This is a genomic window from Paenibacillus methanolicus, from assembly GCF_008124765.1.
Lineage (GTDB): Bacteria > Bacillota > Bacilli > Paenibacillales > Paenibacillaceae > Paenibacillus_Z > Paenibacillus_Z methanolicus.
Genome location: NZ_VNHS01000002.1, coordinates 115343 through 173013, shown reverse-complemented (window position 1 = coordinate 173013; position 57671 = coordinate 115343). Strand labels below are relative to the sequence as shown.

Below are 57671 nucleotides of genomic sequence, written 5' to 3'. Positions count from 1 at the left end.
TTACGACGGCGGAGCTGCGCGAACGTCTGGAAGCGGGCGAGAAGCTGAATTTGATCGACGTGCGCGAAGTGGACGAGTGGCAGGATGGCCATATCGCCGAAGCGAAGCTCATTCCGCTCTCCGAGTTTACCGAACGGCTGGATGAGATCGAGAAGAACGATCAACCGATCTACGTCATTTGCCGAAGCGGCGGACGCAGCGGCAAAGTGTGCAGCTATTTGGCGCCGCAAGGCTATAACGTCGTCAACGTTCAAGGCGGCATGCTCGCTTGGAGCGGCGATATCGTAACCGGCGAATAATCGAATATTATTTAAGTCAGGGACGCAGGTACGGATCGCCGTACATGCGTCCTTTTTGGTATGCGCGCTCAATATACGCTTGTCTTCTAGCATTCGGTCATGTCCGCACGCGCCGCGCCATATAGTTAATAACTAGGACGCATTTCGGAACGAGATTCATAATCGGGAAGCCGCGCCGCCGAATGAGAGGGAGACACCTTCGAAAGGCGATCCGGTCGGAAGGAGGCAGGATAGATGAAGGAGCAACACCGGCACGCGGTGCTCGATATTGCCATTCACGGGATGAGCTGCACGGCCTGCGCCGCCAGAATAGAGAAGGGTCTCGGCAAGCTCGCCGGCGTGGACGCCGTGTCCGTTCACTATGCGGGCAAATCCGGAAGCATCCGCTACGCTAGCGGCGTGATCGAACCGCAGCGGATTATCGAGCGCGTCAGCGAGCTGGGCTTCCGGGCAGCGCCTTACGGCACGGACGACGACGGAGCGGAACGGGATAAGCTGCTGCTGCGCCTCCTGCTCTCCGTCGTTCTTTCCTTGCCGCTCTTGATCGCGATGCTCCATCATTACGACTGGCTCTCCTCGGTGCCGATCCCCTCCTTCGTGCAGGAGCCGCTGCTGCAGTTCGTGCTCGCCGCGATCGTGCAGTTCGGCATCGGTATGCCCTTCTATTTCAACGCTTATTATGCGCTGCGCGAGCGGACGGCCAATATGGACGTGCTCGTTGCGGTCGGGACGACGGCCGCGTTCGGCTACAGCTATTATGCGATGCTCGCGGGTTGGCCGCTTTATTTTGAGACGTCGGCCGTCGTCATCACCGCGGTGCTGCTCGGTAAGTGGCTAGAAGCGGCGATCTCCGACCGTGCGCTGCAGGCCGCGACGCATCTGGGGCGGCTGCAGCTAACCGAGACCTGGGTGCTGCGCGGCGGCGCCAGAGTGAAGATCCCGGTACAGGAGCTGCGCATCTCCGAGACGATGCTGCCCGAACCCGGCCAGCCGCTCGCGGCCGACGGCATCGTCTTGCGCGGTCAAGCTTCGGTCGACGAATCGTTCCTGACCGGGGAGAGCATGCCCGCGGCTAAAGGCGAAGGGGATGCCGTCTTTGCCGGCACGATCGTCGCCGGCGGCGAGATCGTCGTCCGAACGCAGGCGGTCGGCGACGGCACGATGCTCAGCCGGATCGCCGCGCTGACGAGGCAGGCGCAATCGTCCAAGTCCTCCATCGGCCGCCGGGTCGACGCGCTCGCCGCAATCTTCGTGCCCGCGATGCTGCTGCTTGCGGCCGCGACGCTGCTCATCTGGTTCTTCTTCCTGGAGCCGGGCCATCTCGGCGTTGCTTCGCTCCATGCGCTAGCGGTGCTGCTTGCGGCTTGTCCGTGCGCGCTCGGATTGGCCGCGCCGATCTCGCTCGTCATCGCTTCGGGGCGATTGGCGCGAAGAGGCATCATAATGAAGGAAGCCGGCGTGCTGGAACGGTTGGCCGCGCTCGATACGGTCGTGCTGGATAAGACCGGCACGCTGACGGAAGGAAAGCCGCTGCTGGTGGATCTGCAGCTGGCGCCGGGCATGACGAAGCACGCGCTGCTGCGGGATGCCGCGGCGGCGGAGCAGCGCGCGAAGCATCCGTTCGCCCAAGCGCTGCTCGAGCAAGCGGCTGCGGACGGCATCGAGCTTCCGGAAGACGGGCAGTTCCGGGAGATCGCCGGGAAGGGAGCCGAGGCCGTGGTGGACGGTCGTCTGGTGGAGGTGGGCAGCGCCCGGTTCATCGAGGAGCGCGGGCTTGCGCCGACCGCCGCGATCGAAGCGTTCGCACGGCGCTCGGAGCAGGCGGGCCGCAGCGTGCTCTATGTCTACGTGGGTGGCAAAGCGGCCGGCGCGATGGCGTTCGAGGACCCGGTCAAGCGCACGTCGCGGGAGGCGGTAGAGCGGCTGCGGCGGGCGGGCATCGAGACGATTCTCGCGACCGGCGACCATCCGGCGCCAGCCTGGGCGGCCGCCCGCGAAGCAGGTATCGAGCGGGTCTATGCGTCGCTAATGCCGGCCGACAAGCAAATGCTGATCGAGCGGCTGCGACGGGAGAACCGGCGTGCCGCGATGGCGGGCGACGGCTGGAACGACGCGCCGGCGCTGGCGGCGGCGGACGTCGGCATCGCCATGGGCAACGGCACGGACGCGGCGCTGGCGGCCGGCCATATGGCGCTCGCCCGCGCGAGGCTCACCGGCATCGCGGACGCGGTCGCGATCAGCCGGCTAACCCTTCGCAATATCCGGCAGAATCTGGGCTTTGCATTCGTGTACAACGCCTGCGTCATTCCGTTCGCGGCGTTCGGCGGGCTCGAGCCGTGGATGGCCGGCACCGCGATGGCGTTCAGCTCCGTCTCCGTCGTCGGCAACGCCCTCCGGCTAAACCGGCAGCTGCGGAAGATCTCGGATTGAGCGAAGAAAGGATTCTGCCACGGAACGCCCGCTTTTGACTTCAATCGCACTATATCGACATGGGCGAATGGGCCTTTCGGTAGCCGGTACAAGCAAAATAAGCCAAAAGGGCCGAAGGTTTTCGGCGGCAGGGCAACGAATGGTTATACACAAGGTTGCCCAAAACAGCGGAGGATGGACGATGAGAAGTCGTGTCACTTTTTTTAACGGACAGCAAGCCGCCCAATTAAAAAAACGAGGGCTAATCAATCCTCATGCGATTTTGACAAGCAATATCAATGGATTGGTTGACAACTACTTGACGGGCGTTTTCTTGGCAAGCGATGATCGGCTGCTATACGCGAATGGCCGGCTCGCGGAGATGTTTGGCTATACCCAGCAAGAAATGCTGCGCATCACGGCTCCGCAGCTCGTACACCCGGAGGATATGGAGATTTTCCGCCAGGAAACCCGCAGACGGTTAAGCGGCGAACGGAATTCGATGCGGTGGATCCGCGGACTTCGCAAGGACGGCAGCGTGTTCTACTTCGAAACGCAGGCGGATATGATTACCTATCGCGGCAAGCCCGCGCTGATGGGAACGCTCATGGACACGACGAGCATGAAGCAAGCGGACGATTTCTCCACCGAGAACGACGTGCGGTATCAGCGGCTGATCAAATATTTGCCGGAGCCGATCATCGTGCAGGACGGCGATACCATTATCTATATAAACAACGCGGCGATGAAGCTACTGGGAGCGGAGACGCAGGAACAGCTGCTGTATCAATGCGTAGGTTCGCTCGTTCACCCGGATGAGCGGCTAGCCGCGGCAGAGCGCGTCTCCGCGGTGATGCAGTCCGACGATCCGCTCGAGTTCGTCGAGAGCAAGCTGATCGGGTTGGACGGGGAGACGATCGACGTCGAAGCGTCCAGCACCCGCATCCACAATTTCCTTGGGCGGCGGATCGTCGTCCAGACGGTCTATCGGGATATCCGGGAGCGCAAGCGGGCCGAAGAGGCGCTCGTCAACTCCGAGAAGCTGTCGGTCGCCGGGCAGATGGCTGCCGGCATCGCGCACGAAATCCGCAATCCGCTCGCATCGCTCAAGGGCTTCTCCCAGCTGCTGAAGAAGAAGTTCGACAAACATCACGACTATTTCGATATCATGCTGGCCGAGCTCGACCGGATCAACGAGATCGTGCAAGAATTCATGGCCCTTGCCAAACCGCAGGCGAATCAACTGTTCGGCCATTACGACTTGATCCGGATTCTGCACGCGGTCATGACGCTGCTCGAGACGCAGGCGATCATGAACAACGTCGAGCTGTGCATAAAATTGAACGAAACGGCGGACACGTCGATCTATTGCGACGAGAATCAGATCAAACAAGTGTTTATCAACCTGCTCAAGAACGCGATCGAGGCGATGCCGAGCGGCGGCCGCATCGAGATCGAGCTGCGCGCGCACAGGGAGGGCGAGGTGACGATTCTGATCAAAGATCAGGGCATCGGCATTCCGACCGAGCTGATCGACAAGCTTGGCGGACCGTTCTATACGACCAAGAGCAGCGGCACCGGGCTCGGCCTCATGATTTGCAACCGAATCGTGCAGGCGCATCAGGGCGAGATGTCGTTTGCCAGCGAGAGCGGGCTGGGAACGACGGTGACCGTCGTGCTGCCGCTGGCGGGAAGCAGGGCGACCGAGAAGGCGAAGGTAACGGCAGGCGCGGCGCAAGCTTGACGCAGGCGGTTATAGGCGAGACCCCCGGAGGACGGCTTGTTCCCGGGGGTCTTTGCGTTCGGCTCGCTTGCCTGCCTGCCGACGGCGAAAGGGGTAGACAAGCCTTTTCCCATAGTGATATAGTTACAGTCGAACAATTGCATATACTTGGAACAGGTGCCGAAGCGAGGAACGCAAGCAATTGCGCCCGACGCGGAGGTTAAAAGGGAAGACCGGTGCAATGCCGGCACGGACCCGCCACTGTAAGAAAGCGTCCGACGGACGGCGAACGCCGCTCTTCGGACAACGCGACGCCCCTCGAAGTCACTGGCCGCTTAAGCGGTCCGGGAAGACGGCAGCGCGCAAGCTTTCGAGTCAGGAGACCTGCCTGTTCGGTAGCACGCTGCCCACGTGGACTTGGGGAAGTGTTGGAGCTTGGATTGGACAATCGATTACGTCACGCGCCGGCCTTAAGGGTTGGAAGGCGTCTCATAAACGCGCGAATGTCTGCGGCAAGCACTTCCGGCACGGTCCCGGGAGTGCTTTTTTTATTTGCAATTGCAATATCGGCAAGAACAAGGAGTGGGGACAGCATGAAAAGAACGATCGGTTTCAGATTGGCGATGCTGCTGGCGGCGGCGATGCTGCTGGCGGTGCTGGCGGCTTGCGGAGGCAAGGCGGAGAATAACGGCGCGGCGACGAACAATAACGCGGCCGGGGAGAATAACGCCGCTTCGGGCGCGGGCAACGCGGGAGGCGAGCAGGCCGCGGCTCCGGTATACCCGCTTACGGTGACCGACGCGACGGGCGCGCAAGTTACGTTCGAGAAGGCGCCGGAGAAAGTCGTGACGCTCGTGCCGAGCGAAACCGAGATTATGTTCGCGATCGGTGCGGGCGATGCGGTTGTCGGCGTGGACGACAATTCGAATTATCCGGAAGAAGCGGCGGCGAAGGCGAAAGTAGGCGGCATGGAGGCGAATATCGAAGCGATCGTCGCGCTCAAGCCGGATCTCGTGCTGGCGTCCTCGTCGATGAACGCGCCGGCGGTCGAGAAGCTGCGCAGCCTTAATCTGACGGTGCTGGCGACCGATCCAAAGACGTACGACGAGGTCATGAACAAGATCGGCCAGATCGGCGCGATCATGAACAAGACGAACGAAGCGCTGGAAGTGGCCAATCATATGAAAGACGTGCGCCAGCAGGTGATGGATGCCGTGAAGGACGCGCCTAAGCCGAAGGTGTACCTCGAGTTCTCACCCGGCTGGACGGTGGGCAAAGGCGAATTCCTGGACGAGATCATCACGCTCGCGGGCGGCGCGAACATCGCGGAACAGCCGAGCTGGTACGAGATTGATCCGGAGAAGGTCATCGAGCAAAATCCGGACGTTATCGTCTATGCTTCTTTGAACATCAAAGAAGGCGAGAAAAACCCGATTCTTGACGCGATCGAGAAGCGTCCGGGCTGGGAGGCCATCGCGGCCATTCAAAACAAAAAGCTGTATGAAGTCGAACAGGATCCGCTTGTTCGCGTAGGCCCTCGCTTGGCGGAAGGCTTGCTCGAAGTCGCGAAGAAGCTGCATCCGGATCTCGTGAAGTAATGCGGCGCAAATTGTACGTGTATGGAGGAGCAGCGATGCTCCTCCTTGCCGCATCTATCGTCGTGAGTTTGTCGATCGGATCGGCGAGCGTGCCGCTATCCGATGTATGGCGCATCCTGCTGAATTATGTGACGGGCGCTGCCGGAGACGGCGGCGCGGATCCAACCGCGATCGCGATCGTCACTCAGGTCCGTCTGCCGCGCATTGTACTGGCGCTGCTCGTCGGCGCGTGTTTGTCGCTTGCCGGCGCGGGTTTTCAAGGCGTGCTGCGCAATCCTCTTGCCGATCCATTCACGCTAGGCGTCGCCACGGGCTGTTCCGTAGGCGCGGCATTCATTCTTTTATTCGGCTATCATATGACGGTCGGCATGTGGCTCATTCCGGGCGTCGCGTTCGTAACGGGCATCGCCACGCTCGGGGTCGTCGTGACGCTAGCCCGCGCGCGGGGGGCGATGAATATTCAAACCCTGATTCTGTCGGGCGTGATCGTGCAGGCGTTTCTCGGCGCGGTCGTGTCCTTGATGTCGTCGATGTCGCAAGGCGTTGTCAACGAAATTAACGCCTGGTTGATGGGCAGCATCAGCGCGCGCGGGTGGGAGCATGCCCAGCTCGTGCTGCCGTTCCTCGCCGTAGGCGCGGTCGTTCTGATCCGCTATGCGATGGCTTTGAATTTGTTCGTGTTCGGCGAACGGCATGCTTCGCATCTGGGCATCGAGGTCGAACGGACGAAGCTGTCCGTCCTGATCGTCTCGACGCTGCTAACGGCGGCGGCCGTCTCCGTCGCGGGCGTCGTCGGCTTCGTCGGGCTCGTCATCCCGCATCTGATTCGGCTCATCGTCGGCCCGGATTACCGGCTGATCGTGCCGCTCTCGGCGCTCGGCGGCGGCATTTATCTGCTGTGGGCGGATACGCTCGCGCGTACCGTGGCCAGCCCCAAGGAAATTCCGCTTGGCGTCGTGACGGCGTTCATCGGCGCGCCATTCTTCGCGTATTTGCTCTACCGCCGCAAAATGCAGCAGGGAGGCACGCTATGATCGAAGGAAAGGCATTAAGTTTAAGCTTGGATGGCAAGCGCGTCCTAAGCGACGTGTCGTTTCGCTTCCACGCGGGCGGCATGTACGGTATCATTGGGCCAAACGGCGCCGGCAAGTCGACGCTGCTCAGCCTGATCGCGGGTACGGCGCGGGCGGACGCGGGGCAGCTTGCGCTCGATGGCAAACCCGCGGGCGAGTGGACGCGCAAGGCGCTGGCTAGACATGTAGCCGTCCTGCAGCAAGGCGGACTGTCTCCGGTCGGTTTTACGGTTAAGGAAGTGGTCGGGATGGGGCGGTTTCCGTACCAGAATTGGATGGGCGAGGAGAACGCCGATCCGGCGCCGCTGATTGCGCGCATATTGGAGCTGACCGGCTTGAGCGGCTTGGCGGATCGGCAGATCGACCGACTGAGCGGCGGCGAGCGGCAGCGGGTCGCGCTGGCCAAGGTTATGGTCCAGGAGCCTCGGCTGCTGCTGCTCGATGAACCGACGACTTATTTGGATATCGGCTATCAGCTGCAGCTGCTCGATACGGTCAAGCAGTGGCAGCGCGAGCAAGGAATCACGGTCGTGGCGGTGCTGCACGATTTGAATTTGGCCGCTCAATATTGCGACCAGCTGTTTGTACTATGCAACGGGCGGATCGAAGCATCCGGCACCCCGGAGGCGGTCGTGAACGCGGAGCTCGTCGAGCGGGTATACGGCGCATCTTCGGTCGTCGTGCGGCACCCGGTCAGCGGCGTGCCGCAGCTCCTGCTGCATTCGCGGGCCGGAGAATAAGGTTCAACAAGGAAGAGGAGAGGTTGGTAGATCATGAGCGTAACGAAACAGTTGCTGGATAGGACGGTTGCGGCGATCGGACCGCTGGACGCCGAAGCTGTACATGCGGCGCAGGCGCGGCTGGATTCGCTGACCAAACCGCCGGGCAGCCTGGGCAAATTAGAGGACATCGCCAAGCAAACGGCGGGCATAACGGGCGAGATCGGCGCGGATCTCTCGAAGCGCGCCGTCGTGGTCATGGCCGGCGATCATGGCGTCTGTTCCGAAGGCGTTAGCGCGTTTCCGTCCGAGGTGACGCCTCAGATGGTACTTAATTTCCTCGCGGGCGGAGCCGCGGTCAACGTCCTTGCCCGCCAAGCCGGAGCGGATGTCGTCTGCGTCGATGTCGGTGTTGCCACCGTCATCGAGCACCCGTCGCTCGTGCAGCGAAAGGTGCGGCCGGGAACGGGCAATATGGCGCAAGGCCCCGCGATGTCGCGCGAAGAGGCGCTTGCGGCCATCGCGGCCGGCATCGAGACGGCTAGCGAACTGGCGGGGCAAGGATACGCTATGCTCGCGACCGGTGAGATGGGCATCGGCAATACGACGCCGAGCGCGGCGTTATGCGCGGCGCTCGCGCACATGACGGCCGAAGAAGCCGTCGGTCTGGGCACCGGCATCGATGCCTCCCGTCGCCGGCATAAAGTCGACGTCGTCGAGCGCGCGCTGGCCGTCAACGCGCCCAATGCGGACGACCCGCTGGATGCGCTCGCCAAGGTAGGCGGCCTGGAGATCGCGGCGCTGACCGGCGTCATGCTCGGCGCCGCGGCTAACCGTCTGCCGGTCATCATCGATGGGTTCATCTCGTCCGCGGCCGCGCTGGTCGCTTCGCGAATCGCGCCGGCGTCCGTACCTTATATGATCGGATCCCATCTGTCGCAAGAGCAGGGGCACGGGCAGCTGATGGCGGCGATCGGACTTTCGCCGATGATTCATTTGGACATGCGCCTCGGCGAAGGGACGGGCGCGGTGCTCGGTTTTCACATCGTCGATGCGGCGCAGCGGATCGTGCGGGAGATGGCGACGTTCGAGAGCGCGGGCGTATCGAAAGGTTAGCGGAGGCTGAGGGGGAGATAGGAATTGGCCATTTTCATTACCGGCGGGGCGCGCAGCGGGAAGAGCGATTTCGCGGAACGGTACGCGATGCGGCTCGCCGCGGGCGCCGTCTACATCGCAACTTCCCAAATTTGGGACGAAGAGATGCGGCAGCGGATCGGCTTGCACCGGTCTTCTCGCGCGGCTTCCGGATATTCGTGGCGGACGATCGAAGAACCGTTCGGGTTGGCGGAGACGCTGCAGACGTTGGAAGAACAATTCTCGCGCGCGGAGCAACGGCCGGCCGTCGTCGTCGATTGCCTGACGCTGTGGCTCAGCAATCAGCTGCTGCGGCTGGAGCCGGCGGACGGCAAGGGGGATCCGGCAAGCGCTGAGGCTAACGAGGCAGTGCAAACCGAGGTTACCGCGACGACGAAGGAGATTGGCGAGAACCCAGACACGGATCCGGCCGAGGACCCGTTGGACGGGCTTGTCGATCAGTTGGCGGCGGCGGTTGCCGCTTACCGGGGTCCGCTGCTGCTCGTCACGAACGAGGTCGGCAGCGGCATCGTACCGGCATATGCGCTCGGAAGACGTTTCCGCGACGCGGCGGGAAGAATGAACCGCAAGTTAGCCAGCGTCTGCGAGGAAGCGTATCTGGTCGTGGCCGGGTTCCCGCTCGATCTGAAGAAGCTGGCGTTCCGGCTGGAGGATGCGTGATGTTCTATTCGCTGCAAGAAACGCTGCTCATTACGGCCGCCGCGATCGCGATCGATTGGCTCGTCGGCGATCCAAGGTGGCCGACGCATCCGGTCATCCTGATCGGCAGATTGATTAGCAGGCTGGAGAGATGGCTGCGCCCGGATAGCGCCGCGCCGACGCCCGGAAAGCTTAAGCTTCGGGGCGTCGCGTTGGCGCTTATTACCGTCATGGCGGCATATGCCGCGCTGGCCCTGCTCGTCCGGGCGGCGGATTGGGTGCATCCTTATGTCGGATATGCACTATCCGCTTGGTTCGTCTCCACGACGATCGCGGTCAAAGGGCTCAAGGACGCGGCGATGCTCGTTTATCGGCCGCTTGCCGCGGGCGATCTCGGTCAGGCTCGCCATTATGCGGGCTATATCGTCAGCCGAGATACGTCCGCTATGGACGAGCGCGACACGGCCAGGTCGGCTATCGAGACGGTATCGGAGAACACGGTCGACGCATTTCTCTCTCCGGTCGTGTTCGCGCTGCTTGGCGGGGCGCCGCTGGCGATGTTATACCGCGCGGCGAACACGCTGGATTCGATGGTCGGCTACAAGAACGACAAATACATTCATTTCGGCTGGGCATCGGCGCGGTTGGACGATGCGCTGAACTATATTCCGGCTCGACTCGCCGGTCTCGTCATGACCTTGGCGGCCGCGCTGCTGCCCGGTTTGTCGCCGGCGCGCGCCTTTCGCGCGGTGCATACATTCGCGACACTGCACCCGAGTCCGAACAGCGGGATTCCGGAATCGGCGGCGGCAGGGGCCATCGGCATCGAGCTGGGAGGCCGCAACGTCTACTTCGGCCGCGTCAGCGAACGTGCGCGGATGGGATGGCCGCTGCGGCCGCTGGCGGCTAAGGATATCCTAAGTGCGGTAAGGCTGCTGTACGCGACGAGCATTTTGATTTTCGTGGGGGTAATCGGGACATGGCTGATCGTTCGTTCATAACGGGGCTGCAGGCGATCGGCGCCGCCTTTCAACTGCTGACCCGCATCCCGGTTCCGGCGCAAATTCCGTTCACCCCAAGCATACTCGCCCGGAGTGTCACCGCATATCCCCTCGTGGGGTTGGCGGTCGGACTGCTGACGGCAGGGGCAGGCTGGCTGCTGCAAGGCTCGCTGCCGTCCATGCCTGCCGCCGTCCTCATGCTTGTCGTATGGATCGCGATATCCGGCGCCCTTCATCTCGACGGGCTCATGGATACCGCCGACGGCGTGCTTAGCCACCGGAGCCGGGAGCGGATGCTGGAGATTATGAAAGACAGTCGCGTGGGCGCGATGGGCGTCATCGCGGCGATCGCCGTGCTGCTGTTCAAATTCAGCCTGCTCGCCGAGCTGCTTGAAGGAGACGCGCTGGCATCCGCTGCTCCTCATATCGCCGCCGCCTGCATGTGGAGCCGGTTATGGATGGCCTTTGCGATGGTCCTATGGCCGAACGCGCGCGGCAACGAAGGGCTTGGCGGCATGTTCGCCGGCGTGGCGAGACGGCATATCGCGGCGGCCTTGCTCGCGCATGTTATCTTATTGTTCGGCGTCTACGCGTTATTCGGGTACAATCTGGCAGAAGCAGGCGGTTATGTCGTCGAGGGCGGCGCGTTAACGCTCGTCGTCGGCGGGCCTTGCGGCTGGTGGCTAAGCCGGAAACTTGGCGGGCTGACCGGCGATACGTACGGCGCGATGAACGAGCTGCTGGAAGCCGCGCTGCTGTTGGCGGCATGCGCGATATTGCTATAGAAGATCAAGAGAGGAGCTGACGGCTCATGTTGGAGAAATTCGGCCATGGCGGCGATCTGCTGACGGCCCAGGAGCTGTACGGCATCCCGGCGGAGCGCTTCGTCGACTTTAGCGCGAACATGAATCCGTTCGGGCCGCCCGCCGTCGTCGGCGAGCTGCTGCGCGCCTATGCGGAGGCGATCGGCCGTTATCCGGACCCCGCCGTGCGCGGGTTGCGACGGAAGTTGGCCGGCTATCATGGCGTAAGCGAGGACGAACTGCTCGTCGGCAACGGGGCGGCCGAGCTGATCGATCTTGCCGTGCGCGTGCTGAAGCCGGCAGAAGTCGTGCTCGTCCAGCCTTGCTTCGCGGAGTACGGAGATGCCGCGCGCAAGAACGGGATTCCGATTCGGACGATTCGGCTTGCCCCGGATCCGCGATTCATGTTAGGTAGCGAGGACGTCGAACGGACGGTTCGCGAACTTCGCGAAGCGGGCAGAACCGCCGGGGAGGCGATTTGGTTTCTCGGGCATCCGAACAATCCGACCGGTCAGTTGATCGAGCCGGAGACGATTCGGCTGCTGCTCGAGCAGGGCGAGCGCGTCGTGCTGGACGAGGCGTTCATGGATTTCGTCGGCGGCTCGGCTCGGTACAGCTTCCTTGGCGAAGCGGCGCGGACGGAAGGTGGACAGTTGATCGTCATCCGGTCGATGACGAAATTTTACGCCATTCCCGGCATCCGGCTCGGGTATATGGTCGCAGACGCGGCGACGATCGCTTCGCTAAGAGAGCAGCAGGTGCCCTGGAGCGTCAATTCGCTGGCCCAGCTGATCGGCGAAGCGGTTCTGGATGAGGACGAATACGCGCGGCGGACGCTTGCGTGGTTGCGGGAGGAGCGCGCATGGTTGACCGGGCAGTTGGAAACGCTCGGCTTGATCGTGTCGGAAGGCCACGTGAATTACGTGCTGTTTCGCATTCCGCCCCGCTTCGGATTGACCGCCGGCGAGCTTCAGCGCAAGCTGGGGGAGCGCGGCGTGCTGATTCGGGATGCGTCGCATTTTGAAGGCCTGGACGAGACGTACTGCCGGGTCGCGGTTCGGTTCCGGAATGAGCACGTTCTAATGCTTGTAGCGTTACGGGCGGCGCTGCGCGAGGAGAGCGACGGCACGGATAACGTCTCCCGCGATGCGTCGCGCAAGGGAGGCGAGGGCCGATGAAGAAGCCGGCGCGTACGGTCATGATTCAAGGGACCGCGTCCGATGCGGGCAAGAGCGTCATTAACACGGCCATCTGTCGGATATTGAGCGAGGACGGTTACAAGGTCGCGCCGTTCAAGTCGCAGAATATGTCGCTTAACTCTTACGTGACGTGGGATGGCAAAGAGATCGGCCGCGCGCAGGGCGTACAAGCGGATGCGTGCGGCATTCTGGCGACAACGGACATGAACCCGATTTTGCTAAAGCCGAAGAAAGACATGGTGTCGCAGGTGGTCGTCCATGGCAAGCCGATGGGCGATTATGCGGCGAGGACATACCGGGAGCAAATATTGCGGGAAGCCGAGCCGATCGTGCGCGGCGCGCTGGACCGGCTGCGTTCCGAATACGATGTCGTCGTGCTGGAAGGCGCGGGCAGTCCGGCCGAGATTAATCTGAAGGACCGGGATATCGTCAATATGCGCGCGGCCGGTTGGGCCGATGCCCCCGTCGTGCTTGTCGCGGATATCGACCGGGGCGGCATGTTCGCGGCGATCGTCGGCACGATGGAGCTGCTGGAGCCGCATGAGCGGGAGCGGGTGTGCGGGTTCATCGTCAACAAATTCCGCGGCGACGTCTCGCTGCTGGAGCCCGGGTTGGACTGGCTGGAGGCGCGCACGGGCAAACCCGTGCTCGGCGTCGTGCCGTATCTGCCGGATCTTGGCATCGAGGACGAGGATTCGTTGTCGCTCGACGGGAAGATGGCCGCCGCCAAGGCTTCCGAGAAGCGAGAGCGCGCGAATGGAGGCGAATTGGCGGTTGCAGGCGTTGGCGATCGCGCGGACGGCGCTGGCGGGAGACTAGCCGGCGTGCCCGGAGACCTGCTCGATGTCGCCGTTATCCGCCTGCCGCATATCTCGAATTTTACCGATATCGATCCGCTGCTGCAGGAGCCCGACGTTCGCGTGCGCTTCGTGCGCGATGCCCGCGAATGGGGAGAGCCGGATATCGTCATCATCCCAGGCAGCAAGAACGCTGTCGACGATTTGGCGTACTTGCGAGAAAGCGGACTTGCGACGCTTCTCGAGCGGCATCGCGAGGCAGGAAGGGATGTCGTCGGCATATGCGGCGGCTACGAAATGCTCGGACTTCGCCTGCTCGATCCGCTGCATGCGGAATCGGACCGGGACGAGACGGACGGGCTGGGCTGGTTTCCGTTCGAAGTGACGTTCGCGGCGGAGAAGCGGACCGTACGGGTCGAGGGGATGGCGATCTTGCCCGGGCTGACGGAAACGTACCCCGTGGAAGGCTACGAGATTCATATGGGCGCCGTGAATTGGCCGGAAGCAGCGGCGGCCGACGCATCGATCGCGATCTCGCACCAGCGGGAGGGGTTGGCGAATGCCGAAGCCATCGACGGTGAGTCCGATGGCGGCGTTATAGGCTTAGGTGCGGATGAGAACGGCTCGCAGGTTCGTCCGTTCCGGCTGAGGGAACGCTTGGATTCTGCGCCCTTCGCCGAAGGCTGTGCATCGGCGGATGGGCGGGTATGGGGCACCTTCCTGCATGGCGTGCTCCATAACGACGCGTTCCGCAGGGCCTGGTTGAACCGGGTGCGGGAATCGCGGGGATTGAAGCCGGTTGCCGATATCGTGCCGACGCGTCAGCGCCGCGAGGAAGCGTTCGGCCGTCTGGCCGAGCATGTTCGCCGGCATGTCCGAGTCGATCTGCTCAAGCAGATGATGGGCCTCGGAGACGAGACGCGATGAGTCAGCCTTTTCGCGGGGAAGGGGCGCATTATCGTGCGGAGCTTTGGCCGGGGCTCGACCTTCGTCTCGTCGACGGCGACCATATCCTCGCCCGGTCGGATCGCTTGCTGGAAACGGTTAGCAGCGCGGTATACGGCGGCGGGCGCGGGCGAGCGGATCATTTCGTGAATCGCAAAGTGCCGCTCAGCTACAATGAACGGGATCCGGTCTTGGACTTGGGCGCGATGATTCGCGGCCGCGGCTATCCGTCGACGTCCACGGTCGGGCTTCTGACGGCGGCCAAGCTGACGCATGCGTCCGTGGTCGAGGCGGCTGGAGACCGCTTCAACGCGCTGTGCATCAGCACGGCCGGGATCGGCAACGCGGCGCGGGCCGGCGCGGAGCGGCCGGTATTTGCGGCCTATGCCGCCGGAACGATCAATACGTTCATCTTCATCGACGGGCATTTGACCGAGGCGGCCATGGTGGGGGCGCTTATTACGGCGACGGAGGCGAAAGCCGCCGCTTTGCAGGATTTGGACGTGCTCGATCCGCTGGACGGGCGCACGGCGACCGGCACGACGACGGATTCGGTCGTCGTCGCCGTCAGTCAATCCGGACGATTCGAGGCTACTCATGCCTATTGCGGGGCGGCTACCTCGATCGGCAACCTGCTCGGCCGCATGGTGTATGACACCGTGCATGAGTCCGTGCGAACGAGCGGCGAGAAGTAGTGGGCTAGCCAATCCTTATCGGACAACGACGAAAAACCTCCGATTGATCCGTTTGCGCGGAATTCGGAGGTTTTTTGTCTTGCTTCGAAAAGAAGGTCATTGATCGATCACGGTGAACATGCCCGTCATGCCGGGCGCATGGTTGCGGAACCCGAACTGCTCGTAGAACGGCTCTTTCCCTTGGGAAGCGAACAGTCCGACGAAAGGGGCACCGTTCTTGAGCCGGCATTGTCCGATGTGCGCCATCAGCCGTTCGACGATCATTTTGCCCAATCCGTGCTTCTGATGGTCAGGCAGTACCGCTACGTCCTGAATATAGAAATACATGACGCCGTCGCCGACGATGCGTCCCATGCCGACGACTCGGTCTTCGTGGAGAACAACGACGCCGAATAGGGAGCGGGCAAGCGAGTTTGCCGCGGTGTCGGGATCTACGCTGCCCCAGCCGACCCCTTCCCATAAGAAAAGATGTTCGCTCGGCGTGGGGAGGCGTTCGATTAAGGTATAGGGGGATGTTGTCATGGCGTGGAAATCTCCTTTGCTGCTTAATGTAGCGTTAATGCCGCCAGCTGTTCGTCCGTAACCACAACCGGTTCCTTCGGAATGCGGTCAAGGCGGAAAGCCGAGATGAGCTCCTTCGCGCTCACGGACTCCGCGCGATCGAGCAGGCCGCTCATGGCCGCGAGCCAGCCGACGATCCGCTCGGGCGACACGCCGGATTGGCGCAGGCCGGCCAGCGAGATCGCGCCGTGGCGCTTGGCGAGCCGTTTGCCGTCGGTGCCGTTCAAGAGCGGCACGTGGGCGAAGCGGGGGGCGGGCAAGCCAAGCGCTTCGTACAGCATCAGCTGGCGCGGCGTCGAGTCAAGCAAATCATAGCCGCGCAGCACGTCCGTGATGCCCATGGCCGCATCGTCCGCGACGACGGCCAACTGATAGCTGACGATGCCGTCGGCCCGTTTCACGACGAAGTCGCCGCCGCAGCCGGCGGGGAAGCGCTGTTCGCCCGCGGCCAGATCATCAAAGCGGAAGGGCTCGTCCGGCACGCGAAACCGCAGCGAAGGCGTCTTCGTCTCGCCCCGCCTTGCCCGTTCTTCGGCGGTCAGGTTCCGGCAGGTGCCGGGATAAGCGGGGCCTTCGCTTCCGAGACCGTGCGGCGCGCTGGCGATGGCCAGCAGCTCCGCGCGGCTGCAGTAGCACGGATAGAGACGCCCGTCCCGTTCCAACCGCCGCAAGGCTTCCTCGTAATCGCGGAGCCGCTCGCTCTGGACATAAGGGGCGTAAGAGCCGCCGACGTCCGGCCCCTCGTCCCAGTCCAGCCCGATCCAGCGCAGATCGGCTAGCGCCTGCTCGGCCAGCTCGGGCTTGCAGCGCGGCATGTCGATATCCTCCATCCGCAGCACGAATTGGCCGCCTGCTTGGCGGACATGCAGCCAGGCAAGCAGCGCCGTACGCGCATTGCCGATATGCATGAGGCCCGAAGGCGTGGGGGCGAATCTACCTCGCATTGGGGTCATGAAAATCCTCCGTTCTAGAAGCTGCCAACTTTCCGGTTCTACTACTGCCCGGATCGAAGGCGGCGCGGCGCATGTTGCGCCTGTTCGCATCCCATTAATTAAGCCTTATGATAGCATGAGGACCCGAGGGCCGCAATGAACGGAGCGCGGGGCTATACAAGCTTGACGCAATGCTGCTCAAAGGGAACAGCTAGAAAAATTGAGGGACTGGAGGATCTTTAAAAGGATTTTCGACCGTTATGGTCAATAGGATTTGCAAGACTGCGCTAATAAGCAATAACAGCGCTACTTTGCGAATTAGCTTACTCTTACCGGTTTCAATTCCGAACTGGTGAACGTATCGATTGAAAAAAAACAAGCCTCTATACGGTATGATAATGGCATTACCTACAATGGTTATCCCGCATATGAAAAGCTGGCCGATCCCTGTCAAAAATCCTTTCTCGTAAAATCCCGGGAAACTCAAGAAAAAAATCATCTGTATGGCGGACGGAATGCCGATCGAAAGGAGCAGCACGCTAATAATAATCAGAGTCTTTGAATTCCCCTCGCTCAAATAAATCCCTCTCTCGTTACGATGTCATGTGACCACAACGCTATTCTCGCGTGTAATCCGACCATAACTTGCTTAGAAACGTTTCGATAGTACCAAGTTTTTATGGTACCGGCCGAAGTGCGAAGGTGATGCGGCTAAGCTGCCAACCTCGCGTCATTGCAGCTCCGGCTTCTCTATCTTTTAGAAGGGAAGCCCCCTATAATAGAGGGGGTTGCCTGAACGATCAGGCCGTCGTTGAATTTATCGTTGCAAGGAGCCGTACGCATGAAAGAATTACCGATCGATAGCGTCCTGCCTGAATTGGCGGACGTTCTAAATAAAGGATGTAACGCGGTGTTAGTCGCGGCGCCGGGCGCGGGCAAGACGACCCGCGTGCCGCTGGCGCTGCTGGAAGCGCCGTGGCTTGGCGGTAAGCGCATCTTGATGCTGGAGCCGCGTCGGATCGCCGCACGTTCGGCGGCCCGATTCATGGCCGCTTCGCTTGGCGAGAAACCGGGCGAGACGGTCGGCTACAGGGTTCGGATGGACACGAAGGTCGGTCTGAAGACGCGGATCGAGGTCGTGACCGAAGGGGTGCTGACCCGAATGCTGCAGCAGGACCAGGCGCTGGAAGGCGTCGGCGTCGTCATTTTCGACGAGTTCCACGAACGGCATCTTCAAGGGGATCTCGGATTGGCGCTTAGTTTGCAATCGCAGGGACTATTGCGCGACGACCTGCGTCTGCTCGTCATGTCGGCGACGATCGAAGCAGAGCCGGTGGCCTCGCTGCTCGGCGGCGCGCCGGTCATCGTCAGCGAAGGCCGGGCTTACCCGGTGGACACCCGTTACGTCGGCGTCCGTGCGCAAGAGCGGATCGAAGCGGCGTGCGCCCGTGCGGTAACGGAAGCGATCCGCCAAGACGAAGGCGACGTGCTCGTCTTCCTCCCCGGCGCCGGAGAAATCCGGCGCGTGCATACGCTGCTGTCGGCAGCCGGACTCCCCGCTCACGTGCGAATCATGCCGTTGTACGGCAGTTTGCCGGCCGAAGCGCAGGACCGCGCGGTAGGGGCAGCCGAGCCCGGCGAGCGCAAAATCGTGCTGTCTACGTCGATCGCCGAATCGAGCGTGACGGTGAAGGGCGTCCGGATCGTCGTCGACTGCGGACTTAGCCGGGTGCCTCGCTTCTCCGCGCGCACGGGCATGAGCCGGCTCGAGACCGTCCCGGTCTCCGTCGCGTCGGCGGATCAGCGCCGAGGCCGCGCCGGCCGGGAGGGCAGCGGCGTATGCTACCGGCTGTGGACGGAGGAACAGCACCGGATGCTGAAGGCGCAGAGCACGCCGGAGATTCGAGAAGCGGACATGGCGCCGCTTGCGCTGGAGCTGGCTGCTTGGGGCGTGGCCGATCCCGCCGAGCTTCTGTGGCTGGACGTGCCGCCTGCCGCAGCTTACGGGCAGGCGGTGTCGCTGCTGGTCGAGCTTGGCGCGCTTGATCCCGCGCAGCCGGACAAGCCGACCGCGCATGGCCGCAGCATGGCGGAGCTCGGCATGCATCCGCGTCTCGCCCACATGGTCTTGAAGGCCGAGCCGCTCGGACTGGGCGCGGCCGCCTGCGAGCTGGCCGCCCTGCTCGGCGATCGCGACCCGCTGCGAAGCCGGAACATCGACGTTCGGCTGCGGCTTGAGGCGATCCGCGGCAAGCGAACCGCCGCAGAAGCCGACGAGGCGGCGCTCCGACGCCTGCAGACGGAGGCGGCCGCCTGGCGGCGAGAGCTCGGCATCCGAGATGGCGGATCCGACCGGGATATCGAGCTGTGCGGCGTGCTTCTGGCGCTGGCGTACCCGGATCGGATCGGCAAGCGGCGCGGCGACGGCCGCTTCCTTCTCAGCGGCGGGCGCGGCGGCGCCATCTCGGAGATGCAACCGCTGTCCACAGCATCGTATGTAGTGGCGGCGGAGATGACGGACGCCGGGACGGACGGCGAAATTCGGCTCGCCGCGCCGATCACGGCCGAGCAGCTGGACGAATACTGCTCGTCCCTCATCCGGGAAGAGACGGAAGTGGCGTGGGACAAGTCGGCTCAGGCCGTTCGGGCTAGACGGCGCGTACGACTAGGCGCGCTTACGCTGCAGGAAGGGCCGGCGCAGAATCCGGACGCCGCGCTCGTCATGGAGGCGTTGTTCGAAGGCTTGCGCCAGCAGGGACTTGGCCTGCTGCCGTGGACGAAGCCGGCGCGTCAGCTGCAGGCGCGCGTCGAGCTGATGCGCCGGCACAATCCGGAGTCGCCTGACGTATCCGATGAAGGCTTGACCGCGACGCTAGCGGAGTGGCTTGCTCCTTACGCGGCGGGCATGCGCGGCAAGAACGATCTCGGACGGCTCAACATGACGACGATGGTCGAAGGCTTGCTGAGCTGGTCCGAGCGGCAGCAGCTCGACCGCGAGGTGCCGACGCATTTGACCGTGCCGAGCGGCTCGCGCATTCCGGTCGACTACAGCGACCCGGAGGCGCCGTCGCTCTCCGTCCGGCTGCAAGAGCTGTTCGGCCTGGCGGAGACGCCGCGCATCGCGGGCGGCAAGCTGCCGATCACGCTGCATCTGCTGTCTCCGGCACAGCGGCCGGTGCAAGTCACGCGCGATTTGGCGAGCTTTTGGCGGGATGCGTATTTCGAGGTGAAGAAAGATCTAAAGGGCCGATATCCGAAGCATTACTGGCCGGATAATCCGCTGGAAGCGATGCCGACGAACCGGGCGAAACCGCGGACGTAAGGCGCGCGCTTCGAGCTTGGCCATGGAGAGGAGAGACCGCGTTCGATGATCGCGATCGTCATATATTTGGTGTTAATGAACATCGCCGCCTTTATGTTGATGGGCAACGACAAAGCGCTGGCTAGGCAGGGGAAGCGCCGGGTATCCGAACGCCGGCTGATGACATACGCGGCGATCGGCGGCTCGGTCGGGGCGTATCTCGGCATGCGGGCGTACCGACATAAAACGAAGCACGCGAAGTTTTATGTCGGTTTGCCGGTGCTGGTGATCGTGCACGTCGTGGTGCTGGTGGCCTTGTTTCGATGGTTGTTGTTTGGTTGAGGGGAAAGTAGACGCGTTAGAGTGTTATAGGATAACGCGGGTTTACCCGCTGCGCGTGAGTGCTGCGGGTTTCTTGGCATTGAAGTGATGTTCCTTTCCATTCTACGATGGCGATGATTTATGCCGTTATACATCCGCAATCTCATCCGGACTGGCTCGCGCCGCACTCGTTTGCCTGGTATGCCCAATTAGCGCGCCTGATAGGCAATATCGGCTGCGGCCACGGCGAATGCGCGATGCGGTGGAGCGGGCAGGCAGCGCATTTTCGACCGGCACGTTGGCCCCAAGGGCTGGCGTAACGCCCAATTGACTCCCCTTCCGCCATTATGCTATATTTACCTTTCGCCGGGCGCGCCACGCGCCTTGCATTCATATGACAAATCACAGGCCGCATGAACTCCATGCGGCTTCTGGTTTCAATACACCATCAGCTTCCGGGATCGGAAGACTGATTATGGGGGGTAACTGACATGAACGCTCAAAGTGCCTTTCAACACGAATCGAAGCGGCTGGAGGATGTGCTCGGGCATATCGGCCATCAACTGGGCGCCATCGGTCCGCGGTACACGGGGAGCGATTTCACCGAGCAAATGATCGACCTGCAGAACGAGCAGCGCAGAGAACGGCTGGAGGTATCCAAGCGGGAGCCGTACTTCGGGCGACTGGATTTTCAGGAAAGCTTGCAAGGGGACGCGAAGCCGCTCTATATCGGGAAGGCCGGCGTCGCGCACGAGAAGACGAACGAGCTGCTCGTCGTCGACTGGCGCGCCCCGGTCGCGAGCTTGTTCTACGCCTTTAGCGGCGGGGAAGCCCCGGTAGCGTATGAATCGCCGGATGGCACGATCGAAGGCGTCGTTCATCTGAAGCGCAACCTGATGGTGCGCGAGAGCGCGCTGGAACGGCTGGTCGACAGCTACGTGCGCGGCCAGGAGGACGAGGCGGTGACCGACGAGTTCCTGCTCTACCGGCTCGGCGAGAGCAAGGACAACAAGCTGCGCGATATCGTCTCGACGATCCAGCACGAGCAGGACCGCATCATCCGGACCGAGAAGAACAAGGCCGTCTTCATTCAAGGGGTGGCCGGTTCGGGGAAAACGACCGTCGCGCTGCATCGGCTTGCCTTCCTGCTGTATCAATACGCCGGTCGGATCCGAGCCGAACGTATGGTCATTTTCGCGCCGAACCGGATGTTCCTCGACTATATTTCCGGCGTACTGCCGGAGCTCGGCGTAGGCGACATTTTACAGACGACTTATACCGAGTGGGCCTTGGAGACGCTGCAAAACGCGGTACGGATGGACGACAGCGCCGACGCGCTCGCCTATTGGTTCGAGCATCCCCGCACCCGCGAGCAGATGGAGCGGTCGTCGGGCCGGCTGAAGGGCAGCCTTCGCTTCAAGGAAGCGATCGACGCCGCATTGGCGGACATCGAGACGCGGCTGCTGCCCGAGGAACCATTCGAGCCGATGGACCGGCTCGTGCTGAGCGTGGCCAAAATGCGCGAATGGCTCGAAACCGACGAGTCCGGCGAACCGCTCATGCGCCGACGCGAACGGCTCGTCAGCCGGCTCAAGCGATGGTTCGAATCCGAGTGGAAGGCGCGCCGGTTCACCGACAAGAAGATCAAGACGAAAGCGACGTCCAAGCTGAACGCGTACGCGAAGAAAATTCCGTCGTACACGGCGGAAGCGTTCTACGCCTCGTTGATGGACGACGAGACGGTGGGCGGCCTGCTGCCGGCGTCCGTGCGGACGGAGACGAAGAAGCGGGTGAAGAAAGGACTGGCCGCAGCCGAGGATTTGGCTCCGCTCGTCTATATTCACTTGCGCTTATTCGGCACGGAACGCCCGAACTACGACCATATCGTCATCGACGAAGCGCAGGACTATTCGCCTTTTCAGCTCGAATCGCTGCGATTGTGCCAGCGCCAGCCGTCGATGACCGTGCTCGGCGACCTGCAGCAGGGCATTCACGGGTACGCCGGCATACACAGCTGGCGGGAGCTGTCCGACCTGTTCGAAGCCGACGAACGCGGCTACTTCGAGCTGGACCGGAGCTACCGCTCGACGATGGAGATCATCGAGTTCGCCAATCACGTCCTGCGCGGCATGGGCGACGAAGTGAAGCCGGCCGTGCCGGTGTTCCGCAGCGGCGAACCCGTCGATCTGATCGAGGCCCGCGAAGACGAGCGGCTTGAGAGGCTGACGGATACGGTTAAGCAATGGCAGGGCGGCGGCGCGTATAAGACGATCGCGGTGCTCGGCCGGACGGCTGCAGCCTGCGAAGCGATCGGCGAGCGGTTGGCACAGGCTGGACTTGCGGCATCCGTCGTGCGCAGCAAGCAGGAGGCATACGGCGGCGGGTTGACCGTCGTGCCGGTCTATTTGGCCAAAGGGCTGGAGTTCGACGCGGTCATTATCGCCGATGCGGACGCCGCCAGCTATGGATCGGATGACGCGAAGCTGCTGTACGTCGGCTGTACCCGCGCGCTGCATAAACTGACGCTTTTCCATAGCGGTCCGGCGACGGGCCTGATTGACGCGCAAGCCGACTAAGGATTTACGCCGGAGGTCCAATGGATCTTCGGTTTTTTTCGTACTCGGATAACGTAACGGGATCGTGCCGACGCTATGGAAAAGCAAACCGCGAGCGCCGTCATTCCATGTAAAGCCTCGCGCCGGCTATTCTAGCAGAAAGAGTCGAAGCTGTCCGCGATCCGAACGGGAGCGCATACCCGAACCCGGCAGCGTCGTGCTTCAGCCATTATTTTGTCGATTCGTCCCCGTCGGAAGTCGGGTTTTCAAGGCGAAGAAGCATTTGCGTGCATCCTCTTATTCATCCGGCGCGTACGAGTGTACTAACGAATAGGGAAGAGAAAAGGAGCGTGCCGATATGTCGGAGCGAGAAATCGAACAAGAAGCGGTAGCAGTGTCCGCGAACAAGGAAGCAATGCAAACAAACAGAGCGGCGCAGACGGCTAGCGAGGCCGCAGCACAGGCGGGGGCGGCAAGCGGGAGCGGCGGTCCTACGGCCTCACCAGGAATTAGTCCGCAGAAAACGATAGAGCCTGCTCATACAATGGACGATGAACAAAATAGCAACGTTACCGAGCGCGACAACGGGTTCATCGAAGACGATCGCCCAGCCAGCGCTTCGCTTACCCATGCACCGACGCCAAGCGCCGCGAGTCCGTCCGCCGAACACCCGGCGCCGGCGCCGGCCCGAACGGTACCAGCCCCTCCTCCGCCGGAGACGAAGGAGCAGCTGCGGGCGGCGATGCTGGAGATCGAGAAGTGGGAGAAGGGGCAGAAGGATATCTGGTTCTTCGAGAAGCTGGGCCGGATTCCGTTCATGCTCCTCGACAAGCTGACGCCGAAGTTCCTGCAGCAGAAGATCGGCCAGGCGCTGGACGAAGTCGGCAGCTACGTGCAGACAGGCGGGCGTTACCTTATCTCCGAACGCGAAATTTTGCGCAAAATGCAGGTTCCTTCCATCGGCGACGCAGCCGCGATGCCGCTGCAAACGATGGATGCCGTCGCGGCAGGTCTCGCCAGCAGCCGCAAGACGCTGGCCACGATGCAGGGCGCGACGACCGGGTTCGGCGGAATATTCACGCTGGCGGTCGACGTCCCGGCGCTGCTCGGCCTTTCGCTGAAGATCATCCAAGAGATCGCGATCTGCTACGGGTACGATCCGAAGCTGAAGGAAGAGCGGATTTTCGCCGTGAAATGCCTGCAGTTCGCCTCCTCCGATATCGTCGGCAAGAAGGCCATACTGGACGAATTGTCGCTATACGGCCGCAAGAAGTCGCATGACCAGATGGCGTCGCAGCTGCAGGGGTGGCGCGAGGTGATCATGGTGTATCGGGACAATTACGGATGGAAAAAGCTGTTCCAGTTGATTCCGGTGGCAGGCATGATATTCGGCGCGTTCATCAACCGCGGCACGCTGCAGGACGTGGCCGAGGCGGCGACGATGCTGTACCGCAAGCGCAGGGTGATGGAGCGGCTGGATCAGCTTGGGTAAGAACGGGACCGAGCAGCGCCTAAGCCGCTCCCAACCTCGACGCAAAGAACCTCGGGCAGCCGTCGCAGGAAGAAAGCCCGAGGTTCTTCGATTTTGACTAACTTAAATAACGGCCTGCGCCGCGAAATCGTTACGGATCAAGTCCGCCGCCAGTTGACCGCCGAGCGCGGTCATCGGAATACCGCCGCCGGGATGCGTCGAACCGCCGACGAAGTAGAGCTTGTCGACGATGGCGCTGCGGGTCGGGATTTTGAAACCGCCGTTCTTCCGCTTGTCGGCTGCGACTCCGTAGAGCGAGCCGCCGGTCGCTCCGTAGAGAGCCTGCAGATCGTCCGGGATGAAATCGTATTCGAATTCGATCGCGGCACGCAGACCCGATGCGCCCATCCGCTCGAGCTTATCCAGCACCAGATCGCGATAGTAGTCCCGCCGGTACGACCAGCTTTCCCCTTCGCCGATCGGCGGGACATGGGTGATGACGACCCAGTTCTCTTTGCCCTCCGGCGCCTGAGTCGAGTCTGTCTTGCTGGAGATGCCGACATACACCGTCGGATCCTCCGCGGGCAGTTTCTCGTGGAAAATGCGGCGGTATTCGCGCTCCGGATCTTCGGACATGAAGTAGTTGTGATGCCGCAGGTTCGGGTAGGAGCGGCCGACGCCCAGCAGCAAAATATGCGCGGATGCCGACGGCTCGAACCGAGACAGCTTGCGCACGGCCTCATCCCGCCTCGGGTGTTCCGTAAGCAGCGTGGAATGGGCCGGAATCGCTTCCCGGTTGCAGACGACGGCGTCGGCCAGCATGAATTCGCCCCCGCGTATCCGCACGCCGACCGCCGCGCCGCGATCGACGACGATCGATTCGACCTCGGCGTTCGTCCGCACCTCTACGTCCAGCTCGTCCAGCAGGGTCAGCATGGCGCGGGCGATATTGTACATGCCGCCTTCGACGTAGTAGAGCCCGAGGCCGAGCTGCATGAACGCGAGCTGCGAGAGCAGCGCGGGCGCGGCCAGCGGCGACGAACCGGTCTGCGCCGCGAACGTATCGAACAATTGGCGAATACGGGAATCTTGAAAATAACGCGCCGTCGTCCGGGCAACCGTCTTCCGCGAATCCATGGCAAGCCGCTCCTTCATCGAATGAAGCTGCCGCAGATCGGGCGGACCGCTTAGACTATGCTTGTAAAAGCTCTTCAGACTGAGATCGTACAACCTGCGCGCATGCTCCAAATAGGGCAAGAGATGCTTCCGGTCTTCCGTCGACACGGCGCCGATCGCATCCAGCAGCCGGGCTAGGTCGCCGCTCAGGTCCAGCTCCGTGCCGTCCTCGTACCGGACGCGCCACTGCGGTTCCACTCGCGTGAGCGTGACGTAATCGGACAATCGGCGCCCGCTCGAAGCGAACAGCCGCTCCAACACCCAAGGCATCGCGAGCGAGGAAGGTCCGGTATCGAACGTAAAACCTTGGCCGGAGCGGATGTTCAGCTTGCCGCCGGCCCGTTCGTTCTTCTCCAGCACGACAACCTCGCGGCCGTCCGCCCGCAGCCGGATGGCCGCGGCTAATCCGCCGATGCCGCCGCCGATGACGACGACTTTTTTGGGAATATCGGACATGCGTAAGTTCCTCCTCCTAGGTGCGTCATTCGTCTTCGGGCATGCCCATACAGGCATCCCGACCTATAGCTTCAGTCTTTACCCTTTTCGTTGGAGGAAATACTTGGAGATGGAGGCGGCAATCCGTTATTTTTCAAACCTTCTCCGAACGAATCTCGTCTAATTATGGGAAATACATCCAAGGAGGCGAAATCGTGAACAAAACGATGATCGTCGCATCGGCCGCAGCCGTGCTGATCGCCGCGACGGTGATCTGCGCGCAAGCCGAGACCGACGGGGAGTCCGGGGCGTCGCTTGAGCCTCGGCCCAAGATTAGCAAGCGCGATTATGAACGCATGGCTCCGATTGTCGCGGCGGTGAACGCCGGCCGGCTCCCGATCGCCGCGCTGCAAGCCGCCCGGCCGCTGATTGACGCCAGTCCTCGGCCGCTATCCGAGGAGCGCGCCGTCGATGCCCGGGAATCCGGTTACGGGCAGACGCCGTAAGCGCACGCGCTCGATCATGATGGCTTCATTTGGGGCTTCTCGCGGGCAGCGCTTGTCCTCGATAGGTCGGCATTCCGGCGTATTAAGCTTTCATCTCCTCCGAATCTGGTTACTAACAACATAACGCCGATTTGAAGGAGATGATCGAATGAAAGCCGTCACGTTCCAGGGAGCGAAGGATATTCAAGTCAAAGAAGTCGAAGCGCCGTCCATCCACAAACGGGATGACATCATCGTTCGCATTACGTCGACCGCGATATGCGGATCGGATCTACATATCTACCAGGGGGCCGTCCCGGCCCGTAAAGACTACGTCATCGGCCACGAGCCGATGGGCATCGTCGAGGAGGTCGGACCGGACGTCACGCGGGTGAAGAAAGGCGACCGCGTCGTCATTCCGTTCAACGTCGCCTGCGGCACTTGTCATTACTGCCAACACGACATGGAGAGCCAGTGCGATAATTCGAACCGAAATCCGGAGCTGGATACCGGCGGGTATTTCGGCTTCACGGAGCGTTATGGCGACTATCCGGGCGGACAAGCCCAGTATTTGCACGTCCCGTACGGCAATTTCATGCCGTTCGTCATTCCGGAATCGTGCGAGCTTCCGGACGAGTCGCTGCTCTTCATGTCCGACGTGCTGCCGACCGCGTATTGGACGGTCGAGAACGCGGGCGTCAAGAAGGGCGATACCGTCGTCGTGCTTGGCTGCGGGCCGGTCGGCTTGATGGCGCAGAAGTTTGCGTGGATGAAGGGGGCCGGACGGGTCATCGCGGTCGACAGCCTGCCGTACCGCCTGAACAAAGCGAAGCAGATGAATCAGGTCGAGACGTTCAATTTCGAGGAGATCGACGATATCGGCTGCTTCCTGCGGGAGCAGACGAAGGGCGGGGCGGACGTCGTTATCGACGCGGTCGGCATGGACGGCAAGAAATCCGTCATGGAGAAGCTCGGCCAGAAACTGAAGCTGCAGGGCGGCACGCTCAGCGCGGTGCATATCGCGCTCGAGGCGGTGCGCAAGTTCGGCACGATCCAGCTGACGGGCGTATACGGCTCGAATTACAACATGTTCCCGCTAGGACAACTGTTCGAGCGCAACATTTCGCTGAAAATGGGACAAGCGCCGGTCATCCATTACATGCCGCTCCTGTTCGACAAGATCGTAAGCGGCGAGTTCGACCCGCGCGAAATCGTGACGCATATCGCGCCGATCGAGCATGCGAGCACGATGTATCAAATTTTCAACGACCATGAAGACGACTGCATCAAAGTGGTGCTGAAGCCATAGCTTGACGACTGCCGCGCACGCGAAGAAAGGCAAGCTTTCGACCCGCATGTTCGGTTTGGGAGCTTGTTGCGCGTATAGCGGCTTTGCGTATAGCTGCCTGTAATTCCATTCGCTCCACCCGCATGCGCCGAATCGCCAGTCGGTTTTGCCGTGTCCCAACTTGGAAGATTATGCTATGCTTATGGCTTGGACGCGTCGTTCAGAGAGGCGACGCAAGCGTTACAGGGTTTACCCGAACAGGGCGGATTAAGTCTGGCGGGAAAGGAGCTGCGGGAATATGGAGATTATAGTCACACAGGCGCAAATGGCGGACTTGGACGAGGCGGCGGCTCTATTCGACGCCTACCGCGTTTTCTATGGCCAACAGTCCGATCTGGAAGGAGCGCGCGGCTTTTTGTTCGATCGGATGGCCTACCGCCAATCGGTCGTTTTTATCGCCAGAGACGATGCAAGCAGGGAGGCGGCGGGCTTCATGCAGTTGTACCCGACTTTCTCGTCCGTCTCGATGGAGCCGGTACTCGTGCTGAACGATCTGTTCGTCGCGGAAGCGCATCGCAAGCATGGCGTGGGGCAGCGGCTGCTGGATGCGGCCAAGTCGTACGCGGTATCCGTGCGCGCGAAGGGGCTCGAGCTGTCGACGGCTGCGGGCAACGCCGCGGCGCAGCGGTTGTACGAGCGCAACGGTTACGAGCGGGACGAAATCTACGTTCATTATTTTTTGCGAACGAACGGCTAATCATGATGGCGGGAGGCGTACGGAACATGGAGAAAGTTATGTTTATCGAACTCGGCATGGGCACCGATCTGCACGGGCAGAACATAACGAAGGCGGCGGTGCGGGCCGTTCAGAATGCCATTCACCACAATTCGATGCCGGGACTGCGATCGGTGCTGCCGGGCGGCAGTCTGGACAACATGAAGGTGAACGTGAAGTTGGCCGTCCCCTGCGACCGCGATCTGCTGGATCATGAGGCGGTGAAGGCCGCTCTTCCTTACGGCACGGTAACGGTCGAGATCATGGACGGCGGCATGTTAACGACGAGCGGCGTCGTGCTGCCCGATAAGGACGACAAGAACGATCTGATTTACGTCGTCGTTGCCTCGGTCGAAGTGGGGTATTAGGCATCAACGACGATTATGTAGCGGCATTCTGCGAAGAGTGCCGCTTTTACTTTCCCATGATCGTAGAGGGCGGACAGAACGGATGCGGTTATTTTCGCGGCTACTTCCTTTACTAATTATGGTAATATATATCCGAGAGAGCGACGTCATCGCTTGAGCACCTATCCACATTCACATGGAGGGCCTCATCATGAAAGCGCTGTATATTCCTACGCTGCTCGGTCTGCTAGCCTGGACTGCCGCCGCGGGCTGCGCGAGTACGCCGCCGACGGCTCCGGGCGAGTCCGTATCGGTCACGCGGGTGCCCGCCTCGGCGTCCCCGGCTGAATCGCCCAGTTCCAGAATCGAGCAAATTCGCATTCCGAGCCATGCGCTCGGGCGGGAGATGACGGTGTCCGTCTATCTCCCGCCTGGATACGATCCCGACGTGCGCTACCCGGTGCTGTATGCGCTTTACGGCTATGGGGGCACGCACGCGTCGTGGTTTGATTATTTGTCTCTCGACGACGTCGCGGATCGACTCATCCGGGAAGGCCGCCTGCATCCGCTCCTGATCGTGTCGCCCGACTATGGGAACAGCTTCGGCGTTAATTCGAGCCCCGCCGACGGACGCGATCCCGGGACGGTCAGCATCGGCCGCTACGAGGATTATTTGATGCAAGAGGTCGTGCCCTACGTGGACGACCGCTACAGCACGCAAGACAACAAGAGCGGCCGGTCTATCGGCGGCGCGTCGATGGGCGGCTATGCCGCGCTTTATCTCGGCTTTAATCACCCCGGACTGTTCGGCAAAGTGGGCGCCCACAGCGCCGCGCTATGGACGTATTCGGCCTCGGACTTGTTCACGGATCAACGCGATTGGCTGTACGCGTCCGAAGCGCTGCGCGCCAAGCGGGATCCGTTCAAGTTAATCTCGCCGGATAAGCTGGCGGGGATGCGGGTCTATCTGGACGCAGGGGAGTACGATCCGCTCGCGGAGCAGGATCAAGCGCTGTACGAGGCGTTGAAGGCGCAAGGCATCGACGCCGTCTGGTCGCCCGCGCCCGGCGGGCACGATGCCGGGTATTGGAGCAGTCAGCTGGAACGCTACCTGTTGTTCTACGCGGGGAAGAAGTGAGGAGACTTAGGGAGTGTCCGAGTCTTGTTTAGGTCAACCTTTTCGACGAAATGGGGAATTGGTAATGAAAGAGCGGATTGTGCGTCATGAAGATGTCGAGCTGTACACGCAAAGTTTCGGTGATCCCGCTGATCCGGCCGTATTGCTAATCATGGGCGCGCAAGCATCGCTCGTCTGGTGGGAGGAAGCGTTCTGCGCCAAGCTGGCGGAAGCGGAACGCTTCGTCATTCGTTACGATAACCGGGACACGGGACGCTCGACCGGTTATGAGCCGGGGAAGCCCGCCTATACGTTCGAAAATATGGCGGATGATGCCGTTCGCATTCTGGATGCGTACGGCATCGCGCGGGCGCATATCGTCGGGATTTCCATGGGCGGGATGCTGACCCAAATGATCGCGCTGCGCCATCCTGGCCGCGTGCGGAGCATCACGCTGCTGGCCACGTCCAACTTCGCGCCGGACCTGCCTCCGATGGAAGAGAAGGTCATGGCGTACTTTACCCAAGCGGGCGACATCGATTGGACGGATGGCGAGGCGGTCGCGGAGTTCGGCGTCGGCAAATGGCGGGTACTTGCCGGTGCGGCTCATCCGTTCGACGAGGCGCGCGTGCGCGAGCTGGCGGAAGAAGAAGTGAAGCGCAGCGTGGATATGGCGCGCATTAATAATCACGGGCTGCTGTCTGGCGGGGAATCGTATTTGGCCCGCACGACGGAGATCGCGGCGCCCGCGTTGGTCATCCACGGCACGGAGGATCCGATTATTCCGCTCCCCCACGGCGAGAGGCTTGCAGCCTTAATTCCGCGCGCGACTCTGGTTCGGCTACCAGGTTCGGGACATGAAGTCCATCCGCATGACTGGGACGTCATTCTCGGCGCGATCGTCCGACATACCGGGGAGGCGTGAAGGAAGCTGAAGAGCGGCATACGCGCGCGTCAAGCGTCGGAGGTTGAACGCAGGCGACTCTGGAAGGCCGTCCGGCATGCGGGCGGCCTTCTTGGCACGCCAAGGCGATTGACGTCTTGGCGACAGAAGGCGCTGCCTGCATTCATGCGGCTGCCGCCGCCGTTTTCGATAAAAAAAGGCAGTCCCGTTTCCCTAACATTTGGTATGCTGCATTTATCAAGCGCGCGAGCAGGCGCGTCACCGGGGAGGGAGACGTATGCGTTCCGAGTCGGCCATTCAGCCTGCCATCGACTATGTGGAGGCCAATCTGGGGGAGCCGCTCGAGCTCGCGCAGATTGCGCATGCGGCCGCCATGTCGGTACCGAATCTATACCGGTTGTTCTATGCGGCGACCGGCCATCCGATCAAGACATATATCCGCAACAGGAGAATCAACGAGGCCGCCAACCGGCTTCGCCATACCGCGTTGCCGGCGATCGAGATCGCGTTCGATTGCGGCTTCGACACGTACCAGACGTTCCTGAGGACGTTCAAGCGTACGACGGGCTTAACGCCCGTCCAATACCGGGAATCGGCGAACATCTACAGCTTCGAGTCGTTCGATGCGCCCGGTCCATCCGTGACGGCCGGCGGACGCGAAGAAGCCTTGGATCGCTGCTCCGACGTGCGGGTGATGCACCTTCCGCCGATGCAGGGGCTCGGCTATATGCACGCGGCCGATGCGGAGGAGGGAATCGAAGAGGCGGCGATGGCGCGATTCCGCGCGCTATTGACCGGCGCAGGCGTGGATATCGCGCAGGTCCGGCTGTTCGGCTGGAACGTGGATCTGCCGGATGAGGCGATGACGTCCCGTTGCGGGTATCGGCTCGTCGCCGTCCACGAGCAGGCGCAGCTTGCCGCGCAAGGCGATCTGCGGCCCGCATCGCTGCCGGAAGGTATGCACGCGGCGGCTTGGGCGCCTTCCGGTCCGGGGGACGCGATCACGGACGCCTGGAATCGATTGCTTGGCGAATGGCTGCCCCGCAGCGCCTTCGAGCTGCGGAGCGGGATTTTCTTGGAGGAGTACCAGCAGTTCGGCGGCCGGATCGCGCGGATGAAGCTGTATCTGCCGGTCTCTCGGGGCCGGGAGGCTGTCTCGATCATGATCGAGGAGCGTCCGCCGGTCCGGGGCATTGGCTTTCGCGCCGAAGGCGAGCAATGCGAAGCGCACGCGGATGAAGCGGCCGTCCGCTGGCTGACCGAGCGGATACCGCGACCGGCGCGGCGTCCGCGGCTGTACATGGGCAGCGGTTCATCGCCTGACGGGAAACCTTATTGCCAGCTCGTTCTGGCATTCGACGGCGTCATCGAACCTGGAGGCGGAGGCGATGAGACCGAGCTGGAGGGCGGCTTGTTCGCCTGCCTGCGCGCCAGAGTACACGGGCCGATGGGCGGCGTGAAGGAAAGCGTCCTCCGCTTTCTTGCGGGATCGCCTGAGTACGCGACGGACCCGGGGCGATGCGGCTACGTTTATTACGAGCCGGATTCGGCTGCCGCCCCCGCTCCGCGCCCTATGGACGTTCGCCAACCGTTCTCTGCAATCGCGGTATGCTGCGTGCCGGCCCGGCGGCGATTGAAGGAGGAGGGGAAGACATGAGCATGCCATCCGAACGGGAGCGGCTGCCGGGGAGTTATCGGCCGCGGTTGCTGCCCCGAACATTGACGATGATCCAAGGAGGAAGAGCGATGACAGACATGCGATCCGAACAGGGGACCGCGGCGAACGTCAGCCCGGTCAAGAATAAAGTCGGCGGCATTTTCATCCCCGTCCGGGATATCGAGCGCGCCCGCGGCTGGTATTGCCGGGTGCTCGGCTTGAACGAAGACGATTGTCCGGTGCACGCCGGCCATCTGTGCCCGCTGCCGATGGAGGGGACGGGCATCGTCCTCGACACGATGCCGCGCTGGGGCGGAAGCGAGCCGGGCGGCGCGCCTCCGTTCGCGACGCCGGCGTTCATGCTGCTCACGGACGACCTGGAAGGCTCGCTGCAATATATGCGGGAGATCGGCGCCGACCTCGTAACCGGCATCGAGCATGACCACTGGTTCGTCGTGAAGGACCCGGACGGGAATCTGTTGATGGTGTGCCGGGAATAGCGATTCCTTCGGAAGATGCCGCGAAGTCGCGGCCGTACTCGAGCTCTTTCCTGCGGGACGCTCCGATGAAGTAGACAAAACTAACCAATAAAGCATCTCGCGAAGGACTATTCCCGTGCTCCGGAGAATAGATAGGGTGACAGGCCCTTAATCTTTGCGGAGGTGGATTATGAAAGCGCTATTCATCGGAGGAACGGGCATTATTAGTTCGGCCATCACGCGGCAGCTGGCGGAGCAAGGCTGCGAGCTGTACCTGCTCAACCGGGGCAACCGCGGCGACCGTCTGCCGGAGAACGTCCGGCTGCTGCAGGCCGATATCAACGACGAAGCCCGCGTGGCGGAGCTTATCGAGCATATGTCGTTCGACGTCGTCGCGGATTTTATCGCCTTCCACCCGGATCAGCTGGAGCGGGATTTCCGGTTGTTCCACGGGAAGACGAAGCAGTTTATGTTCATCAGCTCCGCTTCCGCTTACCAGAAGCCGCTGTCAGACTACCGCATTACGGAGAGCACGCCGCTGGCCAATCCGTACTGGGAATATTCCCGGAACAAAATCGCCTGCGAAGAATATTTGATCCGGCAGTATCGCGAGCATCGCTTCCCGATCACGATCGTCCGTCCGAGCCACACTTATGACGAACGGTCGATACCGCTCGGCGTGCACGGGAGCCGGGGTTCGTGGCAGGTGGCCAAGCGCATGCTTGAGAACAAGCCCGTCATTATCCATGGCGACGGCACTTCGCTTTGGACGATGACGCATAACAGCGATTTTGCCAAAGGATTCATCGGCTTGATGGGCAACCTGCACGCGATCGGCGAAGCCGTGCAAATCACGTCGGACGAGTCGCTCACGTGGAACCAGATTTACGAAGCAATCGCGGATGCGCTGGGCGTCAAGCTGCGAGCCGTTCATGTCCCATCGGCATTCCTGGCCGCCTGCAGCAAGGAAGATTACACGGGCGGTCTGATCGGCGACAAGGCGAACTCCGTCGTGTTCGACAACGGCAAGCTGAAGCGGCTCGTGCCGGGCTTCGCGGCGACCAAGCGGTTCGACCAGGGCATCAAGGAGACGGTCCAATATATTCTCGACCATCCCGAATACCAGACGGAAGATCCCGAGTTCGACAGCTGGTGCGACAACGTGATCGACGTGCTGGACGGCGCGATCGCCGCGATCAAGGGTAATTGAATCGGAGTAACGAAACCATCCTGAGAGGGATGGTTTTTTCGACATATAGGAATGTACAAGGTTCACATCTATACAATCGTTTTGACCGATTAAAATCCGCGTTCGCCGCGATAAAAAACGTCATCTTCCCGCTGTCGGCAAGGAGGCTTATAATGCCAATAAATGGCGGAGGTGAGTGGGGATCACGGAGACATTTCGATTGGCGGAGCAATTTAAGACGTTCGCGGTTGCCGAATGCCGGGGGATTAGCCCATTGTATGAGACGCTTTCGCTTCATCTGGCCGAGGACGAGGAGCTGCTTCGCATAGCGGCCAGCGCAAGGGCAGGCCAGCCGATCCCGAACCTGATGTTCGGCGCGGTTCATGCGCTATTAATGCAGGGGGCCGTTCACGAACTGCGGGAGTATTACCCCAGCCTTACCCCGATTGCCCGTCCGGAGGCGCTGGCTTTCCCTTGCTTTCGAGACTTCTGCCGTCGCCATGCGCAGGAGCTGGTCGCCTTGCTGGAGAGCAGGCGCGTGCAGACGAACGAAGTTGGACGCTGTGCATACCTGTACCCTGCTTTTTGCGAGATTTACGCAATCGCCTCTCGGCCGTTGACGCTCGTCGAAATCGGCACCAGCGCGGGACTGCAGCTGTTGTGGGATCGGTATGCCTACCGATATAACGGCGTCGATGCGTACGGTAGCCCCGCCTCCTTGGTCCGTCTCGACTCGGAGATTCGAGGTAAGCGCCAGCCGAGCCTTCGGAAGCTGAGCCCGCCAGTCGCCGCCCGAATCGGAATTGACTTGCATGTCAACGATCTTGGACGGGAGGAGGATGCCTTGTGGCTGAAAGCGTTGATTTGGCCGGAACATCATGATCGCAGAACTAGGCTGGACTCGGCGGCAAAGCTTGTCCATGCGTGCCGGCCCGATCTAGTGGAAGGGGACGCTCTCGCGCTGCTAGCTGGTCTTGTATCGGCCATGCCGAAGGAGGCGGCTGTATGCGTGTTTCATACCCACGTGGCGAATCAGTTCAGCTATGTGGAGAAAAATCAGTTGATGGCGCAGCTTGACCAGATAGGCATGTCTCGGGATATTTTTCATTTGTATAACAATATGCAGGATCCGCTGCTTCATCTCGATTATTGGCAGAAGGGACGGCGGCAGCGCAGCCTGGTTTTGGCGGAGACAGATGGACATGGGAGATGGTTCCGGTGGCTGCTTGGAAGTAGTTAGGCGGAAGAGAGGAGCGTTGTATTGGAGCTATACGTCGTCCGGCACGGACAGACCGAATGGAACGCGCAGAACCGCGTGTGCGGCAGGACGGACATCCCGCTCACGGCGAAGGGCGAGGAGCAGGCGCGGGCTATCGCGGCCTCGTTGGCAGACCGCCATTTTGACGCGATTATCGCTTCGCCGCTTGCGAGGGCAAGGAGGACGGCGGAAATCATTGCCAACGCTCGGGGTGTCCATATAACAAAGGATGACCGGCTGATCGAGCAGCATTACGGATTTACGAAGGCGCGGCCCGCGATGACGAAGCATTCCGGCATGCGAAACAGCAATTTGCCGCAAAATTGCCCGGCGGCGAATCGATTTTGCAGGTCGCGCACAGGGTGTACGGGCTGATCGATGAGACGCTGTCCCGGTATCCGGGCGGGAGCGTGCTGTTCGTGACGCATGGCGGCATATGCCGCGTCGTTCATAGTTATTTTCACGAATTGTCCAATGAGGCGTTCGTTCGGTTTCATTGCGCCAACGGCGAATATCACGCCTATCGGGCACAGCGGGATGACAGCGTCTACGCCCCACATACGAAGTCTCCGTCAACTTAGCGACATTATGCGGTACCAGACAAAAATGGTACTTCCCGGCATCGAGCCCGCCCCGGATAATGTGAACTATCAGAACAGCACCGCCCGGCTGCCTGACGATCGTTTCGTTGCGCCGGCGCTGGGGGACGGGAGGGACGACGTTGAACTTTCTGCTCAAGCACGGATGGTGGATGATTTTGCTAGTCTTGGCCGCGATGTTGGGATGGATCGCCTTTTTGATTTACCGTTTTCTGCACGCGGATTTCGCGCCGTGATTGGCGGCGATGCAAGATAACGCGAACGCGTAGGAATGATCGGGAGGTGACGGTCTCATGGAGCGGACGGTATGCATTGTACCGTATCGGGCGGAATGGGCGCTCGAAATCGAACGGGAGCAGGCGCTTCTCGCGCGTCTGTTCGGCCGAAGCGTCCTGGCGATACAAGGCGAAACGGCTAGCGCCGTCTTTTAGCGGCGATGCGCGTTTCGTTCCAGAGAAATACAAGATGACTTATCTGCGTGAAACATATAACGCTTGTATTTGAACATATTGGCAGCACGTCCGTACCGGGGCTAGGCGCCAAGCCCATCTTGGATATCGCCGCATGCATCGAGACGTTAAGCATGGCGGATGCGTGGAACGCGCCGCTTGCCGTGTTCGGCTACGGGCACGTAGAACACGCCGAATTCCCGGAGCGACGCTTCTTCCGGCGCGGACCGCGCGGGGCGGGGACGCATCACCTGCATGTCTACCGGTTGGGCAGCGAATCGTGGGTGCGCGTCATCCGGTTCCGGGATTACTTGCGGGGAAATCCGGCGGCGCGCGACGCCTATTACGCCGTCAAGTTGCGCCTGGCGGCTGCGCATTCGGCCGATCGCGCGGCCTATACGAAAGGCGAAGTCGCCCTTTATTCTGGAGGCGCTGCGGGCGGCGGAGCAAGAGCGAGGCTAAGACAACTATTAAGACAACGACAAAGACCACCCGAAGGAAGCTGGCCCCGGAGGAGCCGACAGATCCTTGCGGATGGTCTTTGCGTTCGTTTAACCGGATGTCGTGCGGGAATGCGCTGCGGCTTTGGCCGGCTGCAACCGGCACAGCCGCTCCGAGTATGCGTGCCCCCACGCCGATACGGCGATCAGCACGATTACGCTCAGCAGCGCCAGCGTGAGCGCGTTGAGGACGCCGGCCAGCGGGAAGAGCAGCGCAAGCGCGATCAGCCCGGTCAAATAAGGGAGCGGCGTAGCGCCGACGACGATTCGCATGAACAGCAGATTGCCGAGCAGGAACAGCCACGGTCCGCCGACCACGACCGCGGCCGTCTTCAGCTCCATGTGGCCGGTCGGATGCGCGAGCATCAGCTCGTCGGCAACGGCGGAGATGATGACGCCCGCGACGAGCAGCAGATGCGTATACGTGTACGCCGAGCGCGCGACCCGTCCCGGATCTTCGGAGTGGGCGATGAAGTGGTGACCGGTTTTGGCCGTCGTATCGAAATAAATCCACCACATCGCCACCGTGCCGACGAACGCGATCGCGAACGCGGCGAGCGTGACCGGGGTCCATTCGAGCTTCGCGAAGGTCGCGCCCGTCACCAGCACCGATTCGCCGAGCGCGATAATGATGAACAAGCCGCATCGCTCGGCCATGTGGGAGCCTTCCACATCCCAGACGGCGGTCGGCGTCTTGCCGAGCTTGGGGGTCCAGAAGCCGAGAGACGGCGCGGCGTATTCGATCGCAAGCGCGGCCGCCCACAGCGCAAGCCGCCACTCGTCATGCGCAAGGCCGCCCGCGATCCAGAAGATGCCGGAGAGGGTCAGCCAGCTGAGAATGCGGATGAAATTGATCCGCAGCTGTTGCGAGCCTTTGCGCAGCATCCATACGGTGAAGGCGGAACGCCCGATCTGGAAGAGCGCGTACGATAGGGCGAAATACAAGCCGGTCGTCTCGAAGGCCTCGGGAATCGAGGTGGACATGACAAGGCCGAGCAGCATGAGGCCGATCAGCAGGAGCCGCACCGGAATCGTCTCGGGGTTCAGCCAGTTGATGACCCACGCCGTGAAGATCCATACCCACCAGACGGCCATCGTCAGCAGCACCAGCCGAATGGCGCCCTCCAGCGTGAAGTGCTCCAGGAAGGAGTGCGACAGCTGCGTAACGGCGAAGACGAAGATCAGATCGAAGAATAGTTCGATAAAGGACACTTTCCCGGAGTCGGCATGCCCCCGGGTTCGGAATAGCATCGCGTCCGAAACGGATTTTTTCATTTCCTTCCCTCCATGTCGTAGATGCGTGTTGGTCACATTTGCCAATACGAACGCTAGACAAGATTATAGCATGCGAAACCCGGGTGAAGTACAGGGATTAGGTCGGAGTTTCTCGCCGGCGCGTTATACATGCGGTAAAGGCGAGCTATTCACGCTGCAGCTTATCGGTTAAATTGGATAATTGTGGAAGTCGAGAGGAGGAGCTAACTTGAAACTTACGGTTGCGCTTTGTCTCATTCTGCTTCTGCCTGGGCTGTCAGGCTGCTCGGGACCGGAGCCTCGCATCATTGCGGACGAGGTGAAGTCGGCGATTGAGGCTGCCAAGAAGCCCATAGAGCAAATCTTGCACATGGAACCGCTGCGCGATGGTCTTCATATTTTTTACCGGGATGATGCAGGGCGCCTGAACGCCGGTTTCGTCCGACTGTCCGGGGACGATTAGCGATGGGTAATCGGTGAAGGCAGCGTGGAGTTGGACTCGGATTCGAAATCGGAGACTGACTCGGGATTAAGCTGGCTTGCAAGCAACAACCGGGACATACCGGCGAACTATACGTATGGGGCGCTGGATGATCCGAGTATTGCAACGGTTCGGATTCGCATGCAGAACGGGACGATCGACCAGATGGCCAAAATCGTCGCGACGCCTGAGGGTGCCCGCCTATGGTTCGTTTATTATAAAACGCCGGTAAATGCGCCGATCGAAATTTAAGGGTTAGCGGCGGACGGGACGACGCTCTATCCAAAAACGCCATACGATCGTCCGTAATTCGCAGCGGGGGGTAGTGGCGTTAGTACTTGCGATGGATAAGTAAAAAGCAGCGGACGGCGTTATGCCATCCGCTGCTTTCGCGTTCATGAGAGCAGGATTCCGCAAACTTAAGCTTTCGCCAGCTCCTTGCGCACGATCGGCGCGACGCGCGTGCCGAGCAGCTCGATCGCCCGCAGCACTTCGCGGTGGGGCATCGTGCCGACGTTGACGTGCAGGAAGAAGCGAGTGACGCCGAGATTTTGCCGCAGGAGCACAATTTTCTCCGCCACGTATTCCGGATCGCCGACGTAGAGCGCTCCCCGCAGGCTGCGCGCGGCGTCGAAGGTCGCGCGGTCATACGGTTGTCCCCAGCCGCGCTCGCGGCCGATGACGTTCATCTGCGCTTGCGTCGGAAGATAGAACGATTCCGCAGCCACCTCCGTCGTGTCTGCGACGAAACCGTGCGAGTGCGTCGCGATCTGCAGCTTGCGCGGATCATGGCCGGCGCGAATCGCGGCTTGCTTGTACAGCTCGACGAGCGGCGCGAATTTCTCCGGCATGCCCCCGATGATCGCGAAGGCGATCGGCAGACCGAGCATACCCGCGCGGATCGCCGACTCCGGGTTGCCGCCGCTGGCGATCCACACCGGGAGCGGGTCTTGCACCGCGCGCGGATAGACGCCTAAGTTATGAATCGCCGGCCGATGGCCGCCGCGCCAGCTGACCTTCTCGGATTGACGGATGGCCAGCAGCAGCTCGAGCTTTTCTTCGAACAGCTCGTCGTAATCGTTCAGATCGTAGCCGAACAGCGGGAAGGACTCGATGAACGAACCGCGGCCGGCCATGATTTCCGCGCGTCCGTTCGAGATGCCGTCGAGCGTCGCGAATTGCTGATACACGCGCACGGGGTCGTCCGAGGAAAGGACGGTGACGGCGCTCGTCAGCCGAATGTGCTTCGTCATCGCGGCCGCGGCCGCCAAGACGGTCACCGGCGCGCTGCCGGCGTAATCCGGGCGGTGATGCTCGCCGATCCCGTATACGTCAAGGCCGACTTGATCGGCCAATACGATCTCTTCGACCGCATTGCGCAGCCGCTCCGCGTGGCTCATGATTACCCCCGTGGCCGGGTCCGGCGTCGTCTCCAAAAAGGTGCTGATTCCAATTTCCATCGTGCGTGCGTGGTCGGTCATATGATTCGCCTCCTAGAATGTTACTTCTAGTGTACCCGTTTCTTTCGACTTTCACAAGTATAGTAGGTTATTAATAGGAAGTATCGAGTTGAAGGAGGCGCTTTGTCTACTTGCGTATATCCGGATTCGTCGACATTATCGTCTCCATCTCCGCCCACTGCTCGGGCAACAAACGCAGCGACTGCTCCGCTCGCGCTAAGAAATCGTGTCTTTCGCGCAGGCCGAGGTCGGCCAGCAAGTTTCGAAAAGCCGGCAGATGCGTCTCCTGCAGCTTGCGGCCGGCATCCGCGGCCAATATTTTATGGCAGCGCGCGAATGTCGCGGCGATCCAGAAGACCGCTTCCCGGTGCATGCCCGCTCGGATTAGGGCGATGCTGCCGTCGATCGCGATCGGCTTGGCGGCTTCGGTGATGTCGGAGCTGAAGAAGAAGGGCGTCTTCGCGGCCGCGGCCGCCGCATCGAAGGTTCGTTCCAGCTGCCGCAGGTGCCGCATGGTTTGGTCCGGGCTCCAATTCGCGCAGCCCAGCTGCTCCAGCAGCTTGCCGTACAGCGCGTCGCGGCCGCAGTCGGCGAGCGCCTCCCGTGCGGCGGCGTAACGCTGCCGTACGGTCGGATTGCGCAGGGTCGCTACAAGCGGCAGGTGCGCCATGATGCCGGTCGGGAACAGCCAGGACGTCGCCAAATCGTGCAGCGGGGCCTCCGCATCGATCGCGCGGAGGCCGTTATAAACGCGGTCATGCGCCTCTTGGCAGCGCAGCCGGACCATTCCGTGTTCGCGGAACCTCCGGGCAACCTCGGCTTGCAAAATCCGCAGCCTACCGGTCGGATCGGCGATAATAGCGTCAACCCTGAAGCTGCCGGCCAGGTGATAGGAGGTTAGCACCTCATCGGCGGAAGCAAGCTGGCCGGCTGCGAGGTATGTCGCTTCGAGAAGCGCTTCCCGATAGCGGAATTTGCCCGGCTTCATCGGCGGATGCTCGGCCTCGATGACGATGACGATATCGACGTCGGAGGCGGAAGGCAGCTCTTCGCCGTCCGGCCTGCCTACGGTGGATCCGCTGTAGTAGGCGCCGGCGAATCCCGCCGTCTTGCTCGCGTGCAGGCGTACCCATTCTTCGGCCGCCGAGCGTGCCTGACCGATCTTCATTCGCAACTCCTCCTCGCTTACGTTACGCTATACGCGTTATCTTAAACGGATGTGGTATGGTTCGCCAGCGGGCATGCGGCAAGGCGCATATAAGGTTCGCGGGCTATCCGCGGCTTCGTCGCGCGCGGGAACGAGCAATTCCCGCCAGTACTCGAGTTCTTGCAACCCGGTTCGTTACCAAGTGGAAGGATATGGTTGCTCGTCGGCGAATACGTAGAGATGATAATAAGGAGGGGTTACGATGAAACAATCCGTTGTTCTGATCACCGGTGCTTCGAGAGGAATCGGCGAGGCGCTGGCGCTGACGCTGCTCGGCCGCGGGGACCGCGTAGTCGGCTTGTCGCGCGGCGTGTCGGAGCAGACGATCGCCCACGAGCGGTTCATGGCGGTTAACGTGGACTTGAGCAGCCTGGCCGAGGCCGAGATGGCGATGCACCGGCTGTTCGAGACGCTTACGCCCGATGCGATCGACGACATTACGCTGATCAACAACGCTGCCGCGCTCGCGCCGGTGACGCCGATCGAAGCCTGCGCCTCGAGCGATATCGCGTCTCATCTGCACGTCAGCACCGCCGCGCCGGCGCTGCTAACCTCCTTGTTCCTGCAAAAGACGGCCGAGTGGCCGGTGCCCCGCACCGTCGTCATGATGACATCCGGTTTTGCCGGCATCCCGGCCGCTTCGATGAGTCTGTATTGCGCTTCCAAGGCGTTCTTGAATATGTTCGTACGCTGCGTGCGCGAAGAACAGCGCTTGTCGTCCCGTCCGGCCCGCGTTATCGCGATCGACCCGGGGATGGCCGAGACGGACATGCAGGCTTACGCCCGTTCGCGCGAGGACGAGTCGTTCCCGGTCGGCGCGCTGCTGCGACAAGCGCATGAAGCGGGGCAAGTGCTCGCGCCGCGAGATGCCGCCGAGCGAATCGCGCGGCTGCTGGACGAGCGCGGCGCGGACGAGCAAGCGGTGCTGCGGGTTTAGCCGCGTAAGCTCCGCCAAGCGTCCGGCTTGCGGAACGTGCTGTTCTGCCTCGTCCGGCGCGTATTCCGTGGATCGAATGGGCCACCGGCAAGTGGAGCGCGTTGCCGTCGGCAACGAACGGACGCCGGCACGATGGTCGCCGACCTTGGATGTGCCGCTTCATAACGCAACGAAGGAGCCTGTCTGCGAAGACGGCTCCTCTTAAAAGTTTAAGCTGATATTGACCGGGGTGCGGCGATTTGCTACAATCATAGCTGGCTTTCATTTGAAGATGATTGAAATAAAGCGTAAATATCCAGAATGATTATATCATGCAATTTTTGAAGGTGTCAACATTGAAATTTTATCTGTCCGATGCTTGGGGGCATGAATAGTCTGCGATAACGTCATGATCATTCCGGCGTTTAGGCCGGCATCCGTCGGGCACGGATTTTGTCTGAACAGTCGGCAGGAGAGGCTTGAGCGCGCGGCCGGTCCCGGAAGCAGATTGCGGGACCGGCGCGGGGCGGCTGCTCAATTTTCAGGGGGAAGAAAGGAATGGTGGCCGTATGGCAAAACCGGATGAGCAATGGAGCCGCGAGCAGGAGCGGGTAACCGGAATCGTCCGCGAGATTGACCGGAGGATCGATAAGCTGGAAGATCAGACGCTGGACGCTAAAGGCGAGATGATCGATATCCGGAAGAACTTCTGGGAAGACGTTACGGTCAACTTCGAGGATGCGGCCGAGGCGGCCGAGACTTACGCCAGCTTGAAACAGCAAGCGGAGCTGCTGTCGGAGCGGGAGCGGACCCACCGCGAGGCCGATAAGCAGTTGAAGACGCTGCGGAAGCTGAAGTCTTCGCCGTATTTCGGCCGGATCGATTTCGCGGAGGAAGGCGGGGAAAGCGAGGACCGGATCTATCTCGGCATCGCTTCGCTGCGGGATGCGAAGGACGAAGATTATCTGATTTACGATTGGCGCGCGCCGGTCTCCAGTTTGTATTACGACTACCCGCCGGGTCCGGCGGAGTACGAGACGCCGATGGGCACGATCCGGGGCGAGCTGAAGCTGAAGCGTCAATTCGTCATTCGCGGCGGAGAGATCGTCAGCTTGTTCGATACGGGCGTCACGATCGGCGACGAGCTGCTGCAGGAAGTGCTTGGCAAGCAGTCCGACGCGCAGATGAAAAGCATCGTGGCGACGATCCAGCGCGAGCAAAACCGGATTATCCGCAACGAACGAAGCCGGCTGCTCGTCGTGCAGGGAGCCGCGGGCAGCGGCAAGACGTCCGCGGCGCTGCAGCGGGTCGCGTATTTGCTGTACCGCTACCGCGGCCAGCTCACGGCGGATCAGATCGTGCTCTTCTCGCCGAACCCGATGTTCAACAGCTATGTGGCGACCGTGCTGCCGGAGCTGGGCGAGGAGAACATGCAGCAGACGACGTTCCAAGATTACCTGCAATTCCGGCTCGGCCGGGCTTTTCGCCTGGAAGGGCCTTACGAACAGCTCGAATATTCGCTTGCCGCCGCCCTCGAGCCCGGCTATTCGGCCCGGATGGAGGCCATCCGTTACAAAGCGTCGGCTTCCTTCGTACGGCTAATCGACCGGTATCTCGATTCGCTGCGCGCGGGCGGCATGCGGTTCAAGCCGCTCGTCTTCCGGGGCGAGGCGATCGTGAAGGGATCCGATATCGAGGAATCGTTCTACTCGCTCGACCGTTCGATCTCGCTGCCGAACCGGCTGAAGCTGGTGGCGGAGCGGCTGCTTGACCGGCTGAAGGAACGGGAGTCCGCCGCGCTCGAGGAGCCGTGGGTGGACGAAGAAATCGAGCTGCTCGACAAAGAGACGTACTTGAAGGCGTATCAGAGCCTGCGCCGCAAAAAGCGGTTCTCCGCCGACTCCTTCGACGATTTCGACATGGAGAAAGCCGCGCTGGCGGAATACGTCGTGCGCGAACGGTTCAAGCCGCTGCGCGCCCGGATCAAGAAGCTGGGATTCGTCGATCTGAAAGGGGTATTTCGCCGGCTGTTCGCAGAGCCCGCCGCTTCGTCCCTGCTCGCGGAAGGCGAAGCCTTGCCCGACGATTGGGATACTATTGCCGCCGATACGGCCGCGCGCCTCGACGAAGGCGAAATGGCGTATGAGGACGCGACGCCGTTCCTGTACGTCGTCGAGCGGATACGCGGCTTCCAGACGAATACCGGCGTTCGCCATGTGCTGATCGACGAGGCGCAGGATTATACGGCATTCCAATTCGCGTTCTTGCAACGGCTGTTCCCTCGCGCGAAGGTGACTGCCCTCGGGGACCTCAACCAGTCGATCACCGCGCACTCGGCAGGCGGCGCAGGCGGATTCGACGCGTTGGAATCGCTGTACGACGCGGAGGAGACCGAGCGGATCGCGCTGACGCGCAGCTACCGCTCGACGCGCCCGATCGTGGAATTCACGAGCGCGCTCATTCCCGGCGGGGAAGCGATCGAGCCGTTCAACCGCGACGGCCTGAGGCCGACGTTAACGGAGGTTGCGGACGAGGAAGCGGCGCAGGCGGCCATCGTCGCCCGGATCGAAGCGCTGCGGGCCGCCGGGCACCGGACGATCGCGGTGATCTGCAAGACGGCCGCCCGCAGCGAGCGCGTGTTCGAAGCGCTGAGCGGCCGCGTAGCCGGACTGTCGCTAATCCGGCAGGAGACGAACGAATTCGAGGAAGGAACGGTCGTCATTCCTTCGTACTTGTCCAAGGGCGTGGAATTCGATGCCGTGCTGGTGGAAGACGCATCGGATGCGACGTACGCGCTTGCGAGCGAGCGGCGGCTGTTCTATACCGTCTGCACGCGGGCGATGCACGAGCTGCACTTGTTCGCGGCTGGGGCCTGGAGCCCGTTCATCACGGAACGGGCGAGGGCGCTCTGCGAGACGGTCATGACGTCCGCCATCACGGAAGCAAGGGTATAGCGGTTCTTATCGGTCGAACGGCGTAGCGCCGTTCGGCCTTTTGGATCTTGCCATCTTTTTCCTTCCCATGTTACATTGAGAGTCCAATTGGACGCTGCGGGAGGATGGGAATGGAACGGCTAACGGAAGCTTTGCTCATACGGCCGCTTAGACTCGAAGAGGAACCGCCCTACGAGCTGCTGCTGCTCGCGGATCCGTCGAAGCGGCTCGTGGACGCTTATTTAAGCAAGGGCCGCTGTCATGTCGCCCAGCTTGGCGACGAGACGATCGGGGTGTTCCTCCTGCTGGAGAAGCATGCGGGCACGCTGGAGATCATGAACATCGCGGTGGCCGAACGTTATCAGGGTCGCGGCTTCGGAAAGGCGCTGCTGGCGGCGGCAGTCGGCGAAGCGCGGAAGCAAGGAGCGGCTTATCTAGAAATCGGCACCGGCAATTCCGGCATGCAGCAGCTGTATATGTACCAGAAATGCGGGTTCCGCATGATGAGCATCGACCATGATTTCTTCGTCCGCAACTACGAGGAGCCGATCGTGGAGAACGGCATTCCATGCCGCGACATGGTCCGGCTTCGGATGGCGCTGGCGGAAGCGGCGGGCGATTCCGAGGCGAAGGGGGAGCGCGCATGATAAAAGCGGTCGTGTTCGACTTTGACGGACTTATTCTTGATACCGAAACGTGCGAGATCGAATCGTACCGGCAGCTGTATGCCGTGCACGGCGTGGCGTTTCCCGAGGAGGTCTATTTGCGCCGGATCGGCGGGCGGGACAGCTTCGATCCTTATGAGGACATGCGAAGTCGCGCGGCCCATCTCCACCTGGAGCATGCCGCCCTCAAGGACATGCGGCGCGGACTGTTCGAGGAGCGCTTCCGCTCGGAGCAGGCGCGCGAAGGCGTGGCTGAATATCTGGAGGAGGCGGAACGGCTTGGCCTGCGGATCGGGCTGGCTTCGAGCTCCACGCAGGATTGGGTCGTGCCGCTGCTCGCCAGGCTTGGGCTGAGGGAGCGTTTCGAATGCGTTCGCACGTTCGACTACGCGAAGCGAGCGAAGCCCGATCCGGAGCTGTATCAGCTGGTGCTGGCCGAATTCGGCGTCCGGCCGGAAGAGGCGGTCGCCTTCGAGGATTCTCCGAACGGCTCGCTCGCCGCGGTACGGGCCGGCATGCATTGCGTCATCGTGCCGAACCCGACGACGGCGGGAATGGAATTCCCAAGCGGGATCCGACGCCGGCTCGCCTCCATGGCGGACATTCCGCTTGACCGGCTGATCCGCGAAATCGAGTCGGAGTAGCTGATTGGTTTGCGTGCCCAATCCGAAGATTGGGCACGCAGCATGCAGCATTCAGCGAGTCTGTAGCTGATTGGTTTGCGTGCTCAATCCGAAGATTGGGCATGCAGCATTCAGCGAACATGAAATACAAGATGAGTGATAGACGTGAAACATATAAACGCTTGGATTTCCAGGAGTAATGGCGAGCGTCGAAACCACGGCTGCGGGCAGCGCGAAGAAGCGTCCATGACGAGAAGTCCTGGGCGCTTCTTTGTACCAATACGGGAGACCCGCGCCGCCTCAATTACGGCGAATGTCGGTTCCCTTATTTACGCTTCCGGCGTGCACGGGACAGGTAGCCACTCCGACGACCAGTTGCCGATTTCCTTCAAAATCGGGGCGAGGGCAAGTCCTTTCGCCGTCAGCGAATATTCGATCCGCACGGGCGTCTCGGGATAGACGTGACGGTTGATGATGCCCTCCGCCTCCAGTTCCTTCAGCCGCTCGGATAATACTTTGCCGCTCAGATTGGGAAGCGATTGCTCGATTTGAACGAAACGGAGCGGCCCGCCTAATAGTTGAAACACGATAAACGAGGTCCAGCGCTTGCTGAGCATCTCGACGGCTCGTTCGAAGCGGGGACACATTTGCGTTGGTTCCATTCATATCACCTCGAGGTATTGCTTTCATTATAGCGTAAGATTACTTTACAAAACAATATTACAAAAACAGGGATTGTAACTTGACGATTGTTTGTGAAGATTGTAAACTAGGTTACATTAAGTAACTATCATTATACAGCCATTTTTGACGATAGTCCAAAAAAATCGCAGCGCAGGTGTCTCGGACTTTACCCGGGCCGCGCAAGACGCGCGCGAGACGACCGATAGACGAAAAAAGGAGTGTTTCCCCATGATTGCACCGCATGCCGCTTCTCTTGTGGAAGATAAAATACGTTTGGTTCAAAGCGAAGGCAAGGCCTTGTACCTTGTCGGCCCGATCCGCCTGCCCGTCAACCTCGACGGCGAGACGGTCGAATTCCAATGGTACTGCTGGCTGAAGGCCGACCTCGTTCCTCGCGATACCGCCCAAATCATCGAGTTGCTGTCATCAAGCCGCCTCGCGGAGCACCAGCAGTCGAGCGTCCTCGTGTACGGCGATTTCGCCGAAGCGCCGGAAGCGTACATCCGGATGCACAGCATTTGCCATACGGGCGATATTTTCGGCAGCAAGCGCTGCGATTGCGGCTTCCAGCTGCGCCAGTCGATGCGGATGATCAAAGCGAAGGGAGCGGGCGCGCTGTTCTACCTGGCCGACCACGAAGGCCGCGGCATCGGGCTGTTCAGCAAGGCGCTCGCCTACCTGCTGCAGGAGCAGGGCTACGATACGGTCGAGGCGAATTTGGAGCTTGGCTTCGGCGACGACGACCGGAGCTACGCGGATGCGGTCAACGTGCTAAGCGCGCTGCGCGACAAGCCGGTCACGCTCATTACGAACAATCCGAAGAAGCTGGAGGCGCTGCATAAAGCGGGGCTGACGGTGGATGGACGGGTGCCGCTATGGGGCGATATTTCGTCGTACAACGAAAATTACTTGCGCACGAAGATCGGCCGTTCGGGCCATCTGGACGAAGCGCATGTGCTGCAATAACGATAGCGAATAAGGGAAAGGCCGGGGGACGCTCGAGTTAGCGTCCCGCCGGCCTTTCTTTCTGCGTTGTTAGCAGGGCTTCAGGAGTGTGCTTACAGCCGCTTCCACCAGACACCCGTACATTCCGGCACGATCGGCGATCCTTTGGCCTTGACCGCGTCAGCCAGCTCGTCCCCGAAGAAGAACCGGCACAGGCGCGCGGCTTCCTCCGCCGATTCGAATTCCATATCGGTCCGAATCCACCGGTGATCGAAGCCGTACGCGTGCTCCAGCTCGCGGTAATAGGCGGTCAGAAAGTCAGGCGGGCTGGGCTGCTCGCATCCGGTTCCGAACGTTTCGAAAATAATCATCAAACCGCCCGGGCGGGTAATGCGGCGGGCTTCTCGGAGGATGGCTTCCAGGCGAAGCTTCCAATCCGGATGGTTCGAACTCGCTTCGTAACAGATCGTCCAGCCTGCCGTGACCAGGTCGACGGAGGCGTCCGCCGCCGGCAGCTGGCGATGTTCGCCTACGCGTACCGTCCAGTTCGTCATGCCTGCTTCTTCGAGCCTCTGCTTCGCCACTTCCAGCATCGCCGGCGCTCGGTCGATGGCGACGACCGAGCGGACATGCGGCGCGAGCATGCAAGTTAACCGTCCCGTGCCCGCGCCGATGTCCGCGGCGTCTACCTCTGCGAGCTCGGGCAACAAACTTCGAATTGTCCGCTCGATTTGATGATCGCGGTCCTCGCGGGCTACTAATTGTTCGTACATACCCGCCTCGCCGGCGTAAATTTCGTCGTGATTCGGCATTGCGTTATCGCTCCCTTAATGGTGATGTTGACCTTCGGCGCTCGCGTTCTCCGGCACCGTTCGTCCGGCCAACTTCAAGGTAAATCCTTACCTTAGGATAAGGTCAAGCGATTAAAATTTGCGCACCGCATACACCGCGTGCACGTTATCGTGAAGCCGCTGCTGAACCGTAATGTAATGGCGCGCGCGAAACCAGGCGAGAAGGCGCGCTCGGTCTGCCGGATATTTGCGCGCGGAGCCGGTTCCGACCGCGGGGGCTAACTGCCGCATAGCTTCTTCATCGCCGAACGGCCGCCGGTCGCAAGGCGTTACGCCATCGGCATTCATCGGCCCTTTGGGGAGGTCATGACACGTCATCCCAGACGACGGCTTGCGATCGGCGAATTCCGAATGCTCCTCCATCAGCGCCGCTAAGCAGATCCGGCCGCCGGGCTTCAGGACGCGGTCCATCTCTTCCAGCGCCAGCGTCTGCTGCGTCTCGTCCAGATGGTGAAAGGCGAAGGCGCTGACGATAAAGTCGAACTGCTCCTGCACGTACGGCAGCGCCAGCGCGTTGCCGAGCTTGGTTTGAATATCCGGATGCTTCTCTCTGCAGCGCGCGAGCATCCGCGCCGATTGGTCCACCGCGTGCATCGCGGCTTGCCCCGCATGCAGCCGGGCGGCGAGATTGCCGGTGCCGGTGCCGATATCGAGGCCGGTCTCGCCGGGCTGCGGCGCGATCCATTGCACGATCAGATCGAGGGTCTGCTCGTAGACGAGCATCGGCACGAGCGGCCCGGCGGCATAGGCGGCCGCGTCATCGTCATAGTTGCCGGCGATCCGGTCGAAGTCCCACGCGTCCTGCCAGCTGTCGCGGCTCGTCTGAATGTGCCGCAGTCGCTCCGACAGCTGGGATAAATCCGACAGCCGCAAATCCTGCCGCGTCTCTAGGCGGCGGATGAGCTCGTCGATGACGCCAATCGCATATTTGGCTTCGACCCATTTGGATACCATGGCCATTCGCTGCAGTTCCAGCTCGTGATGGATGCTGGCCGTGTCTCCGTCATCGCGGCTGTGCAGCAGCTTCTGGATATGCGCGAGACTCAGTCCGATCTCCCGCAGCGCCGCGATCGTCTGCAGCCGCCACTCGTCGCGTTCGGTGTAGACGCGGTAATCGTTGTCCGGATTGCGGGCGGGAGTCAGCAGTCCCTTCGCCTCATAGAGCCGGATCGCGCGAGGCGTTAGGCGGAGGCGTTTGGCAAGCTCGTTAATGTTCATGTGCGTTGTCGTCCTTTGGGCTGGGATAAAGGGCCGCTAATGTCGCAAATACGGCCCTCTAAGTATGGTCATTATAAACCTTTCCCTTAGGTAAAGGTAGAGGAGGCGGTTGCCGGAAAGGTCGAGGATGACGGCGCGGCTGTGCATCGCCGCCGGTCAATGGAAGGTGACGTCGCTCGAGCCTGTCTGCGCATGAAGCGCATTTCGCGCCATATAATGATGAAAGGCTTCGAACGGTTTCGGCGCGAGGCCAACGGTCGAAGCATGGGCCGCGACGATCGCGCTGGATTGAAGGAGGGGTGCAGGTGCTTCGTAAACTGCGCGGGATGGGAAAAGAAATCCATTATACGGGACTTTCGTTCGCGTCGCTGCTCGGCGTCGTGCTGCTTCATCTCGTGCATTGGCTGGCCGCTCCGCTGTTGTTCGGCGCGGCCGCGGGGATGCACATGAATCATCATGCCGGCATGGGCGGCGGATCGTCCGGCGGGGACATTGCGATGGGCGTGCTGATGCTGGTGCTATTCCTCATCAATCTCGTTAGCATGTATTATGCGATACGCCAGCTGGCGCTCGCCTGGAGGCAGCGGGGTACCGGGGCGAACTCGCGCCATACGTATTGGTGCAGCGCGGTATCGATAATGGCGCTCGTGCTGGGGATTTATACGACGGTGTCGATCTAACGATTGGGAGCCGGCGCGGGCTGCGCCGGCTTTTTCCGTACGGGAGGAGAAGGAAGGCCGGTCCGAGCGACTTGCCGGGAAGAGGCGTTGGTCTTCTTCGTCGATATAGGCGAGCGGCTGGCTGGGTCGGTGGACGGGAGTGATGCTGGAGCGAGTCAAACTTCAACTGCCCCGTGCATGCGAGCAACCGATGTTGTTGGACGAGCATGCACGGGGCTTCTCGGCGAGGATCATGCTGCTGCATTCGCCACGGCGAGCGGTTGGTAAGGGACGACACGGTTGGCTTCCGCCGTGCATGAGAAGGTTGGAAGCTCTTCGGCCTGCGTTAGATGGGCTAACCGTGCACGGACGCCCGAAGCGAGCTGGACTTCGCTTCATACGATAGACATCCACGGAATTGTAATGTTATTATTATGTTAAAAAACATAACACAAACTTGGATGGGGTGGATGCATGTCTGTCATTTCAAAAGCGGTTCGTCTGCTGGATTTTCTGCTGCCTCAGGGCATTGAGAAGGAGGTCAGCGCGGACGAAATCGGCCGGGAGCTGGACATGCCGGTCCACGCCGCGCAGCGGATGCTCAGCTCCTTGTGCCAGGAGGGCTTCGTCCTGCAGGACGACGGCACGAAGCGGTTCAAGCTGGGCCGCGCGCAGCAAGCGCCCGGGCATCGGATTTGGGATACGCTGATGCTGCGCCAGACGGCGCGGCCGTTCGTGGAGGCGCTTCGCCGGCAGACGGAGGAGACGGTCTATCTGGCCGTGTACGAGAACCAGGAGGGAGTCTTCATCGACAGCATCGACTCTCCGCATGCCGTGCGCGTGTCCGAGCCCGTGGGTCTATGCTTGCCGCTCTATATCGGGGCGTCGAACCGGGCGATTCTAGCGCATCTGCCGCAGCGTTCGAGAGAAGCCTTGCTGGCAAGCGTCGATTGGCCCGATTCCCCTGCCCTTAAGCCGCTTACGCGAGAGGGAATCGAGAACGATCTGGAGCGCATCCGCCGGCTTGGCTATGCCGTATCGACAGGGGAAGCGACAGAGGGAACGACGGGGATCGCGGCGCCGATCTTTTCGTATGACAATGCGGTGGTCGGTTCCTTGAACTGCGCGGGGCCTTCCATGCGATTTACGCCCGAGCTGATCGAACGCCATAGTCATCATGTCAGGAAATATGCCGATATAATTTCAAAGGAGCTCGGATTCCGAGATTTGTATCGGATGAACATGTGAGGTTGATGTCTAAATTGGGGTATTCATGAGGCAGGCTCCGGAGAGCCTGCCTTCTTTGTCATTACCGGAGGGTTTGCCTTGATGCGCCGAATCGGTTGGCGGCGGAAACGATCGCGGTCGGCAGGGAGAGCCCAAGGAAGGAGGTATACAGGTAAGCGAGCATCCAGACGCCCGAGTCATACATAAGATATCCGACGGCCGCCAGTCCGATGGCGTTAAACAAGACGAGAGCCGGCACGCGTCTCGGCACGAACCGTTCGATGAGCGCCAGAATGACGCTGATGGCCAGATTGAGCGGATAATGCAAGAACAAGGCGGCGAAGAACGTGAAGGAGGGACTTTCGAACAGCATGTCCTGTACCGGCGAGCCGAGCGCCAGCCAGGTCGATTGCGCCACCGCCAGCAGCAGAGCAAGCACGAACAGGTTGAGGATGAGCGCTTTTCGTATCATACGTTTTTCTTCCTTTCGACAGCATTATAAGAGCGACAACGGGTCAGCCGCCAGGACAAACAAGCGCCCTGTTCCAGTTAGACGCAAGCGAGCGGTTAAAGGTTACAGGACGAGGGCGTCGGTTGGGGGCAAACGCTCAAAAAAGACGCTTCGGCTGCAGGGCCAAAACGTCTTTCGAATGCGAATGAAAAGGAGGGGGGGCTCCTGCGCGATGGCGCTGCAGGACGGGTCAACCCGCATGCGGGTTCGAGCTCTGCGAGCCGTAGAACGTAAGCCGGTTCTTCCCGGCGCGCTTGGAGGCGTAGAGCGCTTCGTCGGCGAGGCGGACGATCTCGATCGGATCGCGGCTGTCTCGGGGCCAGACGGCGGCGCCGATGCTGCAGCCGATGCGGACGATGCGTCCGTCGAGGACGAACGCTTGATTCAGCGTGTCGATCAGACGGGCGGCCACGATCGCGGCTTCTTCTTCCGTTCCATCGGCCGACGTGTTCAGAATCGCGAGGAACTCATCCCCGCCTAGCCGCGCGGCGATCTCGTCCCCTCGCGTGCAGGCGCGAAGCCGTGCGGCGACATTCTGCAGCAGAGCGTCGCCGGCCAGATGGCCGTGCGTATCGTTGATCCCCTTAAAGCCATCCAGATCCAGGTATAGGAAGGTGAGCGTCTCTCCGCTCTCCGCGGCCCGCGTCATCGCTTCCTCCATATAGGAGTCGAGCGCGATCCGGTTCGGCAGGCCGGTTAGCTTGTCGTGGTGCGCGAGGCTCTCCATCCGGTCCAGCGCGCGCTCGGTGCGCGTTAGATCGTCGACCAGACTTTGCAGCGAGACCGAGAGCGTCTCGATATCCCGAATGCCGCGATGCCGCGGAATCGGGACGTCTTCGCCATGGCGGAGGCGTTCGGCGGCCTCGGCGATGCGCTTCAGCGGCTTCGCGACGAAGCCGGCGGCGAACCACCCCAATGCGGCAAAGACGAGCGCGGATATCCCGCCCAGCCACAGAAACCGATGGCGCAGCTCGGTTACCGAAGCGAACGCGATGTCCGCCGGTTCGCGAACGATGACGGTCCAGCCGAGTCCCGGATAGTCCAGATAACCGTCCCCGTACGCGAAGCCGGTCAAATAGGCGTCACCGTCCGGCCACTCCACCGTGCCGGAATGGTTGCGGCTTGCTTGGGCGGCGGCCAATCCGGGTAGCGATAGCTTGGCTCCGACTTGTTGCTCCGGGCCGAGCAGGACGGTGTTGTCCGTTTTGCTCACGATAAAAATATCGTAGCTCGACTTGCGGTCTTTCAGCGGCTGAAGAATCGACTGCTCGATCTCCTCCGACCACTCCCAGCTCAAGTGTGCGGCGAGCACGCCGACCGTCTGCCCCGCGCCGTTCTTGACGGGCACGCTAATGTCGACGAATTGGAGCGGTTCGCCGCTCGGGTTGGGAAGCAGCTTCGCGAGCAGCACGGCTTCGTGCACGTCGCCGATGAACCGGCCCTTGATGCCGTTCTGGAATACAGGACGCTTCGCGATATTCTGCCCGGTTAGAATGCCCGCCGTCGAGGCGAGGACTTCCCCCGCAGGATTAATGAAGCCGACCCAGGTAAAGGAAGGGATGCTCTTCTGCAGCCCGTCGAGCAGCCGACGGATCGCGGCGGGATCGTTCGGATCGCGAAGCGTATCGAGCTGGCTCAGTACATCGATCTCGCCGGCGCGGGACCACATGTAATGATCGAGCTTCTCGGCCATCTGGTACGAGATCTCGGACAGCGAATTGCCGATCTCCGCTTCGATGGCGAGACTGGTCCGGTTCGACATCGTAAAGCTGAGCAAGGTAGATAGCAAGATGATCAGTATTGCGGATATAAGAGCGAAACTGGTTCGCAGATTAAGCGAAAATGGCACGACGATCTCCCCCACGTACGGCGCGACTTCCGACAAAACAGTCGAATGATGTCGAAATTAATATGGCATTATTATACCTGATCGTCACGGGTTTGTGGAGAGATTTTAGACACGCCGTTCATTGCTATTATTCGTCAATATCGACGAGTTGATCCAATTTGATCCACTGACCGCTGTCCAAGCGGACCCTGCGTCCGGCGGCGTCGTAACGGACGAGAACGCCTTCGAGCGTGACGTTCTCCGGCTCGGCGGCAAGCGTTAGCCGGACGGGCGCGCCGTGGGAGAGCGCGGCGCCGAGCCGGGCGGCGATCTCTTCGCGCCGCTGGTCGTCGAGCGCCCGGCGGGCGGATGGCGTGGTGGCGGGGATGGGCTCGCGTCCCCGCGCGATGAGCGCATCCCGATGCTCGAACAGCATCATGCGCGACGATTCGAATAGGCCGTTGCCCTGCAGTTTTTTGCTCATTTGAGATGACCTCCGATTTTTCTGGCGATGTTGGTAAGCTGGGCGGAGCGGGAGGCGGAAGAGCCGTAGAAGATCGCGGTCGGCCCATAGACGTCGCGGATGCCGTCCATCGTCTGCTCCAACACGAGCTGGCGATGACGATCGTCGAACAGCGTGAGCTGAACGGCCTCGTCGGAGAGCAGACTGCCGAGCTGCACCCATACTTTGCGGACCGGCAGGCCATTCCAATGCTTGGCGAACACTTGCTTGGCGGCGGCGTACACTTCGCGGGTGATGTTCGTCGGCACGTCCAGCTTCATTTGGCGGTTGAAGCCGGTCGGCTTGTCGAAGTCCGCGCCCTGCACGCCGACGCTGACGACCGCCCCTTGGTAATGCTTCTTGCGGGCGCGTTCACAGACGAGCGCGGCGAGCTCCAGCAGCACGACGTGGATATCCTCGGCGCTATGGTAGTCGACCGGGAGCGTCGTCTGCCGGCCGATACCCTTTTGCCCGTCGAACGCGTCGGGGTTGACCGGGGATTCATCCAGCCCGTTCGCCGTCCGCCAGAGCACTTCGCTCCATATATCCGTGTTGCGGCCGAGCAGCGCGCGCATCTTGCGTCGCAGCGTCTCGAGCGGCGTCTGCGCCAGGTCGCCGATCGTGCGGATGCCGATCTTGTGGAGATGCATCATCGTGCGGGTGCCGATGCCGAACATTTTGTTCAGGGGATGGGCCCACATCTCGTAAATGTTGCCGCGGGTGATTTCGTGAATGCCGGCTTCGTTCTTCTTGGCGAAAATGTCGCAGGCGATCTTCGCGAGGATCTTATTCTCGGACACGCCGATGCGGGTGTTGATGCCGGTTTCTTTCAAGACGCGCATGCGGATGTGTCGGGCCAGCTCCTCGGCGGTGCATCCGAAGCGAACGAGGCTGCTTGTAATGTCGGCGAACTGCTCGTCGATGGAGAACGGCTCGACGAGATCGGTGAACGACTCCAGAATGCTCGAAATGTGGAGCGAGGTTTCAATATAATGCTGCATGCGGGGGAGGACGACGACCAGATCGGGACATTTCTTCACCGCATCCCGCAAACTTTCGGCCGTCGTTACCCCTTGGGCCTTGGCAGCCGGGCAGGCCGCGAGGATAATGCCGCTTCTTCGCTTCGGGTCGCCGGCCACGGCAACCGGCTTATTGCGGATGCCCGGATTGGCAGCTTTCTCCACTGACGCGTAGAAGCTTTGACAGTCCGCGAGCAGTATCGTCCGTTTGGCTGGGCGAGCAAAAGGGCGTATCGTTGCGCTCATGGAATCTCATCTCCATATTTGTCATCTGCCGTCAAATCGATGCCGTAGTGGGCGGCGAGCTTGATTTGGATCTCGGCCCGGATCGTGTCCCCCTGCAGCAGCATCTCGTATTCATAACCGCGGCATAGGTAATGGCCTTTAATATGGCCCCGCGCGCGATTCGTCTCGATAATGCGGACGCCGCGCATCTTCAGCTCGCGATGCATGCGGTGGAGCTCTTTCGGCAGCATATCCTGAATCGCGCGAAGCTTGCGGGTATGGATAATGAGCATTTTGAGCCCCGCCGTCTTGAGCCTGCGCACCTCGAATTCGATCAGATCCAGCATGACCGTGAGGATGAGCACTTCTTTGACCATGTCGATTTCTTCTTCGGCGGGGAGAAGGGGCGATTTGGGCGGGTTTGTATTCAAAACGCCAGCTCCTTCGGAAACAGAACATTTGTTCGCTAACAAGATGTTCTTATTATACTACAAACATATGTTCGTTATGCAAGAGGGGTGCGGGTGGGATTTTTATACAGGAGGCTGTGTGTGTGTGTGTGTGTGTGTGTTGACGACATAGTGTAGTTGATGTGGTCAGAATTGATGAGGAATGTATAAATATACATTGTATACAGTGACGTTACCTCTTTCAGATCGCGCTCAATGTTGCAGAACGCAAACCCTTGATGCGCTGCGGTTCTGTTTGGTTTTGGGATGGCGGCAGCGCTTTGAGCGCCTCGTCAAACTTTCGGCGTGCATGCCGCCCAGCAGCCTACCAGCGTAGCATCCTTCACCTTATGGTAACCGGCGTATCCATCCACCTGCAGAAAACCGCTGAAGCCCACGCCGGATTATGCGGCGGTCTGGAAGCTGGTGAGCGACGCTTTCCGGGAGGAGCGCTTCTATCGGCTGGGACAGGAGGGAAGAGGCGACACGGCCAAGAGCGTATTTCGCGAAGGACGCATCGCGATGATGTTCGGCAATGAGCAGCTGTACGGCCAGATCAGAGAGGCTTCTTCCCCGACGGTCATCTCGGCAGCTTATGGCGCCAGGATGGGGTGAACCGCGTCTATCTGGATCAATGCTAGGCGTGAGGCGCGGTAACGGAAACAACGCCTCGTCATCCGTCGTATCGAGGCTAAAGACTGCGCGAGTCCGCTCACTTGACGACCAGCGTCGCGTCATGACGCTGACTGCCGTGACAAAAGTCGTGACAGCCCGTCACTAGTGTGCTTCCTGCGCTCCGTCTTAGGATGGAGAGGAAACTTCTGGAGGGCGGTAGCACAAATCTGCTGCCAGTCGACTAGAACGTCAAGGCGGAGGGTTTGCATATGAAGAGAACAGGGCTCGTCAGAACGGTTGCATTCATTATTATCGCGTGTCTATTGTTGAGCGGCTTGCCGCCTATAGCGATTGCGGAGTCCGGGAACGTGGCAGGCACGACGGTAGGAGGGCAGAGCGCCGAAGCGGAGACGGTTACGCAGTACATCGGGGAGCTCGTCGACGCAGAAGCGGACACGGCCGAAGAAGGGGAGGCTCAGCCGAATCCGCAGCCGGAGGTTGCGGATGAGTCGGCCACTGACGACGAGGAGAAGGAGAAGGAGCCT

General features: G+C 61.2%; 54 protein-coding genes, 3 pseudogenes and 1 riboswitch (2 of these 58 running past the window's edge). Of the genes and pseudogenes, 42 read left to right on the top strand and 15 right to left on the bottom strand.

The features are described from left to right. The 13 genes from BCM02_RS05530 to BCM02_RS05470 all read left to right on the top strand — a co-directional run. Positions 1-299 carry the 3' portion of a rhodanese-like domain-containing protein gene (locus tag BCM02_RS05530; protein ID WP_148928071.1) on the top strand. Its footprint begins 13 nt before the window's first position, so the window shows 299 of its 312 coding nt (coding positions 14-312); the start codon falls outside the window, past its left edge; it ends in the stop codon at positions 297-299. A gap of 234 nt (positions 300-533) precedes the next feature. Next, complete coding sequence (locus tag BCM02_RS05525) at positions 534-2729, top strand: heavy metal translocating P-type ATPase (RefSeq protein WP_148928070.1); 2196 nt, start codon at positions 534-536, stop codon at positions 2727-2729. Between the two features lie 181 nt (positions 2730-2910). Beyond that, a complete protein-coding gene (locus BCM02_RS05520) occupies positions 2911-4452 on the top strand; it encodes a PAS domain-containing sensor histidine kinase (RefSeq protein WP_187434045.1) in 1542 nt (513 codons plus the stop codon). 137 nt (positions 4453-4589) lie between these two features. Then, a riboswitch (cobalamin riboswitch) is annotated at positions 4590-4837 on the top strand. Between the two features lie 187 nt (positions 4838-5024). Continuing rightward, complete coding sequence (locus BCM02_RS05515) at positions 5025-6029, top strand: ABC transporter substrate-binding protein (protein WP_246183239.1); 1005 nt, start codon at positions 5025-5027, stop codon at positions 6027-6029. Continuing rightward, entirely contained in the window at positions 6029-7063 is a 1035-nt protein-coding gene (locus tag BCM02_RS05510; RefSeq protein WP_148928068.1) for a FecCD family ABC transporter permease, read from the top strand. The genes BCM02_RS05515 and BCM02_RS05510 overlap by 1 nt, the downstream gene beginning before the upstream one ends. Beyond that, a complete protein-coding gene (locus BCM02_RS05505) occupies positions 7060-7842 on the top strand; it encodes a heme ABC transporter ATP-binding protein (RefSeq protein WP_148928067.1) in 783 nt (260 codons plus the stop codon). Before BCM02_RS05510 ends, BCM02_RS05505 begins: the two co-directional genes overlap by 4 nt. A 33-nt stretch (positions 7843-7875) precedes the next feature. Continuing rightward, complete coding sequence (cobT, locus tag BCM02_RS05500; RefSeq protein ID WP_148928066.1) at positions 7876-8937, top strand: nicotinate-nucleotide--dimethylbenzimidazole phosphoribosyltransferase; 1062 nt, start codon at positions 7876-7878, stop codon at positions 8935-8937. Positions 8938-8961: 24 nt separating this feature from the next. Next, positions 8962-9636 (top strand): bifunctional adenosylcobinamide kinase/adenosylcobinamide-phosphate guanylyltransferase, encoded by a 675-nt coding sequence (cobU, locus tag BCM02_RS05495; protein ID WP_148928065.1) that lies wholly within the window; start codon positions 8962-8964, stop codon positions 9634-9636. Further along, positions 9633-10616 carry an adenosylcobinamide-phosphate synthase CbiB gene (gene cbiB, locus BCM02_RS05490; RefSeq protein ID WP_148928064.1) on the top strand — a complete coding sequence of 328 codons (984 nt, stop codon included), beginning with the start codon at positions 9633-9635 and terminating at the stop codon, positions 10614-10616. Before cobU ends, cbiB begins: the two co-directional genes overlap by 4 nt. Further along, positions 10595-11401 carry an adenosylcobinamide-GDP ribazoletransferase gene (cobS, locus tag BCM02_RS05485; RefSeq protein ID WP_148928063.1) on the top strand — a complete coding sequence of 269 codons (807 nt, stop codon included), beginning with the start codon at positions 10595-10597 and terminating at the stop codon, positions 11399-11401. The genes cbiB and cobS overlap by 22 nt, the downstream gene beginning before the upstream one ends. Positions 11402-11427: 26 nt before the next feature. Beyond that, positions 11428-12597 (top strand): threonine-phosphate decarboxylase CobD, encoded by a 1170-nt coding sequence (cobD, locus tag BCM02_RS05480; RefSeq protein WP_148928062.1) that lies wholly within the window; start codon positions 11428-11430, stop codon positions 12595-12597. Next, a complete protein-coding gene (locus BCM02_RS05475; protein WP_148928061.1) occupies positions 12594-14342 on the top strand; it encodes a cobyric acid synthase in 1749 nt (582 codons plus the stop codon). Before cobD ends, BCM02_RS05475 begins: the two co-directional genes overlap by 4 nt. Then, entirely contained in the window at positions 14339-15055 is a 717-nt protein-coding gene (locus BCM02_RS05470) for an adenosylcobinamide amidohydrolase (RefSeq protein ID WP_148928060.1), read from the top strand. The genes BCM02_RS05475 and BCM02_RS05470 overlap by 4 nt, the downstream gene beginning before the upstream one ends. Before the next feature lie 96 nt (positions 15056-15151). Here BCM02_RS05470 and BCM02_RS05465 read toward each other — a convergent pair whose 3' ends face one another. After that, the gene (locus BCM02_RS05465) at positions 15152-15577 is read right to left on the bottom strand and encodes a GNAT family N-acetyltransferase (RefSeq protein WP_148928059.1); all 426 of its coding nucleotides are present in this window, start codon (positions 15575-15577) and stop codon (positions 15152-15154) included. 23 nt (positions 15578-15600) lie between these two features. Beyond that, the gene (gluQRS, locus tag BCM02_RS05460) at positions 15601-16569 is read right to left on the bottom strand and encodes a tRNA glutamyl-Q(34) synthetase GluQRS (protein ID WP_187434044.1); all 969 of its coding nucleotides are present in this window, start codon (positions 16567-16569) and stop codon (positions 15601-15603) included. 820 nt (positions 16570-17389) lie between these two features. On the opposite strand from gluQRS, the gene hrpB reads away from it, so the two are divergent. From hrpB to BCM02_RS05440, 4 genes are all read left to right on the top strand, one after another. Further along, positions 17390-19870: an ATP-dependent helicase HrpB gene (gene hrpB, locus BCM02_RS05455; protein ID WP_148928058.1), complete on the top strand. Its 2481-nt coding sequence runs from the start codon at positions 17390-17392 to the stop codon at positions 19868-19870. 45 nt (positions 19871-19915) lie between these two features. Further along, positions 19916-20191 (top strand): DUF1294 domain-containing protein, encoded by a 276-nt coding sequence (locus BCM02_RS05450; RefSeq protein ID WP_148928057.1) that lies wholly within the window; start codon positions 19916-19918, stop codon positions 20189-20191. A 470-nt stretch (positions 20192-20661) separates the two neighbouring features. Continuing rightward, complete coding sequence (locus tag BCM02_RS05445; RefSeq protein WP_148928056.1) at positions 20662-22746, top strand: HelD family protein; 2085 nt, start codon at positions 20662-20664, stop codon at positions 22744-22746. A gap of 721 nt (positions 22747-23467) precedes the next feature. Continuing rightward, positions 23468-24217: an EcsC family protein gene (locus BCM02_RS05440; protein WP_148928729.1), complete on the top strand. Its 750-nt coding sequence runs from the start codon at positions 23468-23470 to the stop codon at positions 24215-24217. A 102-nt stretch (positions 24218-24319) separates the two neighbouring features. Here BCM02_RS05440 and BCM02_RS05435 read toward each other — a convergent pair whose 3' ends face one another. Then, the gene (locus tag BCM02_RS05435) at positions 24320-25828 is read right to left on the bottom strand and encodes a phytoene desaturase family protein (RefSeq protein WP_246183238.1); all 1509 of its coding nucleotides are present in this window, start codon (positions 25826-25828) and stop codon (positions 24320-24322) included. A 194-nt stretch (positions 25829-26022) separates the two neighbouring features. On the opposite strand from BCM02_RS05435, the gene BCM02_RS05430 reads away from it, so the two are divergent. The 14 genes and pseudogenes from BCM02_RS05430 to BCM02_RS36555 all read left to right on the top strand — a co-directional run. Next, complete coding sequence (locus BCM02_RS05430; protein WP_148928055.1) at positions 26023-26313, top strand: hypothetical protein; 291 nt, start codon at positions 26023-26025, stop codon at positions 26311-26313. 148 nt (positions 26314-26461) lie between these two features. Continuing rightward, positions 26462-27601: a zinc-dependent alcohol dehydrogenase gene (locus tag BCM02_RS05425; RefSeq protein WP_148928054.1), complete on the top strand. Its 1140-nt coding sequence runs from the start codon at positions 26462-26464 to the stop codon at positions 27599-27601. A 277-nt stretch (positions 27602-27878) separates the two neighbouring features. Next, complete coding sequence (locus tag BCM02_RS05420) at positions 27879-28337, top strand: GNAT family N-acetyltransferase (RefSeq protein ID WP_425466151.1); 459 nt, start codon at positions 27879-27881, stop codon at positions 28335-28337. Between the two features lie 26 nt (positions 28338-28363). Continuing rightward, positions 28364-28723: a Lin0512 family protein gene (locus BCM02_RS05415; RefSeq protein ID WP_148928053.1), complete on the top strand. Its 360-nt coding sequence runs from the start codon at positions 28364-28366 to the stop codon at positions 28721-28723. 190 nt (positions 28724-28913) lie between these two features. Next, positions 28914-29840 (top strand): alpha/beta hydrolase, encoded by a 927-nt coding sequence (locus BCM02_RS05410; RefSeq protein ID WP_187434043.1) that lies wholly within the window; start codon positions 28914-28916, stop codon positions 29838-29840. Positions 29841-29904: 64 nt separating this feature from the next. Then, on the top strand, positions 29905-30744 hold the full coding sequence (locus BCM02_RS05405) for an alpha/beta fold hydrolase (RefSeq protein WP_148928051.1): 840 nt from the start codon (positions 29905-29907) through the stop codon (positions 30742-30744). 256 nt (positions 30745-31000) lie between these two features. Then, entirely contained in the window at positions 31001-32380 is a 1380-nt protein-coding gene (locus BCM02_RS05400) for a helix-turn-helix domain-containing protein (RefSeq protein ID WP_148928050.1), read from the top strand. Further along, on the top strand, positions 32377-32880 hold the full coding sequence (locus BCM02_RS05395; protein WP_246183237.1) for a VOC family protein: 504 nt from the start codon (positions 32377-32379) through the stop codon (positions 32878-32880). Before BCM02_RS05400 ends, BCM02_RS05395 begins: the two co-directional genes overlap by 4 nt. 169 nt (positions 32881-33049) lie before the next feature. Further along, positions 33050-34069 carry an SDR family oxidoreductase gene (locus BCM02_RS05390; RefSeq protein ID WP_148928049.1) on the top strand — a complete coding sequence of 340 codons (1020 nt, stop codon included), beginning with the start codon at positions 33050-33052 and terminating at the stop codon, positions 34067-34069. A 199-nt stretch (positions 34070-34268) separates the two neighbouring features. After that, positions 34269-35288 (top strand): DUF2332 domain-containing protein, encoded by a 1020-nt coding sequence (locus BCM02_RS05385; protein ID WP_148928048.1) that lies wholly within the window; start codon positions 34269-34271, stop codon positions 35286-35288. Positions 35289-35363: 75 nt separating this feature from the next. Next, positions 35364-35887 (top strand): annotated as a pseudogene (locus BCM02_RS35885) (histidine phosphatase family protein). A gap of 25 nt (positions 35888-35912) precedes the next feature. Next, positions 35913-36161, top strand: a complete 249-nt coding sequence (locus tag BCM02_RS05375) for a hypothetical protein (protein ID WP_148928047.1) — start codon at positions 35913-35915, stop codon at positions 36159-36161. Between the two features lie 37 nt (positions 36162-36198). Then, positions 36199-36336: a GrpB family protein gene (locus tag BCM02_RS35150; protein ID WP_187434042.1), complete on the top strand. Its 138-nt coding sequence runs from the start codon at positions 36199-36201 to the stop codon at positions 36334-36336. Positions 36337-36383: 47 nt separating this feature from the next. Next, a pseudogene (locus tag BCM02_RS36555) lies at positions 36384-36749 on the top strand (GrpB family protein); the annotation flags it as partial. Positions 36750-36905: 156 nt separating this feature from the next. Here BCM02_RS36555 and BCM02_RS05365 read toward each other — a convergent pair. Next, positions 36906-38129, bottom strand: coding sequence for a low temperature requirement protein A (locus BCM02_RS05365; protein WP_148928046.1), 1224 nt, complete (start codon positions 38127-38129; stop codon positions 36906-36908). A gap of 208 nt (positions 38130-38337) precedes the next feature. Here BCM02_RS05365 and BCM02_RS05360 point away from each other — a divergent pair, with 208 nt between their 5' ends. Next, positions 38338-38571, top strand: a complete 234-nt coding sequence (locus tag BCM02_RS05360) for a hypothetical protein (protein ID WP_148928045.1) — start codon at positions 38338-38340, stop codon at positions 38569-38571. 24 nt (positions 38572-38595) lie between these two features. Next, positions 38596-38841: a hypothetical protein gene (locus tag BCM02_RS05355; protein WP_148928044.1), complete on the top strand. Its 246-nt coding sequence runs from the start codon at positions 38596-38598 to the stop codon at positions 38839-38841. A gap of 167 nt (positions 38842-39008) precedes the next feature. Here the strand turns inward: BCM02_RS05355 and BCM02_RS05350 are convergent, their stop codons facing one another. Next, entirely contained in the window at positions 39009-40070 is a 1062-nt protein-coding gene (locus BCM02_RS05350; protein ID WP_148928043.1) for an LLM class flavin-dependent oxidoreductase, read from the bottom strand. A 106-nt stretch (positions 40071-40176) separates the two neighbouring features. Then, on the bottom strand, positions 40177-41217 hold the full coding sequence (locus tag BCM02_RS05345; RefSeq protein WP_148928042.1) for a hypothetical protein: 1041 nt from the start codon (positions 41215-41217) through the stop codon (positions 40177-40179). A gap of 241 nt (positions 41218-41458) precedes the next feature. On the opposite strand from BCM02_RS05345, the gene BCM02_RS05340 reads away from it, so the two are divergent. From BCM02_RS05340 to BCM02_RS05325, 4 genes are all read left to right on the top strand, one after another. Then, positions 41459-42193, top strand: a complete 735-nt coding sequence (locus BCM02_RS05340; protein ID WP_148928041.1) for an SDR family NAD(P)-dependent oxidoreductase — start codon at positions 41459-41461, stop codon at positions 42191-42193. A gap of 548 nt (positions 42194-42741) precedes the next feature. Further along, positions 42742-45126: an RNA polymerase recycling motor HelD gene (gene helD / locus BCM02_RS05335; protein ID WP_148928040.1), complete on the top strand. Its 2385-nt coding sequence runs from the start codon at positions 42742-42744 to the stop codon at positions 45124-45126. A 110-nt stretch (positions 45127-45236) separates the two neighbouring features. Continuing rightward, complete coding sequence (locus BCM02_RS05330; RefSeq protein WP_148928039.1) at positions 45237-45752, top strand: GNAT family N-acetyltransferase; 516 nt, start codon at positions 45237-45239, stop codon at positions 45750-45752. Next, on the top strand, positions 45749-46414 hold the full coding sequence (locus BCM02_RS05325; RefSeq protein WP_187434041.1) for an HAD family hydrolase: 666 nt from the start codon (positions 45749-45751) through the stop codon (positions 46412-46414). The genes BCM02_RS05330 and BCM02_RS05325 overlap by 4 nt, the downstream gene beginning before the upstream one ends. 308 nt (positions 46415-46722) lie before the next feature. Here the strand turns inward: BCM02_RS05325 and BCM02_RS05320 are convergent, their stop codons facing one another. Further along, positions 46723-47055 carry a winged helix-turn-helix transcriptional regulator gene (locus BCM02_RS05320; RefSeq protein ID WP_148928037.1) on the bottom strand — a complete coding sequence of 111 codons (333 nt, stop codon included), beginning with the start codon at positions 47053-47055 and terminating at the stop codon, positions 46723-46725. Between the two features lie 250 nt (positions 47056-47305). Between BCM02_RS05320 and BCM02_RS05315 the strand changes: the two genes are divergently transcribed. After that, positions 47306-48043: a GTP cyclohydrolase II gene (locus tag BCM02_RS05315; protein ID WP_148928036.1), complete on the top strand. Its 738-nt coding sequence runs from the start codon at positions 47306-47308 to the stop codon at positions 48041-48043. 92 nt (positions 48044-48135) lie between these two features. Here the strand turns inward: BCM02_RS05315 and BCM02_RS05310 are convergent, their stop codons facing one another. Together BCM02_RS05310 and BCM02_RS05305 are read right to left on the bottom strand one after the other, a co-directional pair. Further along, complete coding sequence (locus BCM02_RS05310) at positions 48136-48834, bottom strand: class I SAM-dependent methyltransferase (protein ID WP_148928035.1); 699 nt, start codon at positions 48832-48834, stop codon at positions 48136-48138. 111 nt (positions 48835-48945) lie between these two features. Beyond that, positions 48946-50091, bottom strand: a complete 1146-nt coding sequence (locus BCM02_RS05305) for a MerR family transcriptional regulator (protein WP_148928034.1) — start codon at positions 50089-50091, stop codon at positions 48946-48948. A 305-nt stretch (positions 50092-50396) separates the two neighbouring features. Here BCM02_RS05305 and BCM02_RS05300 point away from each other — a divergent pair, with 305 nt between their 5' ends. Next, a complete protein-coding gene (locus BCM02_RS05300; protein WP_148928033.1) occupies positions 50397-50771 on the top strand; it encodes a hypothetical protein in 375 nt (124 codons plus the stop codon). A gap of 453 nt (positions 50772-51224) precedes the next feature. Continuing rightward, complete coding sequence (locus BCM02_RS05295; RefSeq protein WP_148928032.1) at positions 51225-51998, top strand: IclR family transcriptional regulator; 774 nt, start codon at positions 51225-51227, stop codon at positions 51996-51998. 61 nt (positions 51999-52059) lie between these two features. On the opposite strand, the gene BCM02_RS05290 is transcribed toward BCM02_RS05295, so the two are convergent. The 6 genes and pseudogenes from BCM02_RS05290 to BCM02_RS05265 all read right to left on the bottom strand — a co-directional run. Then, positions 52060-52449 (bottom strand): hypothetical protein, encoded by a 390-nt coding sequence (locus tag BCM02_RS05290; RefSeq protein WP_148928031.1) that lies wholly within the window; start codon positions 52447-52449, stop codon positions 52060-52062. A gap of 229 nt (positions 52450-52678) precedes the next feature. Next, positions 52679-54337 (bottom strand): sensor domain-containing diguanylate cyclase, encoded by a 1659-nt coding sequence (locus tag BCM02_RS05285; protein ID WP_246183236.1) that lies wholly within the window; start codon positions 54335-54337, stop codon positions 52679-52681. 127 nt (positions 54338-54464) lie between these two features. Then, positions 54465-54800: a YolD-like family protein gene (locus BCM02_RS05280; protein WP_148928030.1), complete on the bottom strand. Its 336-nt coding sequence runs from the start codon at positions 54798-54800 to the stop codon at positions 54465-54467. Next, the gene (locus BCM02_RS05275) at positions 54797-56083 is read right to left on the bottom strand and encodes a DNA polymerase IV (protein ID WP_148928029.1); all 1287 of its coding nucleotides are present in this window, start codon (positions 56081-56083) and stop codon (positions 54797-54799) included. Before BCM02_RS05275 ends, BCM02_RS05280 begins: the two co-directional genes overlap by 4 nt. Beyond that, complete coding sequence (locus tag BCM02_RS05270; RefSeq protein ID WP_148928028.1) at positions 56080-56493, bottom strand: YhjD family protein; 414 nt, start codon at positions 56491-56493, stop codon at positions 56080-56082. The genes BCM02_RS05275 and BCM02_RS05270 overlap by 4 nt, the downstream gene beginning before the upstream one ends. Before the next feature lie 295 nt (positions 56494-56788). Beyond that, a pseudogene (locus BCM02_RS05265) lies at positions 56789-56906 on the bottom strand (IS66 family transposase); the annotation flags it as partial. A gap of 31 nt (positions 56907-56937) precedes the next feature. Here BCM02_RS05265 and BCM02_RS05260 point away from each other — a divergent pair. Then, on the top strand, positions 56938-57126 hold the full coding sequence (locus BCM02_RS05260) for a hypothetical protein (protein ID WP_148928027.1): 189 nt from the start codon (positions 56938-56940) through the stop codon (positions 57124-57126). 269 nt (positions 57127-57395) lie between these two features. Next, positions 57396-57671 carry the 5' portion of an S-layer homology domain-containing protein gene (locus BCM02_RS05255; protein ID WP_148928026.1) on the top strand. 7179 nt of this gene lie beyond the right edge of the window, so 276 of the gene's 7455 nt are visible here — the first part of the coding sequence; it begins with the start codon at positions 57396-57398; the stop codon falls past the right edge of the window.

Bases quoted from the DNA above. Each gene is read 5' to 3' on its own strand.
- BCM02_RS05525 (WP_148928070.1), top strand. From the start codon at position 534: ATGAAGGAGCAACACCGGCACGCGGTGCTCGATATTGCCATTCACGGG.
- BCM02_RS05450 (WP_148928057.1), top strand. From the start codon at position 19,916: ATGATCGCGATCGTCATATATTTGGTGTTAATGAACATCGCCGCCTTT.
- BCM02_RS05470 (WP_148928060.1), top strand. From the start codon at position 14,339: ATGAGTCAGCCTTTTCGCGGGGAAGGGGCGCATTATCGTGCGGAGCTT.
- BCM02_RS05405 (WP_148928051.1), top strand. From the start codon at position 29,905: ATGAAAGAGCGGATTGTGCGTCATGAAGATGTCGAGCTGTACACGCAA.
- BCM02_RS05305 (WP_148928034.1), bottom strand. From the start codon at position 50,091: ATGAACATTAACGAGCTTGCCAAACGCCTCCGCCTAACGCCTCGCGCG.
- BCM02_RS05415 (WP_148928053.1), top strand. From the start codon at position 28,364: ATGGAGAAAGTTATGTTTATCGAACTCGGCATGGGCACCGATCTGCAC.
- BCM02_RS05275 (WP_148928029.1), bottom strand. From the start codon at position 56,083: ATGAGCGCAACGATACGCCCTTTTGCTCGCCCAGCCAAACGGACGATA.
- BCM02_RS05325 (WP_187434041.1), top strand. From the start codon at position 45,749: ATGATAAAAGCGGTCGTGTTCGACTTTGACGGACTTATTCTTGATACC.
- BCM02_RS05505 (WP_148928067.1), top strand. From the start codon at position 7,060: ATGATCGAAGGAAAGGCATTAAGTTTAAGCTTGGATGGCAAGCGCGTC.
- BCM02_RS05520 (WP_187434045.1), top strand. From the start codon at position 2,911: ATGAGAAGTCGTGTCACTTTTTTTAACGGACAGCAAGCCGCCCAATTA.
- BCM02_RS05310 (WP_148928035.1), bottom strand. From the start codon at position 48,834: ATGCCGAATCACGACGAAATTTACGCCGGCGAGGCGGGTATGTACGAA.
- BCM02_RS05425 (WP_148928054.1), top strand. From the start codon at position 26,462: ATGAAAGCCGTCACGTTCCAGGGAGCGAAGGATATTCAAGTCAAAGAA.
- BCM02_RS05440 (WP_148928729.1), top strand. From the start codon at position 23,468: ATGCTGGAGATCGAGAAGTGGGAGAAGGGGCAGAAGGATATCTGGTTC.
- BCM02_RS35150 (WP_187434042.1), top strand. From the start codon at position 36,199: ATGGAGCGGACGGTATGCATTGTACCGTATCGGGCGGAATGGGCGCTC.
- BCM02_RS05365 (WP_148928046.1), bottom strand. From the start codon at position 38,129: ATGAAAAAATCCGTTTCGGACGCGATGCTATTCCGAACCCGGGGGCAT.
- hrpB (WP_148928058.1), top strand. From the start codon at position 17,390: ATGAAAGAATTACCGATCGATAGCGTCCTGCCTGAATTGGCGGACGTT.
- BCM02_RS05295 (WP_148928032.1), top strand. From the start codon at position 51,225: ATGTCTGTCATTTCAAAAGCGGTTCGTCTGCTGGATTTTCTGCTGCCT.
- BCM02_RS05515 (WP_246183239.1), top strand. From the start codon at position 5,025: ATGAAAAGAACGATCGGTTTCAGATTGGCGATGCTGCTGGCGGCGGCG.
- BCM02_RS05290 (WP_148928031.1), bottom strand. From the start codon at position 52,449: ATGATACGAAAAGCGCTCATCCTCAACCTGTTCGTGCTTGCTCTGCTG.
- BCM02_RS05395 (WP_246183237.1), top strand. From the start codon at position 32,377: ATGAGCATGCCATCCGAACGGGAGCGGCTGCCGGGGAGTTATCGGCCG.
- cobS (WP_148928063.1), top strand. From the start codon at position 10,595: ATGGCTGATCGTTCGTTCATAACGGGGCTGCAGGCGATCGGCGCCGCC.
- helD (WP_148928040.1), top strand. From the start codon at position 42,742: ATGGCAAAACCGGATGAGCAATGGAGCCGCGAGCAGGAGCGGGTAACC.
- BCM02_RS05400 (WP_148928050.1), top strand. From the start codon at position 31,001: ATGCGTTCCGAGTCGGCCATTCAGCCTGCCATCGACTATGTGGAGGCC.
- BCM02_RS05510 (WP_148928068.1), top strand. From the start codon at position 6,029: ATGCGGCGCAAATTGTACGTGTATGGAGGAGCAGCGATGCTCCTCCTT.
- BCM02_RS05475 (WP_148928061.1), top strand. From the start codon at position 12,594: ATGAAGAAGCCGGCGCGTACGGTCATGATTCAAGGGACCGCGTCCGAT.
- BCM02_RS05445 (WP_148928056.1), top strand. From the start codon at position 20,662: ATGAACGCTCAAAGTGCCTTTCAACACGAATCGAAGCGGCTGGAGGAT.
- BCM02_RS05375 (WP_148928047.1), top strand. From the start codon at position 35,913: ATGGTACTTCCCGGCATCGAGCCCGCCCCGGATAATGTGAACTATCAG.
- BCM02_RS05315 (WP_148928036.1), top strand. From the start codon at position 47,306: ATGATTGCACCGCATGCCGCTTCTCTTGTGGAAGATAAAATACGTTTG.
- BCM02_RS05390 (WP_148928049.1), top strand. From the start codon at position 33,050: ATGAAAGCGCTATTCATCGGAGGAACGGGCATTATTAGTTCGGCCATC.
- cobD (WP_148928062.1), top strand. From the start codon at position 11,428: ATGTTGGAGAAATTCGGCCATGGCGGCGATCTGCTGACGGCCCAGGAG.
- BCM02_RS05320 (WP_148928037.1), bottom strand. From the start codon at position 47,055: ATGGAACCAACGCAAATGTGTCCCCGCTTCGAACGAGCCGTCGAGATG.
- BCM02_RS05280 (WP_148928030.1), bottom strand. From the start codon at position 54,800: ATGAGCAAAAAACTGCAGGGCAACGGCCTATTCGAATCGTCGCGCATG.
- BCM02_RS05465 (WP_148928059.1), bottom strand. From the start codon at position 15,577: ATGACAACATCCCCCTATACCTTAATCGAACGCCTCCCCACGCCGAGC.
- BCM02_RS05345 (WP_148928042.1), bottom strand. From the start codon at position 41,217: ATGAAGATCGGTCAGGCACGCTCGGCGGCCGAAGAATGGGTACGCCTG.
- BCM02_RS05420 (WP_425466151.1), top strand. From the start codon at position 27,879: ATGGAGATTATAGTCACACAGGCGCAAATGGCGGACTTGGACGAGGCG.
- gluQRS (WP_187434044.1), bottom strand. From the start codon at position 16,569: ATGACCCCAATGCGAGGTAGATTCGCCCCCACGCCTTCGGGCCTCATG.
- BCM02_RS05340 (WP_148928041.1), top strand. From the start codon at position 41,459: ATGAAACAATCCGTTGTTCTGATCACCGGTGCTTCGAGAGGAATCGGC.
- BCM02_RS05330 (WP_148928039.1), top strand. From the start codon at position 45,237: ATGGAACGGCTAACGGAAGCTTTGCTCATACGGCCGCTTAGACTCGAA.
- BCM02_RS05350 (WP_148928043.1), bottom strand. From the start codon at position 40,070: ATGACCGACCACGCACGCACGATGGAAATTGGAATCAGCACCTTTTTG.
- BCM02_RS05435 (WP_246183238.1), bottom strand. From the start codon at position 25,828: ATGTCCGATATTCCCAAAAAAGTCGTCGTCATCGGCGGCGGCATCGGC.
- BCM02_RS05410 (WP_187434043.1), top strand. From the start codon at position 28,914: ATGAAAGCGCTGTATATTCCTACGCTGCTCGGTCTGCTAGCCTGGACT.
- cobT (WP_148928066.1), top strand. From the start codon at position 7,876: ATGAGCGTAACGAAACAGTTGCTGGATAGGACGGTTGCGGCGATCGGA.